The sequence below is a fragment of the Pseudomonas sp. Pc102 genome, assembly GCF_018408275.1.
Classification (GTDB): Bacteria; Pseudomonadota; Gammaproteobacteria; order Pseudomonadales; family Pseudomonadaceae; genus Metapseudomonas; species Metapseudomonas tohonis.
In genome coordinates, this window is the sequence record NZ_AP021905.1 from 6,436,426 (window position 1) to 6,493,713 (window position 57,288).

Sequence of the window (57,288 nt, forward strand, 5' to 3'; positions counted from 1 at the left end):
GCTACCTCTCGGGCGAGACGCCCCAGGTGCACGACGGCAAGACGGCCACCGGCTGGGAGCTGTTCGGCATGCGCGCCATCCGCCAGGGGCACCTGAAGGCGGTGTACATCCCCGCGCCGGTGGGGCCGGAAACCTGGCAGCTGTACGACCTGGAGAAGGACCCGGGGGAAATCCACGACCTGGCCCAGGAGCGGCCGGAAGCGCTGGCCGGGCTGATCGCGGCCTGGCAGCGCTATGTGGACGAGACGGGGGTGATCCTCAGCGAGTCGCCGTTCCAGCCGTAGGGCGAGCGCGAAGAATGGGGGCGCAGGGTGGACCGTGGTGGCGATGAACCTGTAGGGGCGAATTCATTCGCCCAAGGACCGCATAGCGGTCCCATGGATTCCGAAGGGCGGGCCTGCGGCCCGCTTGGCGGCTGAAGCCGCCCCTACGGCACGAACCCCGGATCGCCCGGGTGGCTAGACCTGGACGATGCGGTTCTTGCCGCTGCGCTTGGCGGTGTACATGGCTTCGTCGGCGCGGGCGTAGAGCTGTTCCAGGGTGTCGCCGGGGCGCAGGGTGGTCAGGCCCTGGCTGAGGGTGACGCTGAAGATCTGGCCGGCGGCGCTGAACGACAGGCGCTGCACTTCGCGCTCCAGGCGCTCGGCCACCTGCAGGGCCTGGGCCGGGTCGCAGCCGGGGAACACGGCGGCGAATTCCTCGCCACCGATGCGCCCGAAATGGTCGACCCGCCGCAGGGCGCCGGCACCGCACTGGGCGATGCGCTGCAGCACCAGGTCACCGACCTGGTGGCCGTAGGTGTCGTTGATCTTCTTGAAGTCATCGATGTCCAGCAGCAGGAAGGCCAGGGGCCGTTCATAGCGCTCGGCGACGTCGAACTCGCGCTGGGCGCATTCGAAGAAGTGCCGACGGTTGCTGGTGCCGGTCAGCACGTCCGTGGTGGCCAGGCGCTGCAGCTCGGCCTCCAGGGTCTTCTTCTCGGTGATGTCCTCGGCGATGCCCACCACCAGGGTGCTCTGTCCGGCCTGGCCCTGGCGGCTGACGAAGCACTTGTCGCTGAGCCAGCGCACCTGGCCGTCGCCACGGATGATGCGGTACTCGCGCACCTCCACCGCGCCCTTGGTGAGCACCTCGGCGAGGCTGCGCGCGGCGTACTCGACGTCATCGGGGTAGATGCAGTTGCGCCACTCGTTGAAGTCCACCATCAGCAGCTCGGCCGGGCGGCCGAACATGCGCTCGTAGTGGGGGCTGACGTAGATGATCTTTTGCTCGTCCCAGTCGAAGGCCCAGAGCACGGCGTTGACGCTGCCCAGCAGGCTGTTGAACAGCAGTTCGCGTTCGCGCAGGCGTTCCACCTCGCCGCGGCTGTGCAGCAGTGCCAGGGTGAGCTTTTCCAGCTCGCTGGGTGTTTCCTCGAAGTTTTCCATCCGGCCCATAGCCTGCCTTCGCGTATTCGGGTCACGTTACGCCCACGACGAAGCGGTGGGCATGAGTGGCCGGCGTCAGGCATGACTCTGGTGACGAATGGCTGCAAAACGGTTGAACAGGCGGTGCAGGACGAACACCGCAAGCAGGGTGATGAATACCGCAACGCAAACCGAACTGAGCCGATAGGCCAGGCTGAACATCATGTCGTGACTCGGCGTCAGGTATTGACCGAAAACGATGGCCAAAGTTGTCAGCGCACCGAAGCCGATTCCCTGCGCACCCTCCAATACGTGCACTCGGGCACAGAAAAAGGCGGCTATCCAGTACAGCGAGGCGACGAGCGGTAGCACGTCGTAGTGATCGTAGAGCAGCAGTTGCAGCACCAGGGCGATCAGGCAGCCGAGCATGGTGCCGAGGGCGCGGATGCGTCCGGCGAAGCGGATGCCGTTCCAGTGCATGGGGAACAGCACCAGGATCGAGGCGATCTGCGCGGACAGCGAATCCTTCAGGTCGAAGGTCTGGAACAGGATGAACGACAAGGTGGCGATCGAGGCGCCGAGCAGGGCCTCGTGGCGCTGGCTGGCCAGGTCCTTGGGAGCGGCGGCGCGGGGCTCGCGGGGTTCGGCGTCGGGGAAGAGGAAGAACATCAGCCAGGCGACCAGCACCGTCAGCGCGGCGGCCACCAGGTTGCTGGCCACCAGGTCGTAGAGATGGGTCTCGGGGTAGCTGGCGAAGTGCAGCTGCATGGAGAGGAACACGCAGCCCAGGGCGCCGAACATGAACAGCGGGCCGCGCGCCATGAGGCTGAAGCGCCAGAGGAAGGCGCCGAACACCAGCGGCACGATGAGCAGCGGGCGGTCGCCGAACAGGCCGTAGATCACCAGCGTCTCCAGGCTCACCAGCACCGCCTGGGCGAGGAACTGGCGGATCACATGGGCGTTGATGGTGGGCACCAGGCCCAGCAGCAGCATGGGGTAGACGCAGAAGAACGAGCCGTTGTCCCAGTCCATCAGCTTGCACACGAACAATCCGAGGGTGCCGCCGCAGGCCAGTCGCAGGCACTGGCGCAGGCCGTTCTCGCTGAGGGCCGGGCGCTCCATCAGTAGATGTAGTGCAGCAGGCTGATGAGGCGGATCTGCACCCGGCCGAAGAACGCGGCCAGGGGCGACTCGTGGGGGTAGAGCTGCACCGTGGCCTTGGCGCCGCTGGGCAGGGGCGCTTCCGGAGGCGCATCGAGCAGCACGTGCAGGCGCTGGCGCTGGGCGTCGCGCACCCAGCGGTCGGAGGTGGCGGGGGCGGCGAGGTCGCCGTTGGCGTCCAGCTGGCCTTCCTTGACGCCCGCATCGATGGCGCTGACCCGCGCGGCGAAGATGCGCCCGGGCAGGGCGTCGAACACCACGCTGGCGCCATCGCCCAGGCCCACGTAGCGCAGGGCCTTCTCGCGGAAATCGGCGCTGACGTCGGCCTCATCGGCGACCAGGGCGGCCACCGGGCTGCCGGCGGCGACGAAGGCGCCGGGGGACAGCTGCAGGTTGCTGAGGGTGCCGGCGCGCTCGGCGCGGACTTCGCTGTACTGCAGTTGCAGGCGCGCCTGGTCGAGGGCGTTGCGGGCCTGGCGCAGGCGCAGGTTGCCGTCGCCCGCCGCGCCGCGCTCGGCGGCCAACTGGTGGATGCGTGCGGTGGCGGCGGCCACCTTGGCGCGGGCGGCGGCGCGCTGCGACTGGGTCTGCTCGAACAACTGGCGGGAAACGTGCTGGCTGGCCACCAGCTTGCCGAGGCGCTCGGTCTCGCGCGCGAGCTCCTGCGCCGAGGCCTCGGCGGCGAGCTTGTCGGCGCGGGCGGCGGCGAGGCTGGCGTCGAGCTCGGCGTTGTCCTGAGCGGCCTGCTCCAGCGCCAGCTCGGCGGCGTTGACGGCGAGGCGGAAGGGTTCGGGGTCGAGGCGGAACAGCAACTGCCCGGCCTCGACGTGGGCGTTGTTGGTCACGGCGATGTCCAGCACCTGGCCGCTGACCCGGGGCGCCAGGCGCAGAACCGGGCGGGTCAGCTGGGCCTGGGGGGTGATGGGCATCCACAGGTCGGCCGCGAGGAAGTAGGCGAAGAGCAGCACGAAGGCCACGATGGCGCTCCGCACCCGGCGGGCGAACCTTTGGTCGGGGGTCATGGATACCTCGGCAATGCAGGGCGGATCGGCAGGGCCACGAGCCCGCAGGCGGGGCGATGGGCGGTGATCCGGGAAAACGGCAAACAGCTCAGGGCTGGCAGTATATTTACCGGCGTTTCCTGGATAATCAGCGCCCTTCGAGAATCAGCCTTGCGCGAGGAGTAACAATGGACACCCTGAACAGCATGCGCGTGTTCACCCGCGTCATCGAGACCGGCAGCTTCACCGCGGCGGCGCAGGCGCTGGATCTTTCCACCGCGCAGGTTTCCAGGCTGGTCTCGGAGCTGGAGCAGCAGCTGCAGGCGCGGCTGCTGCACCGCACCACCCGGCGCCTGGCGCTGACCGAGGTGGGTGAGCGCTACCTGCAACGCTGCCGCTCGATCCTCAACGAGGTGGACCAGGCCGCCGCCGAGGCGCGCGGCGCGCACCTCAAGCCCAGCGGCCGGCTGAGGGTGCACACCATGACCGGCCTCGGCCTGCAGCACATCACCGCGCTGGTGGCGCGCTACACCGCGCTGTACCCCGAGGTGGTGATCGACCTGACGCTGTCGCAGCGCAACCCCGACCCGCTGGAGGATGGCCAGGACGTGGTGCTGACCTTCGCCCGCGAGCTGCCGGACTCGCAGATGGTGGCGCAATCCCTGGGGCAGATGTACAGCGTGGTCTGCGCGGCGCCCGCCTACCTGGAGCAGCATGGCGTGCCCACGGGGCCGGCGGACCTGCGCCATCACCGCTACCTGCGCCTGCTGGACCCGCTCTACCAGGACAACTGGGTGCTGCAGGACGAGGACGGCGAGTACGACGTGCTGCCGGCGGAGGCCTTCCAGGTCAACGTCGCCGAATCCCTGGCCCGCGCCGCCCAGGCGGGCATGGGTTTCTGCCTGCTGCCCTCCTTCGTCGCCTGCCAGCCGCTGCGCGAGGGCACGCTGCGGCGCCTGCTGCCGGAGCACCGCCTGCGCGAGCGCAACATCTACGCGGTGTACCCGTCACGGCGTTTCCTCGACGCCAAGACCCGGACCTGGGTCGATTTCCTCAAGGCCGAGCTGCCGCCCCTCTTCGCCCAGGACGATGCCGTGCTGGACGATCCCCGCCACTGGGCTGTGCGCACGCAATTGTTGCGTTAGAAGCAATTGTGATTCACCTGGGCCGCGGTTTTTCACCACCGGCCCGGCCCCTAAGATGGCCTCGGTTTCCAGATGCATCCCGCCGAGGATCACGCTATGCAACGCAATCTCTTTGTTACTGCCGCCTTCACCGCTTTCGCCCTGTCCTTCACCCAGTTCTCCTTCGCCGAAGAGTCGTCCGCCTTTGTTGCGCGAAATGCGCAGTATGAGCAGCGCGCCCAGGACGCCGCCCAGCAGCAGGCCGTCGCCAAGCAGGGCGCCGAGCGCAAGGCCGACGCCGACCAGGACAGCTGATCGACCCGCACCTCCTCCTTACCTCCTGACGTCGATGCGATTGCTCCTTTCGACGTCTTGTTCCAGCCGCCCTCCCCCGGGCGGTTTTTTTTGGCCGAGATTCAGGTGCAGGCGTATATGGGGCGGTGCAGGCGGGAGGGTCAGGGCAGGAGCGAATTCATTGGCGAAGGAGTGTCCAGCCACTCGGAGCAGGGAGACGGCGGTGTGCCTTTCGCGGCTGAAGCCGCTCCTGCAGAGGGCACGGCGCGGAGCACGGCCCAACCCCGCAGCGGTGGACCGGTGAGGCGGGGTCCACCCTGCATCGCCTGACAGCTCGTACCCGCACGGACTTCCCCGCTGGGTAGGGTGGATAGCGCTCTTCTATCCACCAAGCGGACTCGCCCCACACACCGACGCCTCGCCCCTCTCCCGTAGGAACGAACTCAATCGCGAAGGGGCGCCAGCGGGCCTCGCTGCGCTGGGCCTCGCGGGCTCGGCGCCAACCTACGGGGCCCAAATGAAAAAGGCCGGCGATGGCCGGCCTTCTTCGGGGTTGCTGCGATCAGGCCGCGACGGCCGGGCGCAGCGAGTAGGTCTTGAGCTGCTCGGCGAAGTCGCGCAGGGACTGGATGCCGCTGGCCTCGGCCTCGTGCACCCACTGCTTCATGGCTTCGAGCATGTCGTGGCCGTTGGCGCTGGTCTTTACCCAGATGTGCTGCAGGGCGAGACGACGCTCGTAGATCACCTTCAGTGCCTGGCTCTGCTCCAGCATGGCGGCGATGCGCGCATGGTGGCGCTCGTCCAGCAGGCTGGTCTCGCGGGACAGCAGGCGCTTGGCGCGACGGAACAGGTGACGCACCGACTCGTCGGCCTTGGCCAGTTCCTGTTTCACCAGGGGCGCGATAACCAGCTTGCGGTACTGCGCCATGATCTGGAAACGGTTGTTGAGGATGGCCATGGCGGTGTCCATGTCCAGGCTGCCCTTGCCTTCCACGCGATGGGCGATGGGCGCGACGCGCTGCACCTTGGCCAGGCGCAGGAAACTGAACAGCTTGATCCAGGCCCAGCCCAGGTCGAACTCCCACTTTTTCACCGACAGCTTGGCCGAGTTCGGGTAGGTGTGATGGTTGTTGTGCAGCTCCTCGCCGCCGATGAGGATGCCCCAGGGCACCAGGTTGGTGGCGGCGTCGCGGCATTCGAAGTTGCGGTAGCCGACGGCATGGCCGAGGCCATTGATGACGCCAGCGGCCCAGACCGGTATCCACATCATCTGCACGGCCCAGATGGTGATGCCGCCGACGCCGAACAGGGCCAGGTCGATGGCCGCCATCAGGGTCACGCCACCGATGGGGTAGCGCGAATAGACGTTGCGCTCGAGCCAGTCATCCGGGCAGTTCTTGCCGTAGATGCGCAAGGTCTCCTCGTTCTCGGCCTCTTCGCGGTACAGTTCCGCACCGCGGCGCAGCACGGTGCCCAGGCCCTTGATCACCGGGCTGTGCGGGTCGTCGACGGTTTCGCACTTGGCGTGGTGCTTGCGGTGGATCGCGGTCCATTCGCGGGTGTTCATCGCAGTGGTCAGCCACAGCCAGAAACGGAAGAAATGCTTCAGCGCCGGGTGCAGTTCGAGAGCGCGATGGGCGGAATAGCGATGCAGGTAGACCGTGACGCCGACGATGGTGATGTGCGTCATCACCAGGGTGACCGCCACCAGTTGCCACAGCGACAGGTCGAGAAAACCGTAGTACCACATGGAGTGCGTAGCCTCGGGGGAAGGAAGGGCGAGGTTGTCGGACAAACACAGGCATTATCCCCATGAATTGTGAGAAAACCATCCCGTTCTTTAGATAAGAAAGAGATGAATCTCCATTCATCTATAATGCGAAACCGATCACATCCGGCACGGCACCAATCACCTATGAAACCCAAGCTCAGCGCCATGAAACTGGTGCTGCCCTATTTCCTCCTCGCCAGCGCCTGGATCCTCTTCAGCGACCACCTGCTTCAGGTGCTGAGCCTGGATGGCAGCCGCCTGAATGCGCTGCAGTCCGCCAAGGGCATGCTCTTCGTGGTGGTCACCAGCGGCCTGCTGTACCTGCTGGTGTGCCTGCACATGCGCCGCCTGCGCGCCTACCTGCAGGCACGCCGCGAGCAGGAGAGCAGCCTGCGCCAGGCCGCCGCCGTGTTCGATGCCACCCAGGAAGGGGTCCTGGTCACCGACGCCGAGCAGCACATCGTCCACGTCAACCGCGCCTTCGCCCGCATCACCGGCTTCGAGGAGCGCGAGGTGCTGGGACAGACGCCGGTGCTGTTCAAGTCAGGTCGCCACGACGAGGCGTTCTACCAGTCGATGTGGAACGCACTGAAGAACCGCCACGCCTGGAGCGGCGAGGTGTGGAACCGACGGCGCAACGGCGAGGTATACCCGCTGTGGCAGAACATCCGCGCCATCCACGACGAGGAAGGCGAGCTGACCCACTACGTGGCGGTGTTCTCCGACGTCAGCGCCATCAAGCGCTCGCAGAACGAGCTGGACTACCTGGCCCACCACGATCCGCTGACCAACCTGCCCAACCGCCTGCTGTTCACCGAGCGCGTCGAGCACGCCCTGGAGCGCGCGCGCCGGGATGGCCGCGAAGGCATCGTCATCCTCCTCGACCTCGACCACTTCAAGCACATCAACGAAAGCCTCGGCCACAACCACGGCGATCTGCTGCTCAAGGCGGTGGGCGAGCGCCTGGCCACGCTGATGGCCGGCGGCATGACCCTTGCGCGCCTGGGCGGCGACGAGTTCGGCCTGCTCTGCGAGGATTTCAGCCCGGAGCAGGCCACCGACCTCGCCGGGCGCATCCAGCAATGCCTGGCCGCGCCCTTCCACCTGTCGACGCAGAACCTCTTCATCAGCGCCAGCCTGGGCATCAGCACCTTCCCCGGCGCCGCCGAGAACGTCGAGCAGGTGCTGCGCAACACCGACTCGGCGCTGTTCAAGGCCAAGAGCGTGGGCCGCGAGACCTTCGCCTTCTACAGCCAGGAACTGACCGAGCAGGCACGCCAGCGCGTCGAGCTGGTCACCGCGCTGCGCCAGGGCCTGGAGCAGGACGAGCTGCGCCTGGTGTTCCAGCCCATCCACGACCTGAACGACGGCCACCTGATCGGCGTCGAAACCCTGGTTCGCTGGCAGCACCCACAGCGCGGCCTGGTGCCGCCGGCGGAATTCCTGCCGGTGGCCGAGGAAAGCGGCCTGATCGGTGCCATCGACGCCTGGGTGCTGGAACGTGCCTGCCGGCAGATGCGCGACTGGACCGAGCGCGGCCTGCAGCTGTCGTTCATTGCGGTGAACGTCTCCTGCCGCCTGTTCAGCCGTGGCGAACTGGACACCCGCGTCGCCCGCGTACTCGCCGACACCGGCCTGGAGCCGGGTCGCCTGGAACTGGAGATCACCGAGAGCGCGGTGATGGAGGACCCGGACACCGCCCTGGAACTGCTCGACCGCCTGTGCAAGCTCGGTGTGCGCCTGTCCATTGACGACTTCGGCACCGGCTACTCGTCCCTGCAGCGCCTCAAGCGCCTGCCGGTGCACAAACTGAAGATCGACCAGAGTTTCGTGAAGAACCTGCCCGACGATCGCGACGACATCGCCATCGCCAAGGCCGTCACCGCCCTGGGTCACAGCCTGGGGCTGCAGGTGTTGGCCGAGGGCATCGAGGACCAGCGCCAGGCCGACTTCCTCCGTACCCTCGGCTGCGACCATGGCCAGGGCTACCTGTTCAGCCGCCCACAATCGGCGCAGCAGCTGGAGCAGATGTGGCAGCTCATCCCTCCCACCGGCACCAGCCCGCAACAGATCAGCCTCCTCTGACCCTCTCCCGGTGGGCCCGCGCCCACCCGGCATCAAGGCTGCCAAGCGCCCGGGCCCGCCGTTGCGCTTGCGCTTGATCCAATAAAACCAACGGTTATATAAAAATTCTTAAACAGTATTTTTAAGAATATTCGTGCCCTGATTAAGATGCGCCCACGCCACGCGAAAACCCTGACCACCGACGCGGGCACCCCATCCAAGGAGCACGAACATGAGCGCAACACTCCGCAGCCTCGAAGGCCAGGACGAAGCCAGCATCCTGCGTGAAATCCAGAGCGCCCTGCACGGCCTGCGTTTCGGTGCCGTAGAGATCACCGTCCACAACGGTCAGGTGGTGCAGATCGAGCGCAAGGAAAAATTCCGCCTGCAACCACCCGCCGGCAAGAACAGCTGACCCGAACACCCGACCGGGTCGCCGGAGGGGTCAACCCGAGACGCGAACCGAGTCGACTGCGACGGGCGCCGTGAACGCCCGTCGTGCCTGAAAGACAAACCAGCCAACACCATAAGAACCCGGAATTCAGGAGCTCCATCCATGTCGATTCGCCGCTTCGCCCTGGCCACCCTGGCCAGCGCCCTGCTCACCACCCTGGTCGCCGGCCCCGTCGCCGCCGCCACCGAGCTGCTCAACGTCTCCTACGACCCGACCCGCGAGCTGTATCAGGAGTACAACGCCGCCTTCATCAAGCACTGGAAGGCCCAGGGCGGCGACGACCTCAAGGTCCAGCAGTCCCACGGTGGCTCCGGCAAGCAGGCGCGTGCCGTGATCGACGGCCTCAAGGCCGACGTGGTGACCCTGGCGCTGGCCGGCGACATCGACGAGCTGCAGAAGCTCGGCAAGCTGATCCCCGAGAACTGGCAGGCGCGCCTGCCGGACAACAGCACCCCCTACACCTCGACCATCGTGTTCCTGGTACGCAAGGGCAACCCCAAGGGCATCAAGGACTGGGGCGACCTGACCAAGGAAGGCGTGGAAGTCATCACCCCGAACCCGAAGACCTCCGGCGGCGCCCGCTGGAACTTCCTGGCCGCCTGGGCCTGGGCCAAGAAGCAGTACGGCAGCGATGCCAAGGCACAGGAATACGTGCAGGCGCTGTACAAGCACGTTCCGGTTCTCGACACTGGCGCCCGCGGTTCGACCATCACCTTCGTCAACAACAACATTGGCGACGTGCTGCTGGCCTGGGAAAATGAGGCCTTCCTGGCACTCAAGGAACAGGGTGGCGAGAACTTCGAGATCGTCGCGCCGAGCCTGTCGATCCTCGCCGAGCCGCCGGTTTCCGTGGTCGACAAGAACGTCGACAAGAAAGGCACCCGCAAGGTCGCCGAAGCCTACCTGCAGTACCTGTACAGCGAGGAAGGCCAGCGCATCGCCGCGAAGAACTTCTACCGTCCCCGTGACGCGAAGGTCGCCGCCGAGTTCGCCAAGCAGTTCCCGAAACTGGACCTGGTGACCGTCGACAAGGACTTCAACGGCTGGAAGGAAGCGCAACCGAAGTTCTTCAACGACGGCGGCATCTTCGACCAGATCTACCAGGCGCAATAAGCCGAAGCTGCAAGCTGCAAGCTGCAAGCTGCAAGCTGCAAGCTGCAAGAAAATGGGTGGGGCGCAGGCCCTGCCCTGACAAGGGGAAGCGCGAGCTTCCCTTTGCCGTGCCCGGGCCGGTGATATTCCGGTGGCGGGCTTGAGCGTTCCAACGCAGAAAAAGGACAGATGATGTCTCGACGTATCTCCCCGGTCATACCCGGCTTCGGGCTGACTCTGGGGTACACCCTGGTGTATCTCAGCCTGTTGGTGCTGATTCCCCTGGGCGCCATGTTCCTCAGGACCTTCGACCTAACCTGGGTGCAGTTCTGGAACATCATCAGCGCACCCCGCGTACTCGCCGCACTCAAGCTCAGCTTCGGCACCGCGCTCGCCGCCGCCGTGCTCAATGGCCTGATCGGCACCCTGCTGGCGTGGGTGCTGGTGCGCTACGACTTCCCCGGCCGCAAGATCATCGACGCGATGATCGACCTGCCCTTCGCCCTGCCCACCGCCGTGGCCGGCATCGCGCTCACCGCGCTGTACGCGCCGGCCGGCCTGGTCGGCCAGTTCGCCACGGACCTGGGCTTCAAGATCGCCTACACCCCGTTGGGCATCACCCTGGCGCTGACCTTCGTCACCCTGCCCTTCGTGGTGCGCACGGTGCAGCCGGTGCTGGCCGACATCCCCCGCGAGGTGGAAGAGGCCGCCGCCTGCCTGGGCGCCAGGCCGCTGCAGGTGTTCCGCCACATCCTCCTGCCGGCGCTGCTGCCCGCCTGGCTCACCGGCTTCGCCCTGGCCTTCGCCCGGGGCGTGGGCGAGTACGGCTCGGTGATCTTCATCGCCGGCAACATGCCGATGAAGACCGAGATCCTGCCGCTCCTGATCATGGTCAAGCTCGACCAGTACGACTACACCGGCGCCACCGCCATCGGCGTGCTGATGCTGGTGGTCTCCTTCATCCTGCTGCTGCTGATCAACCTGCTGCAGCGCCGCATCGAAACCCCCTGAGGAGGCCGTCGTCATGAGTAGTGCAACCCTGACTGCCGCCGCCTCCGCCAACGCTGCCCGCCGGGGCAACGCCTGGGGTCGCCGTGCGCTGATCGTCGCCGCCTGGCTGGTGTTCGGCCTGTTCCTGCTGCTGCCGCTGTACATCGTGCTGAGCGAAGCACTGAAGCAGGGCTTCGGAACCTTCTTCACCGCCATCTTCGAGCCCGACGCGCTCTCCGCGCTGAAGCTGACGGTGATCGCCGTCGCCATCTCGGTGCCGCTGAACCTGGTGTTCGGCGTGGCCGCCGCCTGGTGCGTGAGCAAGTTCGAGTTCCGCGGCAAGAGCATCCTGGTCACCCTGATCGACCTGCCCTTCTCCGTCTCCCCGGTGATCGCCGGCCTGATCTACGTGCTGCTGTTCGGCGCCCAGGGCTACTTCGGCGGGTGGCTGAGCGAGCATGACATCCAGATCGTCTTCGCCATCCCCGGCATCGTCCTGGCCACCATCTTCGTCACCGTGCCCTTCGTCGCCCGCGAGCTGATCCCGCTGATGCAGGAACAGGGCACCCAGGAGGAAGAGGCCGCGCGCCTGCTCGGCGCCAACGGCTGGCAGATGTTCTGGCACGTGACCCTGCCCAACATCAAATGGGGCCTGATCTACGGCGTGGTGCTGTGCACCGCGCGCGCCATGGGCGAGTTCGGCGCGGTGTCGGTGGTCTCCGGCCACATCCGCGGCGTCACCAATACCCTGCCGCTGCATGTCGAGATCCTCTACAACGAGTACAACCACGTCGCCGCCTTCAGCGTCGCCAGCCTGCTGCTGATCCTCGCGCTGGTCATCCTGCTGCTCAAGCAGTGGAGCGAGGCCCGCCTGTCCCGTCTTAAATCCAGCGCTGATGAGGAGTGAGTCATGAGCATCGAAATCCGTAACGTCAGCAAGAACTTCAACGCCTTCAAGGCGCTCAACGACATCAACCTGGATATCCACAGCGGCGAGCTGGTGGCCCTGCTCGGCCCGTCCGGCTGCGGCAAGACCACCCTGCTGCGCATCATCGCCGGCCTGGAGACCCCGGACGCCGGCAACATCGTGTTCCACGGCGAGGACGTCTCGCAGCACGACGTGCGCGATCGCAACGTCGGCTTCGTGTTCCAGCACTACGCCCTGTTCCGCCACATGAGCGTGTTCGACAACGTCGCCTTCGGCCTGCGCATGAAGCCCAAGGGCGAACGCCCGAGCGAGCCGGAGATCGCCGAGAAGGTCCACGAGCTGCTCAACATGGTGCAGCTGGACTGGCTCTCCGACCGCTACCCGGAGCAGCTCTCCGGCGGCCAGCGCCAGCGCATCGCCCTGGCCCGCGCCCTGGCGGTAAAGCCCAAGATCCTGCTGCTGGACGAACCCTTCGGCGCCCTCGACGCCAAGGTGCGCAAGGAGCTGCGCCGCTGGCTGGCGCGCCTGCACGAGGAGATCAACCTGACCTCCGTGTTCGTCACCCACGACCAGGAGGAAGCCATGGAAGTGGCCGACCGCATCGTGGTCATGAACAAGGGCGTGATCGAGCAGATCGGCTCCCCGGGCGAGGTCTACGAGAAGCCGGCGAGCCCCTTCGTCTACCACTTCCTCGGCGACTCCAACCGCCTGCAGTTGGGCGATGACCGCCACGTGCTGTTCCGTCCCCACGAAGTCTCGCTGTCCAAGGAGGCCGAGGACGAGCACCAGGCCGCAGAAGTCCGCGACATCCGCCCCCTCGGCGCCATCACCCGGGTGACCCTGAAGGTGGACGGCCAGGACGAGCTGATCGAAGCCGAAGTGGTCAAGGACCACGACAGCCTGGTCGGCCTCGCCCGTGGCGAAACCCTCTACTTCAAGCCCAAGGCCTGGCAGCCCGTCGCCCACGGCTGATCGCCGCGCTGCAACGAACAAGCCCCTCCTGCGAGGGGCTTTTTCATGGGTGCAAAACGCAGGTTGGGCCGAAGCATGAGGCCCAACGCAACGGACCCGACCCCGGCACCGTTGGGCCTCGCAAGCTCGGCGCCAACCTACGACCCCGCCCTCTGGTGGGAGCGAATTCATTCGCGAAAAAGGCAGGATGCCCAAGTTATCCACAGGCCGCTTCGACGGAGCGCTTGAGCCCGAGGAACTGCAGCTCGGCGAACAGCACCACCGCCAGCGCCTGGGCGATCACGAAGGCCTGGCCCAGCAGGGTCGGCTGCACCCAGCCGCCGGCCAGCAGCAGGACGCTGTCCACCACCCAGACGGCATTGACCGCGATCACCGCCCACACCGCGCGACGGTCGAGGGTGTCGCGACGGGCGAGCCACAGCAGCACGGCGCACCAGGGTAGCATCGACAGGCCGGCGCCGGTGAGCAGCGTGGCAGGCAGGGCCAGCAGGGCGGACAGCGGGCCGGCGCCCAGGGTCATCAGCAGGCCGGCGGCGCCGCTGACCAGGGCATCGAGTTGCAGGGCGCGGCGCAGCAGGGGGGAGGGTTGCACGGTGGTCATGGCGTATCTCCTGGACAAGACGGCCCGGCGGTTGCCGGTGCCTGGTCGCCAGGATTCGCCGAACGGAGAATCGCGTCGATTACCTGCCAGGTAATGGCCGGGCCTCACCGGCTCGACTATCGTCGCTGCCATGAACGCACCCACCCACCCCGTCGGCGCCCTGTTGCGCCAGTGGCGCCAGCGCCGCCGCCTCAGCCAGCTCGACCTCGCCTGCGACGCGGAGATCTCCACGCGCCACCTGAGCTTCGTCGAGACCGGGCGCGCCCGGCCCAGCCGCGAGATGCTCCTGCACCTGGCCGAGCAGCTGGACATCCCCCTGCGCGAACGCAACCGCCTGCTGGCCGCTGCCGGCTACGCACCGCTGTTCCCCCAGCGCACCCTGGACGACCCGGCCCTGGCCGGAGCGCGCCAGGCCATCGAACAGCTGCTCAAGGCCCACGAACCGAACCCGGCGCTGGCCATCGACCGCCATTGGAACCTGCTGGCGGCCAACGACGCGGTGCTGGCGCTGATCGCCGGCGTCGCCCCTGCCCTGCTCGGCCCGCCACTCAACGTGCTGCGCCTGACCCTGCATCCGCAGGGCCTGGCGCCGCGCATCGCCAACCTCGGCCAGTGGCGCGCCCACCTGCTGGAGCGCCTTCGGCACGACATCGAAGTGAGCGGTGATGAGGAGTTGCAGACCCTGTACGACGAACTCACCGCCTACCCGGCCCCGGCCGCGCCCGATGCCCTGGTCGCCGATGGCGTACTGGTGCCGCTGCAGCTGGACACGCCGCTGGGGGTGATCAGCTTCATCAGCACCATCACGGTGTTCGGCACCCCGGTGGACGTGACCCTTTCGGAGCTGGCCCTGGAGACCCTGTTCCCCGCCGACCCGGAGAGCGCCGAACGGCTGAAGCAGATCCTCCGGATGGGATGATTTATCGCCCGACCGTCATAAATCACTCTTTCGGGTAATACCCTCCAGGGCCCGGCGCAGTAGGCTGGGCGCGCACCGATTGGTGCCCACACAACCCACCGCTTTGTCTGCTCACAACAACAACAAAAGGAGCACGCCGGGATGCTTTCAGACGCTCTATCACGCGCTTTCATCGGACTGCTGCTGGGCCTCGCCGGGGCCGGGATGGCCCTCGCCGCCGAACTCGCGCCCATCGACCAGGTACAGGTCCACGCCTGCCGCGCCACCAGCAGCCTGCTGCTGTTCCGCGGCGAAGGTTTCCAGGAAACCCACAAGACCCGCTTCGATGCCGACATCAAGGCACTGGATGCCGCGTTCCAGAGCGTTCCGCAGCCCAGCGACGGGCTCCGGCAGAAGTACCGCGCGCTTGTTACCCAACTGCAGCAAGGTGTTTCCTACGGCCACAACGAAGAGGACGTGCCCTGGCGCTTCCCCCAGGAACTGGCCAAGTCCCTGCGCGACTTCCTCATCGCCGCCCGTGCCACCCCCGGCAACACCGCCGACGGCGAACTGCCGGCCAAGGTGGAATACCTCGCCGTGCAGTACCTCAGCCGCGCCTACATCGGCACCTTCGAGATCGCCCGGGAAAGCAACGACACCTACATCGGCCAGGACGAACGCACCCTGCTGCCGGCCATCGACGCCCAGCTGCAACCGATGGACAAGAGCGATCCGGCGGTGGGCAAGCTGAAGACCCGCTGGAGCTTCCTCAAGACCGCCCTCAGCGACATGAACAGCCAGAGCAACACCCTGGTCAGCGCCTCCGGCCGGCCCTACGCGCCGATGATGGTCGACCGCCATGCCCGCTCGATGAGCGCGCAGTTGCTGGCCGCGGGCGGCTGAGGCAACGGGGCAGCGCGGGTTATCCACAGGCGGCGGAGCCCGGCCCAACACCGTAGCGGTGGACCGGTGAAGCGCGGTCCACCCTACATCGCCTGGCACCTATTGCCCGCACGGACTCCCCCGCTGGGTAGGGTGGATAACGCTCTTTTATCCACCAGGCGGACTTGCCCCGAACACCAATGCCTCGCCCCTCGCTGTGGGAGCGAATTCATTCGCGATGGAGCTTCCAGCCACTCGGAGCCGAGAGCCGGCGGCGAGCCTTTCGCGGCTGAAGCCGCTCCCACAAGTGCCCGGCCCAGCACCGTAGCGGTGGACCGGTGAAGCGCGGTCCACCCTACATCGCCTGGCACCTCTTGCCCGCACGGACTCCCCCGCTGGGTAGGGTGGATAACGCTCTTTTATCCACCAGGCGGACTCGCCCCGAACACCAATGCCTCGCCCCTCGCTGTGGGAGCGAATTCATTCGCGATGGAGCTTCCAGCCACTCGGAGCCGAGAGCCGGCGGTGAGTTTTTCGCGGCTGAAGCCGCTCCCACAGGGGGAGGCGGTCCAACCGCGCATCGCCTCAAGCGGTGGCTTTCTTCTCGCGGATGCAGGTCGGGCCGGCGCGGTGTTCGATGGCTTGCTCGACCTCCTTGCGCATGCCGAGCATGAAGCCCAGCTCGGCGACCACGAACAGCGGGCCAACCACCAGGCCCATCAGGTCGTCGACGAACGCCGGCTTGCGGCCTTCGTAGTAGTGGCCGACGAACTGGATCACCCAGCCCACCACGAACAGGCCGAGGCCGGCGCTCAGCCACAGGGCGGTGGACTGCACGGCCAGCGCGGCGCCGGCCCAGAGGCTGAGCCAGAGGAGTGCGGTCATCACCAGGCCGAAGCGCAGGTCGAGGCGGAAGTAGAAGACGGCGGAGGCCAGCGCCACCAGGGCCGCCGGAGATATCCACAGGCCGGCGGCGACCAGGCCGGGGCGCGACAGCAGCACGGCCACGGCGACGACGATCAGCGGGATGCCGATGAAGTGGCTGAAGATGTTGCGCCGGTCGCGGTGGTATTCGGCGTACTGGGAGAGATGATCGACGAGGGTTTTCATTGTTATGTCCTCAGGTTGCAGGCAGTTGCGTCGATAATGGCGCCTGTCCTGACCTATCCTCTGTCAGCTAGCCGACAAAGCCCATCGCCCGATGCCCGAACTTTCCGACTGCCGCACCTCCCTGCTCACCGGCCACTGGTTCGCCGGCCTGCCCGCACGCCTGCAGGACGCACTGGTGAGCCAGGCACGCCCCCTGAACCTGGCAGCGGGCGAATGCCTGTTCCGCCGGGGCGATCCGCCCTGCGGGCTGTATGCGGTGATCGTGGGCGCGGTGCGCGTGGGGGTCAGCGCGGAGAACGGCAAGGAGGCGCTGCTGGCCCTGGTGGAGCCGCCGCACTGGTTCGGCGAGATCTGCCTGTTCGACGGCCAGCCACGCACCCATGACGCCTTCGCCGAAGGCCCGACGCAGTTGCTCAACGTGCCCCAGGCGGCGCTGCAGAAGATGCTGGAGACGGAGCCGGCCTGGTGGCGCGAGTTCGCCCTGCTGATGAGCCAGAAGCTGCGCCTGGCCTTCATCGCGCTGGAGGAGATGAGCCTGCTGCCGGCGCCGCAACGCCTGGCGCGGCGGTTGCTGATGATCGCCGAGGGCTACGGCGAGACGAGTGGCCGGCGCCGGGTCATCCACCTGGCCCAGGAGCAGCTGGCGCTGATGCTGGCGGTGTCGCGGCAGACCACCAACCAGATCCTCAAGGAACTGGAAGCCCAGGGCGTGGTGCACCTGAACTACGGCGAGATCGAGATCCTCGACCTCGCCGGCCTGCGCCAGGCGGCGAGGTTGTGAGGGGTCAGGCCGGCCCGCGCAGGGCCACGGCGAGCTGACGGCCCAGCGCCACCGCTTCTTCCAGCCGGCCTTCCAGGCGCGCCATCTCCTGGCGCCAGGCCTGCTGTTTCTCGTGCTGCAGCGCCCAGTGATCCGGCAGCGGCGCCAGCGCCTCGCGTAACTGCGCACCCTGCCCGTCCAGGCCGGCCATCCGATCGCCCAGGGGCTCCAGTGCGGCGACGCCCCCGGCCAGCCCGGCATCCTGCCCGGCCAGGTGGGCGACGGCGGCGGCGGTCTGCTGCTGGATGTCCTCGGCCATGCGCCCGACTTCCTCGGTGGCAACGGCGGTGCGCGCGGCGAGGTTGCGCACCTCGTCCGCCACCACGGCGAAACCACGCCCGGCGTCACCGGCACGAGCAGCCTCGATGGCGGCGTTGAGCGCCAGCAGGTTGGTCTGGCTGGCGATGGACTGGATGCTCTGGGCGACCTTCTGGATCTCGCCGCTGCGCTCGGCCAGGGCCTGGACGCGCTCGCGGCCGGTGCCGCTCTCGGCGAGCAAGGCGGCGAAGGCCTGGCGGGCCTGGTCCAGCTCGGCGCGGCCCTCGGTGCCGGCCTGCTGCAGCTGCTTGGCCAGTTGTTCGAGGCGGTCGAGATCGGGCGGCACCACCCCGGCGTCATGCCGCTGGAGCCAGATCGCGCCGTCCTCCAGGCGCTGGCGCAACAGGCTGTCGAGCTGGCTGGCGAGGCCCTCCAGGCGCAGCCGTTCGGCGGCGTGGCGGTCGGCCTGCACCGCCAGTTCGGCCAGGCGCGGGGCCTGGTCTTCCAGCGGCTCGTCACGCGGTTCCTCCGGTACTTTCCAGGGCCCCAGCCAGGGCCACAGCGCCAGCACCAGGTAGGCCGGGATGCTCCAGGCGGGCGGCACCTGCCAGCGCGTGTAGACCAGCATCAGCAGGGCCAGGCCCAGGGTGTGGAACGCGACGGCATAGGGATGGCGGGCGTAGGCGGGACGCATGGGCTTCTCGGATGGTTCTTGTTAGTGGAGAGGATTCTGGCCGTTCGGCTGGCGACTGGCCAGTTCTGGCACGCGTGCGAAAAGCCTCTGGAGCACGGATGCCTTGCGTGAAGGCTCAACGCCCCAGGCTTTCGCGGTACTGGCTCGGCGCCTGGCCCGTCCAGCGCTTGAAGGCGCGACTGAAGCTGCTGGTGTCGGCGAACCCGAGCAGGTAGGCGATCTCGCTGATGGAGCAGCGCGGGTCGCGCATGTGCACCAGGGCCAGGGCCTGGCGGGTGTCGCCGAGCAGTTGCTCGTAGCTGCTGCCCTCTTCCGCCAGGTGGCGTTGCAGGCTGCGCAGGCTCAGGTGCAGGGACTGGGCGATACGCTCGGCCGAGGGTTCGCCATTGGGCAACTGGGCCTCCAGGCAGGCACGCACCTTGCGCGCCCAGGTGGGCACCTGCAGCTGTTCCAGGGTGCGCTTGAGCACCGTCTCGTTGTGCTCGGCCAGCTCGGCGTTGGCGTCTTCCAGGGGCCGTTCGAAGTCCTCGCAGGCGAATTCGATCAAATCTTCCGGGGCGCCGAAATGCAGCGGGCAGCGGAACACCTGGTGCCAGGGTGCGGGGTCGGCCGGTTGCGGGCGGCGCAGGTGCACGGCCAGCGGCGCGTAGTCGCGGCCCAGGCGGTTGCGGCAGGTGCGCACGTAGATGGCGGCGAAGGCGTCGACCGCCTCGGGCGCTGGCGAGGGGCCTTCCTCGGGTACCTGCAGGCGGAACTCGTAGCGCTCGCCGCGCCGGCTCAGCTGCAGGGCGAGCGCGTCACTGACCACCTGGTGGTAGCGCTCGATGCGCTCGAAGACCTCGCGCAGGCTGGCGCTGGCGATCAGCGCGTAGCCCAGGGCGTGGAAGGTGGTGGGGCTGACGTAGCCGGAAATCTTCAGGCCCAGTGCCGGGTCGCCGCTGGCCTGGACCGCCAGTTGCCACAGGCGCGTGGTGGCGGAGAGCGGGTAGCGGGCGTTGGGGTCGTCCATCAGCGCCGGGTCGAGGCCGGCCTGGCGGCACAGGCCGTCGCTGTCGAGGCCGAGGGCGTCCAGCTGCTTGCGCAGGGCTCGGGTCCAGCTGGCGAGGGTGGAGGGCTCGTCGCTCATGCAGGTTGGCGTATCCGGTCAACAGGTTGGCGTTCAGGGTCAGGCGTGGCGCGCACCGCCTCGGCAGAGTGGGCACACGACGAGCAAGAGGATGTAAGCATGTCCCCGACTACCGCAAGCCCCGCAAAGCTGAATGATCAACAGCGATCAGCCCATATTCGTGAAGTGGTGATGGCCCACGGCGCAGAGCTGCGCCAGCGCTACCCGATCCTCAACCGCCAGGACCTGATCGGCGCCGGCATCCTCGCCTTCGCCCTCGCCGGCATGGTCGGCTCGGCGGTGCTCTACCTGAACGGCGCGATCGCCTGGTGGGCCTGCCTGCTGGTCAACGCCTTCCTCGCCTCGCTGACCCACGAGCTGGAGCACGACCTCATCCACAGCATGTACTTCCGCAAGCAGAAGGTGGCGCACAACCTGATGATGGCGCTGGTGTGGCTGGCACGGCCGAGCACCATCAACCCGTGGGTCCGCCGCCACCTGCACCTGAACCACCACAAGGTCTCCGGCACCGAGGCCGACATGGAGGAGCGCGCCATCACCAACGGCGAGCCCTGGGGCATCGCCCGGCTGCTGATGGTGGGCGACAACGTGATGTCCTCGCTGATCCGCATGCTGCGGGCCAGGAGCTGGGAGCACAAGAAGTTCATCCTGGTGCGCACGCTGAAGGTCTATGCACCGCTGGCGCTGATGAACTGGAGCGCCTGGTATCTCTTCCTCGGCTTCCACGCCATCAACGGCGTGAGTGCGCTGCTGGGCGCGCCGGTGGCCTGGTCGGGCACCACCCTGGCGGTGATGCAGGGTGTGGATATCGCGGTGGTGGTGCTGGTGGGTCCCAACGTGCTGCGCACCTTCTGCCTGCACTTCGTCAGCTCCAACATGCACTACTACGGCGACGTGGAGCCGGGCAACGTGATCCAGCAGACCCAGGTGCTCAACCCCTGGTGGCTGTGGCCGTTGCAGGCGTTCTGCTTCAACTTCGGCAGCACCCATGCGATCCACCACTTCGTGGTCAAGGAGCCCTTCTACATCCGCCAGATGACCGCCCCGGTGGCACACAAGGTGATGCGCGAGATGGGCGTGCGCTTCAACGACATCGGCACCTTCGCCCGCGCCAACCGCTGGCGGGCGCAGCCGCAACCGGTGGCCGAGCGCGCACAGACCGCCTGACGCCTGCCCCGTAACCCCAAACCTAAGATGGGCCGCCTCGCGGCCCTTCTGCGCCTACTATCGCCGCCATTCCGCCAACGACAGCGCCCCGGCCACCCACGGCCCGGCAGGCATCGCGCCGCGGAAAATCCGCTCAACCGTGAAGAAGAACGAAGAGGTACCGGCATGAAAACCTGGATCTGTGTGGTCTGTGGCCTGATCTACGACGAAGCCAAGGGCTGGCCCGACGAGGGCATCGCCGCCGGCACCCCCTGGGCGGACGTGCCCGAGGACTGGATCTGCCCCGACTGCGGCGTGGGCAAGATGGATTTCGAGATGCAGGAAATCTGAGGGCACGGCCGGGAAGTCCGCCCGCAGGGACTTCCCAGATACCGGATATCCCGCACACACCGCGTGGGGCGCCTGCCCCGCGTATCAGAGTGGCTGTGGATCCCCCTGGCCGCGCCGCTCCAGCGCCTGCATCAGCAATTGGCGGCCAGCGCCGAGAACCTCTTCCTGCAAGGGCTCGCTGGCGAGCATGCGCGCGATCACCAGGGCGCCGACGCACTGGGAGATCACCGCCCAGGCCAGTTCGCCGTCTTCGAGGATTTCCGCCCAGGCCTGCTGCAGTTGCAGCATCCAGTGCTCGGCGGTCTCGCGCACCGGCAGGCCGGCACGGGCGATCTCGGCGCCCAGGGCGGGAATCGCGCATCCGCCTTCGGCATTGCGCACATGGGCCATGCTCAGGTAGTGCTCCAGGCAGCGCTGCAGCCGCGCCTGGTCGAAGCCTTCACCCTGGGCGACCTGGCCGATCAGGCTGCGTGACAGCTCGCGCTCGACGATGGCGGTGAACAGGTCGTCCTTCGACGGGAAGTGGCTGTAGAAGGCGCCGCCGGTAAGGCCGATGGCTTTCATCAGGGCATCCACGCCGGTGCTGGAGAAGCCGCCGGCCTTGGCGATGGCGCCGCTGCTTTCCAACAGTTTCTGCCGGGTTTCTTCCTTGTGGGTGGGGGAATAACGCATGTCGACCTCCGCAAGACACACTGCTTGACGCGGGTTGGACTGTAGCATAACGTCCGTTCAGCTAACGACCGTTTAGTTAAAGGTGACTGCCATGAATACCGAATCGAACAACAACAAGGTGGTGCTCGTGATAGGCGCCGGCGATGCCACCGGCGGTGCCATCGCCCGGCGTTTCGCCCGCGAGGGCTACATCGCCTGCGTGACCCGGCGCAGCGCGGACAAGCTGCAGCCGCTGGTGGACAGCATCCGCGCCGAGGGCGGCCAGGCCCACGGTTTCGCCTCCGACGCGCGCAAGGAAGAGGAGGTGGCCGAGCTGGTGGAACGGATCGAGCGCGAGATCGGCCCGATCGAGGCCTTCGTCTTCAACATCGGCGCCAACGTGCCCTGCAGCATCCTCGACGAGACCGCGCGCAAGTACTTCAAGATCTGGGAGATGGCCTGCTTCTCCGGCTTCCTCACCGGCCAGGCCGTGGCCCGGCGCATGGTCACCCGTGGGCGCGGCACCATTCTCTTCACCGGTGCCACGGCGGGCCTGCGCGGCGCCGCCAACTTCGCCGCCTTCGCCGGCGCCAAGCACGGTATCCGCGCCCTGGCGCAGAGCATGGCGCGCGAGCTGGGGCCACGGAACATCCACGTCGCCCACGTGGTGGTGGACGGCGCCATCGACACCGATTTCATCCGCGACACCTTCCCGGACATCTACGCCCGCAAGGAGCAGGACGGCATCCTCGACCCCGAGCACATCGCCGAGAACTACTGGTTCCTGCATAGCCAACCCCGGGACGCCTGGACGTTCGAGCTCGACCTCCGTCCCTGGATGGAACGCTGGTGATTACCGACGGCCGGCTGCGCGACGCTCAGGCGTTGTTGGCGTGGCGCCGTGAAATGCTCATTGGCAGACGCCAACTCCGCTTTCCCGACGCCCCGCCGCCTAGCCTGAGTGCCGCTCGCTCGGCCTCGACTCCGTAGAGTTATTCGAAGGACAAAAAATGAGCAAGAACGTCGAATTCTTCTTCGATCTGGGCAGCCCGGCCAGCTACCTGGCCTGGACCCAGTTACCTGCCCTGTGTGCCCGCAAGGGCGCGACCCTGGTGTACCGCCCGATGTTGCTGGGCGGGGTGTTCCAGGCCACGGGCAATGCTTCGCCCAATGCGGTGCCGATGAAGGGCCGCTACTCGATGATCGACCTGGACCGCTACGCCAGGCGCTATGGCGTGCCGCTGGTGTTCAACCCGCACTTTCCCATCAACACGCTGACGCTGATGCGCGGCGCCATCGGCATCCAGCTGCACCAGCCGGAGCGCTTCGAGGCCTACCTGGAGGCGATGTTCAGGGCGATGTGGCAGGAGCGGCGCAACCTGGGCGACCCGGCGATCCTTGGCGCGACCCTGGTCGAGGCCGGTTTCGATCCGCAGGCACTGCTGGCGCTGGTGGGTGACCAGGCGGTGAAGGACGCCCTGAAGGCGGCCACCGAGGAGGCGGTGAAGCGCGGGGTGTTCGGGGCGCCGACCTGCTTCGTCGGCACCGACATGTTCTTCGGCCAGGACCGCCTGGACTTCATCGAGGAAGCCTTGGGCTGAGCCCTCAGGCTGCCTGCAGCAGCCGGGCGGGCAGGCGCCGCAGCAGGTCGGGGTCGAGGCGCAGCAGGCGCGCGGCGCGTTCTTCCAGCAGCGCGCCGACATCCTGCCCCACGGGCAGGCGCAGCAGCCCGGCGCAGAGGTTCATCGCCAGCGCCTCGCGGGAGAAGACCCCGGCCCCCAGGCCGTAGAAGGCGGCCACCAGTTCGCGCAGGCCGAAGGGCAGGCGCCAGCGGATGCGCAGCGCGGAGCCGAAGCTGGCGGCGCGCTTGCGCAGGGTTTCCAGCAGCTCTTCATCACCGAGTTCGCCCCCGGCGTCCTGCCAGTCCTGCAGGCTGCGCAGCAGGGCCAGTTCGCCCATGTTGTGCAGCAGGCCGGCGGTGTAGCAGAGCTCCGCATCCAGATCGAGCTCGCTGGCCATCCAGTAGCCCAGCTCTGCACTGCGCTGGGAGGACTTCCAGGCGATCTCGGCCAGCTCGGCGAGGCGCGGGTCATGCAGGCGGGCGTTGCGTTCCAGGGCCATGCCGAGCACCAGGTTGAGCACGCGGGTGACACCCAGGCGGTGCAGCGCCTGGCCGAGGGTCTGGCAGGGCACGCCCAGGTGATGGGCGGCGCTGTTGGCGGCGGCGATGAGCTTGGCGGTGATCTGCGGGTCGCGGGAGAAGACGTCGTCGAGGTCACGCAGGTCGACATCGCTGGCCTGCAGGCACTGGCTGACGGCGTCGCGCACATCGCTGAGCAGCGGCGCGCCCTGCCCTTCCTCGCGCACGCTGTCGAGGTACTCCCTGAGGGTGCCGACCAGCAGCGGGGCCACCGCACTGCGGCCCTGGTCGGCACCGGGCAGCAGGGTACCCAGGCGCTGGCGCAGGCCTTCGGCATTGAAGGGCTTGCCCAGGTAGGCGCTGGGCGCCAGGGGCAGCGCGGCGCGCACGCTGCTGGCGTCGACCTTCTCGCTGATGAGGATGAAAGGCAGCACCGGGGTACGCGGGTGGCGCCGGAGCTGGCGCAACAGCTCGAGGCCGCCGCCACCCTGCAGCTCGCCATCGGCGATCACCAGGTCGGGCAGGCGTCGCTTGCAGCGGGCCAGGGCCGCCTGGGTGTCGGTGACACGCACCAGGCTGGCATCGCCACGCACATCCAGCACCAGTTGCGCGAGCAGGTCCGCCGTCCAGGGGTCGGCCTCGGCAATCAGGATTTCCGGGACCTTGGCATGGGCGGGCATGTGAACCTCGAAGGGCAGCGCGATCCAGGGGCGTGGCCTGGAATCCGGGAATGCGATGGAGTTGGCAAAAAAAGCGAGCGCGCAGTCTAAACCGCGCTCCACGGGCTGGATAGTGGCCTTTTGGGGATATTGACCACCTGGATAGGAACGGCTTGATCCAGGGCAAAAAAAGACCCGCCGGAGCGGGTCTCAAGTACGCCTGGCTGGTGAGCCTCAGGCGAGTTCGTCGAAGCACTCGGCGACAATGGCCAGGCCCTTGTCGAGCTGCGCATCGGGAATGGTGACCGGCATCAGGAAGCGGATGACGTTGTAGTAGGTGCCGCAGGACAGCAGGATCAGGCCCTTGTCGCGCGCCTTGGCGACGATCTTGCCGACCAGCTCGGCAGCCGGCTTGCTCTCGTCGCCGCCTTCGAACAGTTCGATCGCGACCATGGAGCCGAGGCCGCGGACATCGCCGATGACCTTGTGCTTGGCCTGGATCTCACGCAGGCCGGCCTTGAGGCGCTCGCCCACGGCCTGGCTGCGCTCCAGCAGTTTCTCTTCGTCGAACACCTTGAGCACGGCCAGGGCCGCGGCGCAGGCGATAGGGCTGCCGGCGTAGGTGCCGCCCAGGCCGCCGGGAGCGATGGCATCCATGATCTCGGCCTTGCCGCAGACGCCGGAGATGGGGAAGCCGCCGCCGACGGATTTGGCGAAGGTGGTCAGGTCCGGGATCACGCCCAGTTGCTCGGTGGCGAAGAAGGTGCCGGTACGGCCGGCGCCGGTCTGCACTTCGTCGGCGATCAGCAGGATGCCGTGCTGGTCGCACAGGGCGCGCAGGCGCTGCATGAAGGGCTTGGAGTTGACGTAGAAGCCGCCTTCACCCTGCACCGGCTCGATGATGATCGCGGCGATGTCCTGGGGCTGGGCGTCGTTCTTGAAGATGCGCTCGATGCTGGCGATGGAGTCGTCTTCGCTCACGCCGTGCAGTTCGCAGGGCGCCAGGGCGCGGAACACGCCACCGGGCATCAGGCCCATGCCGGCGGAGTACGGGACCACCTTGCCGGTCAGCGACAGGGTCATCATGGTGCGGCCGTGGTAGGCGCCGGTGAAGGCGATCACGCCGGCGCGGCCGGTGGCGGCACGGGCGATCTTCACGGCGTTCTCGACGGCTTCGGAGCCGGAGGTCACCAGCAGGGTCTTCTTGGCGAAGTCACCCGGTACGCGCTTGGCGATCTCTTCGCAGAGCTCGATGTAGGGCTCGTAGGCCAGCACCTGGAAGCAGGTGTGGGACAGCTTGGTCAGCTGCTCCTGGACGGCGGCGACCACTTTCGGGTGCAGGTGGCCGGTGTTCAGCACGGCGATGCCGCCGGCGAAGTCGATGTATTCGCGACCTTCCACGTCCCAGACGGTGGCGTTCTCGGCGCGCTCGGCGACGACCGGGTGGATCTGGCCCACGCCACGGGGGACGGCGGCGGCACGGCGTTGCAGCAGGGATTCGTTGGTCTTGCTCATGGGTTCCTCACGGCCGCTCATCGGGCGGCGCAGCTTCAAGGATGAATGCCCCCGGCAGGTTGCAGCGCAGCATTCGATGATCGACTGCGCGGGCCTGCCGGAGGCTCGATGTGGTTCATGGGTACCGCTGGGGCGCCGCGCGCTCTTTCGCGCCTTGCCCCGTCTAGGGGAGCCTGCCGGGCCCGACACTGTTCTACTGCGTGAAAGCCGGCTTTGGCCATCTTTTCCGATTTCCCTCGTCAAATAGCTCGCTATTCTCCTCAGAAACTCGAAAAACCTGTCTCAAACCGGTCTTCCCCTCGCTACGAACGGTCGAGCCGGACAAGCTCCCAATCAGATACCGCCGAGGCAGAGGTACTTGATCTCCAGGTAATCCTCGATGCCGTACTTGGAGCCCTCACGACCCAGGCCCGAGGCCTTGATGCCGCCGAAGGGCGCCACTTCGTTGGAGATCAGGCCGGTGTTGATGCCCACCATGCCGTACTCCAGCGCCTCGGCCACGCGGAACACGCGGCCCAGGTCACGGGCGTAGAAGTAGGACGCCAGGCCGAACTCGGTGTCGTTGGACATGGCGATGACTTCGGCCTCGTCCTTGAAGCGGAACAGCGGGGCCAGCGGGCCGAAGGTCTCTTCCTTGGCCACGGCGGCGGTTTTCGGTACGTCGACCAGGATGGTCGGCTCGAAGAAGGTGCCGCCCAGGGCGTGGGGCTTGCCGCCGGAGACGACCTTGGCGCCTTTGCTGACCGCGTCCTGGATGTGCTCCTGGACCTTGGCCACGGCCTTCTCGTCGATCAGCGGGCCGGTGGTGATGCCCTCTTCCAGGCCGTTGCCGATCTTCAGCTTGGCCACGGCCACCTTCAGCTTCTCGACGAAGGCGTCGTACACGCCGTCCTGCACGTACAGGCGGTTGGCGCAGACGCAGGTCTGGCCGTTGTTGCGGTACTTGGAGATCAGCGCGCCGTCGACGGCGGCGTCGAGGTCGGCGTCATCGAAGACGATGAAGGGCGCGTTGCCGCCCAGCTCCAGGGACACCTTCTTGATGTCCTGGGCGCATTCGGCCATCAGCTGGCGGCCGATCTCGGTAGAGCCGGTGAAGGACAGCTTGCGCACGATGGGGTTGCTGGTCAGCTCGCCACCCACTTCGCCGGCGCTGCCGGTGACCACGCTGAACACGCCTTTGGGGATGCCGGCGCGCTCGGCCAGCTCGGCCAGGGCCAGGGCGGAGTAAGGGGTCTGCGAGGCGGGCTTGAGCACCATGGTGCAGCCGGCAGCCAGGGCCGGGCCGGCCTTGCGGGTGATCATCGCGGCGGGGAAGTTCCACGGGGTGATGGCCGCGGTGACGCCGATGGGCTGCTTGATGACGATCAGGCGCTTGTCCGGCTGGTGGCCGGGAATCACGTCGCCGTAGATGCGCTTGGCTTCTTCGGCGAACCATTCGATGAAGGAGGCGGCGTAGGCGATCTCACCCTTGGCTTCGGCCAGCGGCTTGCCCTGCTCGAGGGTCATCAGGCGACCGAGGTCGTCCTGGTTCTCGATCATCAGCTCATACCAGCGGCGCAGCTTGTTGGCGCGCTCCTTGGCGGTCAGCGCACGCCAGGCCGGCAGGGCCTTGTCGGCCGCTTCGATGGCACGACGGGTCTCGGCGGTGCCCATCTTCGGCACGGTGCCGAGGATCTCGCCCGTGGCCGGGTTGTTGACCTTGATGGTCTGGCCGCTGTCGGCGTCCAGCCAGGCGCCGTCGATATAGGCTTTCTGGCGGAACAGGGTGGCATCTTTCAATTGCATCGCTGTCTCCTTCACACCGGTTACAAGGAGCCGGGGGCACGTTGTTTTTGTTCGGCCAACACGGGATTGGCCAGGAGGGGGATCCGATTGGAACGGCCTGACTTGGCGTTTGCAAGGGGCGTTTGAAATCTCAAACGAATCCTAGGGCCAGAGGGGGTAAAGGGCAATAGCCTGTTCGATAAAACAGACGAAAAAGGGAAAATTTTGCAGGTTTTACTGTGCAGAATCGAGCACGAGCGTCATTTTCGTTCGAAATCACGAACATTCGTGCCAACGTGGACGCTGGCAGCCCTTGCAGGTATCATTGCGCGCCTCTTCAAGCATCCGTAGCTCAGCTGGATAGAGTACTGCCCTCCGAAGGCAGGGGTCGTGGGTTCGAATCCCGCCGGATGCGCCAGATCGATGTCCCGACCGTCCCATGACGGTCGCGGCTCCCGGAAAGCCCGCCTCGCGCGGGCTTTTTCGTTTCCGCCGTTCGGCGCGCGCATCGCGGCGGCTCACGCCCGGCCCGGTTCGGCGCGGGTCTGCTCGCGCAGCAGCTCCAGGTAGCGCCGGGCCGCCAGCCCGAGCGGGCGGTTCTTCAGCCAGACGACATCGACCCACAGCCGCATCTGGTTGGCCATGTCGGCGAACGCGACGTGCTCCAGCGCACCGGATGCGATCAGCGGCTGCACCAGCGGCTGGGGCAGGTAGGCCCAGCCGATCCCCGCCTGCACCAGGCCCAGCGTGGCCAGGTAGCTGTCGGTCAGCCAGACTCTGTGGGACAGCACGATCTGCGGGTCCGACGCCTTGGGGTCGCCAAGCGCGACGACAATCTGCCGGAGCTCGGCCAGGCGGGATTCGCTCAGCGCCGCCTGGCTGTAACCAGGCGCGGCGACGGCCGCCAGCAACTGGCTTCCCGCCTCGACGAAGGCCTCGCGCTCATCGATCCCCGGGCGTTCGAACACCAGCGCCAGCTGCACGCTGCCTTCATGCAGCATGCGCGTGGCATCGGCCTGGGCAGCGGAGCGGACTTCGATCTCCAGCGTCGGGAACTCACGCGCCAGCGTCGACAGCGGCTGGCTCCAGGCGCCGCTCTGCAGCTCCGGCGCCATGGCCAGCACCAGGCGCGGCTCGAGCCCGGCATGCAGCTGCAGGGCGTGCGCGTCCAGCAGGTTGAGCTGGCCCGCCACCTGCCGCGCCTGGGGCTCCAGCGCCCTGGCCGCAGCGGTCGGCAGCGCCCGGCGGGAGGAGCGGTCGAACAGCTCCAGGTCCAGCTCCGCCTCCAGTTGGGAAATCGCCATGTTGACCGCCGACGGCACGCGCCCCAGGGCCCTGGCGGCCGCCGAGAACGAGCCGGCATCCAGCACGGCGAGGAAGACTTTCAGGGATTCGCTGCTAAAGGCCATGGGGTTGTCAGTTCTGCTGATAACGGTTGTCTTTTTCTATCAGCTAAACACCTTTAGCTTCCAGCTCAACACAGCCATGCGGGAGAGCAACCATGTCCGAACCAGCATTGATGGGCCAGGTGGCCCTGGTCAGCGGGGCCGGCAGCGAATCGGGGATCGGCATGGCCATCGCACGCCGCCTGGGGCGTGCCGGCGCGAAGCTGATCGTCACCGCGAGCAGCGCGCGCATCGCCGACCGGGTGGCCGAGCTGCGTGCGGAGGGGTTCGACGCGCAGGGGCAGGCTGCGGACCTCACCGACGAAGCCGCCGTGCACGAGCTCCTGGCCTGGGCGCAAGGGTTGTGGGGGCGCATCGACATCCTGGTGAACAACGCCGGCATGGCGATGCAGGGCAGCCCGGAACCCTTCGCCGAGGTGGCGGGCATGAGCCTGGAGATGTGGAACCTGTCGCTCGCGCGCAACCTCACCACCGCCTTCCTGCTGACCCGGGGCGTGCTGCCGGGCATGCGCGCCCGTCGCTACGGCCGCATCGTCAACATCAGCTCCACCACCGGGACCCGGGGCAGCAACCCGGGCGAGGCCGCCTACAGCGCGGCAAAGGCCGGGATGCTGGGGATGAACATGGGGCTGGCGCTGGAAGTCGCGCGGGAGGGCATCACCGTCAACTCGGTGGCCCCGGGATGGATCGCCACCGCCTCGAGTACGCCCGAAGAGCAGCATGCGGCGCAGTTCGTCCCCATCGGCCGGGCCGGCCGCCCCGAGGAGATCGCCGCGGCCGTGGCCTTCCTCGCCTCGCCCGAGGCCAGCTACATCACCGGCGAAGTGCTGGTGGTCGACGGCGGCAACTGCCTCGTGGAAAACAAGGCGCCCTGAGCACAGCCCTTAGCCATGCGAGAGAACAGCCCATGAATCCCGTAGTCCTGATCACCGGCGCCGCCGGCGGCGTCGGCCGCGCGCTGGTGGAACGCTTCATCCAGGGCGGCTGGCGTGTGTTCGCCACCGACCAGAACGCCCCCTCGCTCCAGGCCCTGGCCAGCGAACGGCCCCTGGCCGGCCACCTGGCCGTGGACATCCGCCAGCCCGGCGCCTGCCGCGAGGTGGTCGGGGCCGCCATCACGGCGACGGGACGGCTGGATGCACTGGTGAACGCGGCGGGCGTGTGGCGTGAGGGCCCGGTCGAGTCCTGCTCGGAGGAGGATTTCGACCTCGTCCTGGACGTCAACCTGAAAGGCACCTTCTTCATGTGCGCGGCCGCCATCCCGGCGCTGCGCCAGAGCCGGGGCTGCATCGTCAACATCTCCAGCGACGCCGGCCGCCAGGGCAACCGCAACGCGGCCGCCTACTGCGCGAGCAAGGGCGGCGTCACGCTGCTGACCAAGACGCTGGCGCTGGACCTCGCGCCCGACGGCGTGCGCTGCAATGCGGTCTCCCCGGGCGACATCGAGACGCCGATGCTGAAGTTCCAGGCGGAGCGCTACGGCAACGGCGATCCACAGGGCTACTACCGCGAACTGCTGGCCAAGTACCCGCAAGGCGCCGACGCGCGCTTCATACAACCGGCCGAAGTGGCCGAGCTGGCCTACTTCCTCTGCCAGCCGGCCGCCGCCTCGATCACCGGGGCCGACATGGCCATCGACCGCGGGGTGTCGGCGGGGAACTGACCAGCCGGCGCCACGAGCGTGCCCCGGTTACGCAGCGCCCGGAGCACCCCGTAACCGCGTCACAGCCGTTGTGTGCGCAACATCGAGTGGGGTGGCAGGAAGATCGTCAGCGGCTATGAATGCTCAGCTACGCGGCAATGGCAGTACGACGGCCTGACAACCCACCGCGCCCTCTCGAAGGTAGAGAATGGAACATGGCAAGCATGCCCAAACCATCATTGCTGATGCAGAGCGGGCTGAAGAGGCAGTTGTAAACCAGATGCTTACAACTGCCTTCGATGGCAAGAGCTACCCGACGGGAGCCACCATCAGCCGCCCTGCCCCGCCACCATCAGCGTGAGCCGCGCATCCACCTTGCCGGTGGCCACCTTGTCGAGGCTGGCCTCGGTGAGGGTGACGCCGCGCTTGTCCAGCTCGGCCAGCCACTTCAGCATCGATTCGAACGAGGCCTGGGTCAGGGTGACCAGCAGGCCGCCGTTGCCTTCGTTGTCGAAGCGCTCCAGGGTCAGCCCCTGCTTCTGCGCGGTGCTGGTGACCAGGCCCTGGAGCTGGTCGGGGGCGAGCTCCACCCGGGCGCTGGCGGCCTGGCGGCGGGCCTGCCCGGCGTTGGCCTGGATGTAGGTGAACAGCGCCTGCTGCTGTTGCTGGTAGGCGCGGGCCCGCTCGACCCGGGCGGCCACCGGCGACCAGACCGCCAGGTAGAACAGCACCAGGGCGAGGAAGCCCCCCAGCAGCGCCAGCGCCATCCGGTCGCGCGGGGGCATGTGCTGCCAGCGTTGCCACAGCGGTGATCGTTCCAGCCCGGCGCGCAGGCGCGTGCCGACCTCCGTCAGTGCGTTCATGCCCCACCTCCCAGTACCACGCGGGCGGTCACGCCCCCTTCCTCACGGCTGGCCGACCCCAGTTGCACGCTCAGGCCGGCCTTCACCAGGCGCTTGCGCAGCTTCTCCAGGTCGGAGAAATCCTTGGCGCGGACCTGCAGCGCCAGGTCGCCACGGGTCTGGCTGTAGTCGACGTTGGTGACCGTCAGGGCCGACTGGGCCTCGGCGATGGCGCTGGAGGCCTGGTCCAGCAGGCTGATGAAGCCGCCCTGCACGCGGGTGCCCTGGCTGAGGTGCTCGGCGAACTGGGCCTTGAGGTTGACGATGCGCTTGTCCTCGGGGAACAGCTGGCGATAGAGCGCATGGCTGGATTCGACGTAGGCATCGCCGCTGCGCTCCAGCAACCAGGCCTGCACCAGGTTGAAGGCGAGCAACAGCACCACGGCGACACCGGCCAGGGCCGCGAACGGGCGCCACACCGTCCAGGCGCGGTTATCGCTGCGCGGCGCGAACTCGCCCTGGGCCAGGTCGATGGCACCCGCGCGGCCGGCCGCGAGCAGGCGGTAGGGCTCGTCTTCTCGCCGCGGCAGGGTATCCGCCGCGCACAGGGCGCCGAGGGCCGGCCAGTGCGCGAAGGGGAAGGCCAGGCGCGTCTCGCAGGCTCCCCCCAGCAGGGCACGCTCGCCGATCACCAGCAGCTGTTCGCCATCACGGGGCAGCAGGTCCGCGTCCAGGTGGATGGCGGCGACCTTCACGCCGAAGTCCTCCAGTTCCTCCAGCCAGGCGGCCAGCTGGGCACGGCGCAGCACCAGCACCGGGTAGCGGCCGTCGGCCAGTTGCGCGCCCAGGGCCAGGTGGAACAGCTCCACGTCCTCGGCGAGCATCTCTTCCACCGCGTAGGGCAGCGCCTGGTGCATCAGCCGCGCCTTCTGGGTCGGCAGGCCCACCACGAAGGCGCTGGCCGCCTCCATGGGCAGCACCAGCGCCACCGGCCGCCCCTGCAGCAGCGCCGCGCATTCAGCCAGCGGCAGGCTGCGGCCTTCTCCGCTCGCCTCCTGCCAGTGCACCTGGCACGCGGGGCCGAGGACCGCCCCGCCAGCGGGCGGGATGAACAGGCAATCCATGATCATTCTTCCTGTGGTTCGAGGGGCGCCTGGGCCAGGTAGCCCGGCTGCCCGAGATCACGCTTGAGCACGCGGACCACGCCCTTCGGGTCGCGCTGCAGGGTGCTGAGCAACACCACCTTGCGCTCGCCCAGGCGCACCTCGCTGCGCACCTGGAAATAGGCGCTGCCCACGGCCAGGCCCGCCGCGCGCACGCCGGTGCCGGCCATGGCCGGCTGGTCGAGGAAGCTGCGGATGTCGGTGTAGCCTTCGCGCCCACGGCCGCTGAGCAGCGACTGGGCGGCGGCCGGGTCGAGGTTGTCGGCGAGGCAGGAGAGCACCAGGGGGCTGGCGGTGTTGACGTTGAGCGGCACCCTGGCCGGCAATGCCGAGACCCAGGGGGCGAGCAGGCGGTAGTCCTCCTCGGTCATGTCCAGCAGCAGGCGCAGCTCGGAGACGTCCTGCAGCTCGCGACCGGCGGTGCGGTAGGGGGGCTGGGCGAGCAGGTACTGGTTGTCCTCGGCGCCGTATTCGCCGCTGGGCTCCTGGTCCTTGTCCAGCCAGTCCACCAGGCGGTCGGCGTAGGGCTTCTCGATCTTCAGGCGCAGCAGCAGGCGGTTGAAGCGCTCGACGGAGAGCTTGTCCACCTTGTCGCCCTGCACCAGGCTGTTGAGGTTGAAGCGCCCGGCCAGGTCTTCGATGTGCACGCCGATCTCGCCCTGGTCGATGGGGAACACCGGCAGTGGCCGGGCCCAGTCCTCCAGGGGGTGGTCGATTGGCGCGCGCGGGTCGCTGCCGGGTTTCTTCAGGTCGCGCAGCAGCACCGACTGGCCCAGGGCCTCGCCGCCCAAGGCGTAGTGCCAGGCCTGCTGGATGGCGACGCGGTTGGCGGCGCCACGGATCGACAGCTGCTGGCGGAGGATGAGCCCCGCGCAGATGACGGTGACGATGGAGACCACCAGCAGCACGGTGACCAGGGCGACGCCCCGCTGGCGGGTCATGCGCCCTTCTCCTGGCCGGCGTCGGGCTTGGGTTCGGGGGGCGGTTTCCTGTCGTCGTCGGGAGGGGTGCCACCGTCGCCGGGTTGCTCTTCAATGCCCATCTCCGGCAACCGGTAGAGCCGCGTCAGCCCGCCGTAGTGACGGTGCTCCAGCTTGAGTTCGACCGCCACCGGCAGGCGCCCGCGGGCCTTGGCCGGGTCCGAATCGCCCAGGCTCGGCGGCCACTGCTCCTGCCACTGGCCCTTGTCGTCGAGGTAGCGCAGTTCCACGGAGCTGACGCCTTCGAGCACCTTCTGCACCCGCGGCGGGCTGTCCACGGCCTGGTCGAGCACCGACCAATAGACGCGCTCCAGGGTCGAGCCAGCCAGACGCCAGCGCACCCGCTGCAACTGGGACCGGGTGCTGCCCAGGGGATTGCGCCAGCCGGCACGGCTGAATTCCAGGGCGGCGGTGCCGTCGGTGGCGCCCAGCTCGCCGACCAGGGCACCGCGCTCGTCGCCGTAGGCATCGCGCACCACGCGCGGCAGCGCCTGGCCCAGGTCACGGTCGATGGAGGCGAACGCGCGACCCAGTTCGCGCAGGGATTTCTCGTGCTCGCGGGTCACCTCGTCGGCCTTCATCACCGTGGCCAGCATGCGGTAGGTGCCGAGGCCGAGCAGGGCGAAGATGGCGATGGCGATCATCACCTCCAGCAGGGTGAAGCCGCGTTGCCGGCTCATCCACGCACCGCCAGGAAGCCGGTGAGGCTGAACACGGAGCGTTCCTTGACCGGCGCACCGCCGCCGCGCTCGGGCTTGGGTGCCACCCAGACGGTGACGCGGCGCAGACCCTTGTCGCTGGTGGCCTCGATCTCGCTGTGGGTCTCCCACTGGCGGCCGCCATATTCCAGCACCTTGTCCTCGCGCCCCTCGCCCGGGGTGGGCAGCTTGATCTGCAATTCGGTGATGCGGTTGTCGGCGATCCAGCCGGCCAAGGTCTTGTCTTCCAGCTGCCCGGCGACGATCAGGCTGCGGCTGGCGGCGGTCAGCACCGAGGCGGCGACCGTGGCGAAGATGGCCAGGGCGATCAGCACTTCCAGCAGGGTGAAGCCACGGGCGCGGCGCATGCTCATCGCTCCTTGGCCTGCTCGGCGCTGGGCAGCTGGTAGCCGTCGCTGGCCAGGGCATAGGCGTTGCCGTCGGCGCGGCGCTCTTCCAGGCGCAGGCTGAAGGGCGTGAGTTCGCCGCTGGAGAGGATCAGCACCTGGGGCACGGGCTTTTCCTTGCGCGTGTCCTGCTCGGGCACGTCCTTGGCCAGGCCGGGGCGGCTCTCTTCCCTGGCCTTGGGCTCCGGCAGCTTGAGGGCCTCCCCTTCCAGCTCCAGGCTCAGGCGCATCCAGGCGGCGGGGCGCCGCTCCGGGCGGGTGGCGTCGTCGGCCCAGGTGCCGGAGGCGTTGTCGTAGGCCAGCACGCGGTAGCTTTCGGCGGTCACCAGCAAGCCGTACTCGCGGCCGTCCAGCACCGCTTCGTCGGCGAGGATGGCGATCGTCGCCGCCAGGCGCTCGGCCTCGTCACGCAGCTCGCGGCCACTGCTGGCATTGCCGTTGGCGAGCACGGCCACGCTGACCAGGCAGCCGATGATCACCAGGACCACCAGCAGCTCGATCAGGGTGAAGCCGCGCGCGCCCCCCATCAGTTGTCCCAGTTACCGATGTCGGCATCGGCGTCGGTGCCGCCTTCCTTGCCGTCGGCGCCGAAGGAGTAGAGGTCGTAGGCGCCCTTGGTGCCGGGTGCCAGGTACTGGTACGGGTTGCCCCAGGGGTCGACCGGCAGGCGCTTGAGGTAGCCGTCCTTGTTCCAGTTCTTCGGCTGCGGGTTGCCGCTGGGCTTCTTCACCAATGCCTCCAGGCCCTGCTGGGTGCTGGGGTAGGCGAAGTTGTCGAGCTTGTACATGTCCAGCGAGGCACCGATGGCCTTGATGTCGCCCTTGGCGACGGTGACCTTGGCCTGGTCCGGGCGGTTCATCACCTGCGGCACCACCAGGGCGGCGAGGATGCCGAGGATGACCACCACCACCATGATTTCGATGAGGGTGAAGCCTGCTTGCGTACGACCTGATTTCACGCGGTTACCCCACGAGCTGGTTGAGGGAAAGGATGGGCAGGAGGATGGCGAGGACGATGACCAGCACCACCGCACCCATGAACACCAGCATGAAGGGCTCGAACAGCCCCACCAGCATGGCGATGCGGGCGGCCAGGTCGTTCTCCTGGTTGCGCGCGGTGCGGGCCATCATCTGGTCCAGCTCGCCGGACTTCTCGCCGCTGGCGATCATGTGCAGCATCATCGCGGGGAACTCGCCGGTCTGCTCCAGGGCGCGGGTCAGGCTGCTGCCTTCACGGACCTTCTGCGCGGCCACGACCACCTTGGCGCGGATGGCGCGGTTGGCCACCACCTGGGCGGCGATGCCCAGCGCCTCCACCAGCGGCACGCCGCTGCGGGCGAGGATCGCCAGGGTGGAGGCGAAGCGCGCGGTGTCGGTGGCGCGCACCAGGCGCCCCACCAGCGGAATGCGCAGCAGGATGACGTGGAAGCGCAGGCGCGCAGCGTCCCTGCGCAGCGATGCCTTGAGGCCGCTGATGGCCGCCACGGCCACCAGCAGGATCAGCCAGCCCCAGTGCTTGACCACGTCGCTGGCGGCGATCAGGCCACGGGTCAGGGCCGGCAGCTCCTGCCCGGTGTTGACGAAGACCTTGACCACGTCGGGCACCACGTAGCCCAGCAGGAAGCCGACGATGCCGAGGGAGGCGCACATCAGGATCACCGGGTAGAGCAACGCGAGCTGGACTTTCTGCCGCGACTGCTGGCGTTGCTCGGTGTAGTCGGCGAGCTGTTCCAGCACCGGCCCGAGGTGGCCGGCGTGCTCACCGGCCGCGACCTTGGCGCGGTACAGCTCGGGGAAGGCACTGGGGAATTCCTTGAGGGCGCCGGCCAGGCTGTGGCCTTCGAGCACCTTGGAGCGCACCGCCAGCATCATGGCCTTGACCCGGCCGCTCTCGCTCTGCGCGGCGACGGCGCCGAGCGCCTCCTCGATGGGCATGGCGGCCTGCACCAGGGTCGCCATCTGCCGGGTGAGCAGGGCCAGCTCCATGGCCGAGAGCCCGCGCTGGAAGCTCCAGCGGCTGCCCACCGATTCCTGGCGGGTGCGGGTGGGTTTCACATCCAGCGGGGCGAGCTGGCGGTCGCGCAACAGCTGGCGCACCTGGCGGGCGCTGTCGCCCTCCATCACGCCCTTCTTCTGCTGGCCCCGGCTGTCCAGGGCGATGTATTCGAAGGCGGCCATTTATTCTTCCCGGGTCACGCGCAGCACTTCTTCCACCGTGGTCGAGCCTTCGAGGATCTTGCGCCGGCCGTCATCGCGGATGCTGGGGCCGCTGGTACGGGCATGGCGGGTCATCTCCTGTTCGGAGGCGCCGTTGTGCACCAGGGTGCGCATGTGGTCGTCGAACACCACCAGTTCGTAGATGCCGGTGCGACTGCGGTAGCCGGACTGGTTGCATTCGCTGCAGCCGCGCGCGCGGTGGAGCGTCGGCGGCTGCGCCGGGTCGAGCCCCAGCACCTCGCATTCGGCGGCGTCCGCCTGGTAGGGCTCCTTGCAGTGGGAACAGAGCACGCGCACCAGGCGCTGGGCGAGCACGCCGAGCAGGGAGGAGGACAGCAGGAAGGGCTCGACCCCCATGTCCACCAGGCGGGTGATGGCGCCGATGGCGCTGTTGGTGTGCAGGGTGGAAAGCACCAGGTGGCCGGTGAGCGAGGCCTGCACGGCGATCTCGGCGGTCTCGCGGTCGCGGATCTCGCCGACCATCACCACGTCCGGGTCCTGGCGAAGGATGGCACGCAGGCCACGGGCGAAGGTCATGTCGACCTTGGCGTTGACCTGGGTCTGGCCGATGCCTTCCAGGTTGTATTCGATGGGGTCTTCCACCGTGAGGATGTTGCGGGTGCCGTTGTTCAACGTCACCAGGCTGGCGTAGAGGGTGGTGGTCTTGCCCGAACCGGTGGGCCCGGTGACCAGCAGGATGCCGTGGGGCTTGCGCACCGTCTCTTCCATCTGCGCACGGTCGCGCGGGCTCATGCCCAGGTGCTGCAGGGTCAGGCGCCCGGCCTGCTTGTCGAGCAGGCGCAATACCACGCGCTCGCCGTTGGCCGAAGGCAGCGTGGAGACGCGGATGTCCACTTCGCGCCCGGCCACGCGCAGGGAGATGCGGCCGTCCTGCGGGACGCGCTTCTCGGCGATATCCAGCTTGGCCATGACCTTGATCCGCGACACCAGCAGCGCCGCCAGCTCGCGCCGGGGCTGCACCATCTCGCGGAGGATGCCGTCGATGCGAAAGCGCACCACGAGGCGCTTCTCGAAGGTCTCGACGTGGATGTCGGAGGCGTTCTCCTTGATGGCCTCGCCAAGGATGGCGTTGATCAGGCGGATGATCGGCGCATCGTCCTCCTGCTCCATCAGGTCCTCGGTCTCCGGCACCCGTTCGGCCAGGCTGGCAAGGTCCAGCTCGTCCCCCAGCCCTTCCACCATCTGCATGGCCGCCGAGGAATCATGCTGGTAGGCCGCGCTCAACGCGGCATCGAAGGCCGCCGCATCCAGCGCCTGGAACGCCAGGGGCCGCCCGACGAAACGCAACGCTTCCCCCACCGCCGCCAGGGCCGTGCCCGGCCGGTACACCAGCCGCGCCCCATCCGCCCCGACCTGGACCAGCACCCCGTGGCGCTTGGCATAGGCGAACGGCAACCGACGCAGGCTGACGGCCTCGGCAGGGGAGTCGACGGGATCGAGAGGGCTGGCGCTGGGCATCGCAGAATCCATTGCGTTGGAGGCCGACGGACAGCAGGCGGAGTCCCGGCCTGCCAAAGCCTAGAGCGCCACCGCCCCCCGGGCGGGGAGCGATGGCACGGTGCAATTAAATCACAGATGAAGTGCCCGGGAATGGGCGGGAAAGCGAGGAATGTGGGGTGGTTCCGATGGGCCGCGACGAGTGGCGCTGCCCTATGTGAAGCGATTGGCCCCGTTGTTACGATGAGCCGTCCCGATCAACGGGCAAGACAAGGCAAAACTAGGTAAGGGTGATGATGAATACATCGAGTTCCGACAGAAAGATGCGCCACCGGATTCTCTCCTTGCACTCTGTAAAAGAGCCACGACCTTGAAACCACTGAAGTTGATCCTGTCACTGTGCATACCGGGCGCCCTCTACCTATATAGAGGCCGGCTGTACCTCGCGATGCTGGCCCCGGCAATAGGCTTATTGACGCTCGTACTGCTGACGGCAACGAGAGCGATTACAACGACAACGGGAATAATTGTCTGTTTGTCCGCGATGGCCCTGGCTCACGTCATCTCTTGGGTTCATGGCGCCAGCCTGCCGAAGCATAAAGGCCTGTCTCTGCCCACTTGGCTCCTGGGCTGGGCGGCACTCGGTATCTTGAATGCTCTTGTGCCTCTTGCCTTCCACCCCTATCGGGCCCAGGCCCTGGGGATGGAGCTTTATTACATTCCGTCCAACTCCATGGCACCCACGATGCTTCCGGGCGATGTCGTCATCGCCGACAAGTGGCATGACCCTGCACGACTGAACGAAGGGGATATCGTAATTTTCGACCACCCGGAGATGCATGGGATCAACGTCATCAAGCGCATAGCCGAAATAACGCCCGACAATGTCTACGTACTGGGTGATAACAAGGAAAACAGCCTGGACAGCAGAACCCTGGGGTCTATTCCCCTGTCAGCCATCCAGGCGAAGGCCACAGCTGTCATAAGCGGGACAGATTACATGCCCCGCTCACTTACTCGCTGAAGTTAACGCTGACGTTGAATGCGTCACCGGTGACGGGGCTGTTCCGGTAGAAATACTGCTGCGCCATTTTATTGCAGCCCTCAGTCAGCGCACGCTTCTGCTCCTGACTCAACGCCCCACCGTCCACCACGACGTCGACATGCCCATCAAACAACAGCGTCTCCGGGTTACGCTCGGAGAAGTAGCCGAAGGCCTCATCCACCGCAGCGAGGGCCTGACGAACCAGCGCATCGTAGTGAACAGTGCGGGCAAATGTGATGACACAGGTAAACGACTCACCAGTGCTGCGCTTTTCAAATTCGAACAGCCGCTCTTCACACTCGATATCAACTGCATCGCCACTCAGGGCTTCTGTCAGGTACAGGACATACGCCAGGCCGTTCATCCGCTCCGCGTTGAACAGGCAGCATGCCAAGCCATCGCCAAACGCCTCCAACAACGCAAATCGAAACCCTTCAGCGGGGGAAAGGAGACGGGCGCGAACGTGCGACAACGCGGTGTCGTAGAGATAAAGAACAGGTTCTTCTTCGAACGATACGTATACGCCTTCCTGCGCTGGCAGATAGGACCGAACCTTCTTGCCCGGGAAGACTCGAGTCAGGCCATCAGGGCCCAGCAAGAACAATTCGTCACACCACAGAACTGTCCATGCGCCGTTGATCTCTATGGGGGTAGAAAAGCCGTCGCTGTCCGAGTCGATAACATAGCTATCGACCACTGCCCTCTTGCCCAGGTCATACACGTCGCACCGGGCCTGGCCGTCTGCCAGCTGAACCGACATCAGCATGCAATTGCCGACGCACTGGGTGTGGGTCAGTTCATCGGCCTGGTAGAGCCGTTGCTCGCGCCCATCCGCCCCGACCGCAAAGAACTCCTTAGGGCTCCAGCGATGGAATATGAACACCCCACCCACGTGCCCCACGAAACTCAGGTAGCGCTCTTTGATTTCAAATATAAGGTGCCCATCTACGCGCGTTAGCCTGTGCAGCAGCGCCGGATAATCGCTTTCGTCTTCCGTGTGAATCACATCCCCATAGGCGACAGACTTCACCGGCTCATCGGCTTGAACAGTGGCAGGTGCCTTGGCGTTTACATCAGCCGCATCCAACCGATAGATACCATCAGACCGAACGGCAAATACCTGCCCATCTTCGTCGGTGAAACTCCCTTCCTGTGCGTCGCTGCTGTAGACGATGGGGCTGCCTTCCTTGGCCACGTTCCAAAGAAAACCAGAGGCCCGCACGAACAGCTTATCGGCACAAATCTGAAAATTACCTTCGGACCCCGAGCAGATGACTGCTTTACCGTGAACGCTCATTACTCACCCTGCCACATCAGATAGCTTGCCACCGGATTTGATGACTTTTTCCAGAACAGGAAGGAATTCCTGACGCATGAACGCCTTTATGGCCGCCTCATTGGATCCCTGGCCCTTCTGGATGATTTCAAGAAGCTTTTTATATTGTCTGTTCGCACCCGCCTTGTTAAGCACGGCCAGTACACGGTCAGGGTTTCTATTGGCGGAAGCCATCATGGCGTCAATGATCTTGCTGGCCTCTCCCGAGCGGGCGCCGAATATCCACTGCACATCAATCTTGCTCAGTTCCCCGCCATAGGCTCTTACCATATCGTGGAAAAGCTGGCCGGGCTTCTTGTCCGCTGCCTCGGTCGCACCCCGCATGGAGGTCCACAGATAGCCCGCGCCTTCGGGCATCATCCAGTTCTTCACCTCGATGTACATGTGCTTGCCGTCTTTGATCATGACCAGGTCGTGCACATGCGTGGTGGCAACGTCATCGAGGAATTTCGACTCCGTCCTGACCAGGGTCCACCCCTCGTCCATCATCTTCGTCATCTGGATCAGCGCTTCAGTTGCACCTTGCGCCGAGCGCAGTCCCTGGTTCTTGTCACCCGCCCGCCCCATGTCCCGGATGATCTCTTGAACGCTGGCCAATGCGGCATCATCTTTGAATTTATCGGCGTGCTTCGTGGCGATCTTGTCAAACAGACCGAAGAACGCCTTCATCGAATCAATCCCGCCAGGCCAACCACACGCACTTGGCGTGCAATGGAAGCGCCGAACCGATTCGATGATGTCCTGAGAGGGGATGGCTTTCTCGCCCTTCGACCCAATGTGCTGCATGTATATAAGGGCCGAGAGGAACTTGTCGTCCGCAACGATCTTGATCAGGTCTTCGTTGGTCAACTCATCGATCTTGCTGCCAAACTTGCTCAGCCCGTCCGTGAACAGCTCGCCGATATAGCTTGTATTGCCCTTGAAGAGGGGTGACTTGTTCGCTTTGGTCTGAGCCGCCTGCATATCGAAGATAAGCTTCTTGATGCCCTTCCCTGCCGCATCGGAGTTCCCCAGCAGCTTGAGCAAACCATCCTTGTCGATGGCATAGGCCCGCACCAGGTAGTGCCCGCCTGAGCCCTCCTCGGCGATCAACTCGGCGCCGGCCTGCTTTAGTGCGAAGTGGGCATAATTCATCATGCCCACGAGCTGTTCAGGTTTTATATTACTGAGTGCCTGGTACAGCTCCTTGACGTCGTCCTTGAACAAGATAACCGCCGCCGTCACCTGCAACAGTGGCATGGCAACCTTTATCGCCGGGATCAACTTGTCGACGTTCATCAGGTCGCCGTCCATCCTCTTGTAGAGGAATTCGGCCATGGCCCTCATGTAAGGCCCACGCATTATCTTGGCACCGGTCTTCGCACCCGCCAGCCCCAGGTTTATCGGGATACCCACACCCAGCAGGCTGGCCGCATCTGCAGCAATGCCAAGGCCAGAGAATACGTAGGTCGCGTAATCGAATTTCTCCATGTCGTTATCCCAGTAGAAATACTTACTGTGGATAGCGAAGTCCCTGAGATCGCCGATCAGGAAGAACGAAGTAATGATGTCGCAGACCGCACTTCCAACATCTTTTACATCACCCGTGATAGCCCCCTTCAAACACTGGGGCCCCAGGATCATCTGCAGCTCGACCATTTTCGTCTGCATGTAAACGCCGGTTAAAAGCCCCAGTTCCGCTACCGCAAGGCTTTTCTTGAAGACACCCGACTCTGTCCTGACGCTGATCAGCGCCTTCTTCATTCTTGGCAGTAATTTGCAGTCCGCCACGAAGTGTGCGTAAGCCGCACCGGCACCGATGATCTGGTCGAACTCATTCATCTTGGTCGGGTCAACAGGCTTGCAATCCTCTTCGGCGGCATAAGCCACTTCGAAGAACGTCGACCCTTCTTTGTCTTTCCAGTATTCAAGCCTGCGCTGCTTGGCCACAGCGAACAGATTGGCGGAGGACGCCCCTACGTTTATAACCGCCGTACCGCTGTTCCCTACGACGACGCTGCTCTCCAGACTACCGCCGTCGAAGCTGGCGACCTTCTCCGCGTCCCAGTCATACAGAGACAGATCGGATACCTGGCCCTGCATCCCATTGCCCAATACGAACCGGGTCGAGTCACCCGATGTGATCAGGGGGATCAGCTCGTCGCTTTTATAGACCGCGTCGTCAACCTGCAGTACCAGTTGCCCATTGATGAAGTGCGCACCCACTTTGTGCCAAGTGTTCAGGTCGACTGCAGCAGACGCCAGATCCAGTGTCTGATTGCCCTCTGTACGCGACAGCACCAGCCTCGAGGCACTATCCAGCTTCAACTTGAGCCCCAGGGCCGTCCACTCGGCAATGGTGCCGGGCTTCTGCGGGCGAATATTGACCACGACGCCAGGGTTTCGAATGGCTTTCAGGCGGCTGTAGTCGAGTGTTATCCGCCCACTGGCGCGCAAGTCATACGCGAATATGTTCTGTTCGAACTGACTCAAGACGCGCTCGGCATTTGATACCTGTGCGGGAACGCCGATGATGCTGTCTTGGATCTGTCCTTCCGTTGTTAACGACTGCATCGAGTAGTTAAGTTCTGCCAACAACGGGGGAGCAAGATAATCCATCAAGGAGGCGGTCAGTACTTCGCCTGGCCTGCCCGAAACGGCAACCCCTGTCTGCGACGTGTATTCATAGGTGCGCCCCTCGAAATTGAAGGAGCCCTTGCCAGGGACGCCCGCCACGACCACGCGGTCAAGCAGTTTGACGGGCGAAGTGTCGACGACCTCGAAGTCCTTCCGCTCAATCCTGTCGGCGAAGGAGGCAAATACACGCCCCTCCCCGATGAAGTCGCCAACGAAGGCGCTGACGGTTACGGAGTTGCTGCTATCCAGCGTCTTTATGCGGCCCTGGACGGCCGCCCGTACGGTCCCGAGCTCAATGGCGAAGCCCTGGAGACTTCCATAACTACTCGATGCCGTTACCTTCAGGGGAACCGTGCTGCCTATCTCGATTTTCGAGGGGAAGTCGATCGTGAGCTTAACGTCGTGCACGTTGACAGCGATGACCTTCTTTATATCGCCGACCGTGATTTCCAGGTTCTGTACGCCCGGCGTAAAACCACCCCGTACCCGGATCGTGGCGAGCCCGGAAGTCGTGAACCGATCGGCATCTATTGTCAGATCGGAAGAACTGACATTGACGGCAGTACCGTCGCCAACCGGGTTATTGAATTGGTCCCTTACATCGATATCGACCTTGAATTCGCCAAAGCCGGTTACCGCGGTCTTGCCGGTCTCCTTGGCCTCCAGTTTCGCGGGCACACCCGGAATGATCTTGTAGGCCGCCGAGAAGAACTTGTTCTTTGCATTGTTCAGGTCACTGGCCAGGACCTGCACCACGGTGTCCGACTTGGTTGGCAGCTTTGCCAGGGTGTTGAACACACCACTAGGCGAATTCTGAACCGGAGGATCGAACGTGACTGATTCACTGCTGATCGCACTCCAGCGCATACCGACCGGTGCCTCGGGGGTCACCGGGTAGACGGCACTGTAGGGAACCGCGCCCGCATCATCGGCAGACAGGTCAACCAACGGAATCCCTGGGGAGGTTTCGGGGTACATGTACACCTTGTTGAAGGCGTACTCCCAGAGCACGTTGCCCATGTCGTTGTTGGTATAGAGCCGAAGCGTGAGGAAGTCGCTTTCCTCCAGGCTGGCCAGCTGCGCAATGTCCTGGAAGCGGATCGTCTTATCCGCGCCCACGGTGGCTTTTACTTCCCCAGCCCCAAGGGCCAGCACCATCTCTCGTTCGCCTTTGAAGTCCCATGACTCCAGAGCCCCTATTTGCGACGCCATCAGGTCGTAGACAAACGCCAGGTACTTGTCGCCCGCGCCGATGGTCGGGTACTTGTTGGGCAGGACGTTATAAGAGTCGCCATCCAGGTACTCGCGCCGGATCTCCTTGACGTTCAGCTCATAGAGGCTGAACTGCATCTCCGGCCGGTAGCTCCACCCGTATATGGGCTCCGGCTGCTTCAACTTCAGGTCCGGTTTCTCGCTGGACGCCTTCCTGTACGACTGGCGCGCCAGTTCGGTGCCCTCTTCGTCATGCAGGGGCACCCGGACCGGAACATAGTGAGTGGGCCGGTACTTGAGGATCCCCGAGGCCTGGCCATTGGATGAGAAGTCGGGATTGCGGTTTTCAGGCTGCCCGGTTACCTGCAGATAGAGGTGCTGTTTCGCCAGGACCTTTTCCGGTAACTGGATGACCTGGACCTGCTGCCCAGGCTTGATCTTGAATTGGGACAGGTTGTTGGCCCCGACAGGCGCCAATTGGTTCGCCGCGACGATCTTCGCCAAGCGCCCGGTAAAGCCGTAGTCGGCCAACTCCTCAGGCAACGCACTGCCATCGATATCGCGCCAGTCGGTGTAGATGGCGATGCTGATATCGCTGCCCAGGCCCGCCCCTTCGTTGCCGATGACGTGCTTCTTCACCTCGCCCTTAGTCATGCCCTTTTCGATCTTGTTCTTGCGCTCGGCCCAGACTTTCAGGTTCGGCGGAGACAGCTCGATACGTTGACTGGCGAAGTTGAGAAAATTGCCGCTGGCCGTGGCGGATTGCAGCTGTAGCTTGACGCTGCCCATGTACCCGGTCGGGCGGTTGATGGCGATGATGCGCACCGTCTCGCCGGCCTTGAGGTGGTTGGCCGCGCGCTTCTGGAATTCCTCCTTGAAGCCGCCGGCGCTCTGCCATTTGCTGAAGGCCGCCTCGCCGGTGCGGCCGACGATGGCGTAGTTGTTCTCCTTCGAACCGCGCAGCTGGATGGTGTAGCGGAAGCTGCCGGCCTTCTCGTCGACGCCGGAGTAGTTCTTGTACAGCTCGTCCTCGTGCAGTCCGCGACGCTCGGCCACGAGTTGGCCGTTGGATTCGCGGAATACGTAGATGTCCGTGTCTTTCAGGTCGTCCTTGCTGATGCTTTCCAGCAGGCCGCGGTTCTGCATATCAGGAGCGGTGTCGATCAGTCGGGTGAAGTCGGGCGGTGTCTTTTCGGTGTCCGCCGGGGCACTGCCATAGCGGCTGGACAGGTAGATACCCTGCAGTTCCGCTGACTCCAGGGAGGTTCTGGTAAAGACTTCCTTCTGCTTGCCCTCGATCTCCTTGGTCACCTTCTTTCCAGGCACCACCCAGTCCGGCTTCTCGTCGCCGTCGAAGTCGTATTTCTCCTGCAGGTAGTGATCACGCTTGCCGGTCTTATCGCTGTAGGCGGTCTTGTCGCCAAGCTTCACGCCGCCACCGAACTGCGCCGAACCGTCCAGCACCATCAGGTCGATGGGGAAGTCCATGGCCTGCTTCATGGGCGTCGCGGCGGTGAGGACGACCATCGCGGCGTCCAGGCTCCACAGGCCCATGCCGTTGCAGGTGTCGTAGTCCGGCCGGGTCAGGTAGTAGGGCATGTTGGAGCTGCCCCGGGGGTTGAAGCGCTTGTAGTAGAGCTCCAGGTAGGCCGGGGTGGTGTATTCGAAGAAGAACCCGGGGCAAGGCGGCAGGAAGTAGTTCATCTTGTACTTGCCGTCGTCGTCCGTCAGGGCATAGCCGCCGGTGACGTGGCTGCCCAGGGTGACGCCCACGCCCGGTAGCGGGCCGTAGATCTTGGCGTCGCGGTCGCGGGTGTTCTTGTCGTCGACCTTGCCGTCCTTGCCGAAGAAGCCCGCGCGAAAGCCGATGCTGTTGGTGCCCTGGTGGAGGATCTGCCCTTCCTTGGACAGCAGCAGCGCCTTGCTGTTGGAGGACGGGGTGACGTTGCTGTCGATGGGCATCTGCAACAGCAGCAGTTCATCGCCCTTGGTGCTGAAGCGTTCCTTCTCGCCGCGCACCAGCACGGTCAGGCTGCTCGGGCTCAGGCTGGGCTTGTCTATGGCCTTGCCATCCACCGTCTTGAAGGACGTGCCCCGGTAGGTGGCGGCGGTCATCACCTCGCCGTTCGGATAGCGCTCGCGGGCATCCTTGAGCCGTTGCAGGTAGGCGCGGTAGACGTCGCCGGACATCACCTGGGCCTGCTCCAGCGGGCCGGTGGCTTCGCCGATCTCGCGGGCCTCCTTGCCGTCGCTGCCGTATTCCACCCAGATGGGTTTGCCGTTGGGGCTGAGCACGATGGCGCGGGTGTAGACGGCCCCGAACTTGTAGTAGGTCTGCGGGACATAGATACCGGGGATCAACCCGAAGCCGAAGAACGCCTGGGCCGTAGCGGTCCAGCCGGCCAGCAGTGCACCCAGGGCCAGGCCCAGCCATGCGCGACTGCGGCGTTTCGATTCGGAAGGCATGACCAACATATCCATCTGTCAGAGATTCCCTTGGCCGCCTCAGCGGCCCTTGTTCAAGCGATAGAGTTCGGCCTGCAGCTGGCGCAGGTTGAGCTCGCCGTCGGCATAGGCCTTGAGCGCGGGCTGCGCTTCGAGGCCCGCCAGGGCGAAGCCGAAGAGATCGAGGTTGTCCTGGGCCAGCACGCCCTGGCTGCGGATGCGGCCGTTGCCGATCACGCCCACGCCCACGGGGACGATGCGCGCGGCCTGGCGATCCAGCCCCACCATCACCACGTAGGAGCCGTCCGGCGGCAGGTAGTCGAGGGTGTTGCCCAGGCGCAGGGCAGCGAGGTCGACGCTGAGCGTGCCTTGCACACTCACCCCGGCGGGCTGCAGCGCGTACATCCAGTAGGGCATGGCCAGCGGCTCGACCGGGTACGGCAGCTCGCTGAACTGCAGCATCTGCGCATGCAGGTCGCCTTCCTGGCGGCCATCGGGGAACACCAGGCGTGCGCCGCCGAGGTCGAGCTTGAACTCGCCCTCCAGCAGGCTCAGCTGGCTGCCGCCCTTCACCGGCACGTAGGGCAGCGTGGTGTTGAGCTGCGCCAGCTGCATCTGGCCGAAGTCGTTGCGCTCGCCACCCTGGACCGTGACGCTGCGGCTGTCGGCACCGTAGCCACGGTTGCCCGAGCCCGGGTTGAGCAGCAGCCGGTACTGGCCACCGGGAATGGCCTGCTCGGCGGTGTCGCCGAAGCCGAAGTTGAAGGCGCCGTCGCGGTTGGTACGTACGCTGCGGTTGAGCTCTTCCAGGCGCACCTCGATGTTGGCCACCGGCTCCTGCAGCTGGTCCAGCACCACGCCGGAGATGAAGGTCGGCAGCGGCCGGGTGCGGTAGCGCAGGCGCTCCAGTTCCTGGCCGTCGTAGCGCACTTCAACCGACACCTCGGCGTCGTAGGCCAGGTCCTTCTCCGGATAGAAGGCGATCACCTGGCTGCCCGGCAGTTCGGAGAGCGCGCCGACCACGGCCTGGTGGTCGCGGTCGACCCGCACCAGCTGGTAGCCCTGGGCCTTGAGCGCATTGGTGCCCAGCCCGTCGAGGTCCACGTAGCTCATGCCGTGGGCGGTCTCGTAGACCTTGATCTCCAGCTTGGCCAGGTCGATGGCCTGGTTGAAGTAGAGGCTGATGAAGCCGTTGGGCTCGACGAAGCGGGCGTTGTTCGCCGGCTCGACACGCTCCAGGGCCACCGGCACCTGCTGCGGGGTGACCAGGGAGATGGACCGCGCGCTCTGCGCAACCACCTGGCCATTGCCGCCCTGGAGCACCGCCAGCAACTGGTACTGGCCGCTCTGCGGCGGAATCTGCAGGGTAGCGCTCTTGAGCGTGGTGTCACCGGTCAGCGGTGCGTCGGCGATGAGGTCGCCGTTGGCCGCCAGCAACATGGCCCGGGGCGCCAGCAGGCCACTGAGGTCCTCGATGCGCGCCGCCACCTGCAGGGAGACCGGCTCGCCCAGGTTGAGCAGTTCGGTGCCTTCGGTGGGGATGACCCAGTTGATCGCCGCCTGGGCGGAAAGCTCCAGGCTGTACTCGCGGCGCAGCTGGTTGCCGGCCTGGTCGCGGGCTACCAGGGTCACGCTCACGGGCTGGCCGATGGGCAGTGCGATGCGGCTTGCGAAGCGGAACTCGCCCGCCTGGCCACCAGGCTCCAGGGTCACGTCGTTGCCGTTGATCTGGAAGCTCGACAGGTTGGCCTCGCGCAGGGTGCCCTTGATGGGATAGGGCTGCTCGCCGACGCGGTTCTTCGCCGGCAGCTCCACCAGGGCCTGGTCGAGGGTGATCTGCGGCGGCTCCTGGTCCAGCTTCCAGCTGAGGGTCTGGCGGGTCTCCTGGCCGCTGCGGTCGCGGGCCAGCAGTTCGACGGAGTAGCTGTTCTGCCCCACCGGTACGTTCAGCGCCTCGCGCAGGTCGTACAGCTGGGCGCCCGGCTCGCGCAACACCAGGTTGCGCCCGGCGACGCTGATGCGCTCCAGGCCCGCCTCGGCGAACACCTGGCCGCCGAGCATGAAGCCATTGCCCGGCAGCAGGCTGCCGTTGGCGGGCGACAGGTTGTCGAAGCGCGGCGGCTTGAAGCTGGCCTGGGGCGGCTGGTAGGTCACCACGATGCTGCGCTGGATGCTGCGCTGGTCCACCCACGCCTGGAGGGTCAGGGTATTGGGGCCCGACTGCAGGGTGATGGGGGCCGACTGGAAGCCGAACAGGGTCACCTGGCCGGTGGCCGACAGGCTGGCGGGCTGGCCATTGACCAGGACTTCCATGCGCTGGGCGGCCTTGTCGCTGCGCAGTTGGCCGCGCACCACCAGGCTGGCGTCCTTCACCGTGGCGCCCGGCAGCGGGTAATCCACCGTCAGGGCGATATCGCTGGCCAGCGGCTGGCGTTCGACAGTCCGTACCAGGCTCGCCTGGTTGCCGGCCTTGTCGAAGGCGGTCAGGGTCAGCCGGTTGGTGCCTTCGAGCACCGGTACGCTGGCGGTCCACTGGCTGCCTTGCAGGGTGACGGCGAAGCGGGTGCCGGGGAAACGATCGGAGGCGAACTCCAGGCGCGCCATGCCCGAGGCGCTGTCACTGGCGCTGCCGCGCAGGGTGACGCTGTCCTCGTTGACGCTGATGACCTCGGGCCCTTCGATGGCCACGACCGGCGGCTGGCGATCCGGGAAACTGCTCGGGTCGTTCGGGTCGGTGCCGGCAGCCACCTCGTCGTCGTTGCTGACGCCATCGCCGTCGCGGTCCGGGTCGGCGTTGTCGCCGATCTTGTCGCCGTCGAGGTCGCTGCTCTCGGTGGGGTCATCCGGGAACGCATCCTGGGCATTAGGCACACCGTCGCCGTCGCGATCATCGTCCAGCGCATCCGGGATGCCATCCTTGTCCAAGTCCGGCGGCGTGCTGGTCTTGTCGTTCGGGTCGAAGCCCAGCTGGGTTTCGTAGTCGTTGGAAATGCCGTCGCCGTCGCGGTCGGTATCCGCGTTGTCGCCGATCTTGTCACCGTCGAGGTCGCTGCTTTCCGTGGGGTCATCCGGGAAGGCGTCCTGGGCATTGGACACGCCGTCACCGTCACGATCATCGTCCAGCACGTCCGGAATGCCGTCCTTGTCCAGGTCCGGCGGCGTGCTGGTCTTGTCGTTCGGGTCGAAGCCCAACTGCGTTTCGTAGTCGTTGGAGATGCCGTCGCCGTCGCGGTCGGTATCGGCGTTATCGCCGATCTTGTCGCCGTCGAGGTCACTGCTCTCGGTGGAATCGTCCGGGAAGGCGTCTTGGGCGTTGGGCACGCCGTCGCCGTCGCGATCGTCGTCCAGCGCATCCGGGATGCCGTCCTTGTCCAGGTCCGGCGGGGTGCTGGTCTTGTCGTTCGGATCGAAGCCGAGCTGGGTTTCGTAGTCGTTGGAGATGCCGTCGCCATCGCGGTCGGTGTCCGCGTTGTCGCCGATCAGGTCGCCATCGAGGTCGCTGCTCTCGGTGGGATCGTCCGGGAACGCGTCCTGGGCATTGGGCACGCCGTCGCCATCACGGTCATCGTCCAGCGCGTCCGGGATGCCGTCCTTATCCAGGTCCGGCGGGGTGCTGGTCTTGTCGTTCGGGTCGAAGCCCAGCTGGATCTCGATATCGTTGGCAATGCCATCGCCGTCGCGATCCGGGTCGGTGTTGTCGCCGATCTTGTCGCCGTCGAGGTCGCTGCTCTCAGTGGGATCATCCGGGAAGGCGTCCTGGGCGTTGGGCACGCCGTCACCATCACGGTCATCGTCCAGGGCATCCGGGATGCCGTCCTTGTCCAGGTCCGGTGGGGTGCTGTTCTTGTCGTTCGGGTCGAAGCCGAGCTGGATCTCGATGTCGTTGGCAATGCCGTCGCCATCGCGGTCGGTGTCGGCGTTATCGCCGATCTTGTCGCCGTCCAGGTCACTGCTCTCGGTGGGATCGTCCGGGAAGGCGTCGTCAGGGTTCAGAACACCATCGCCATCACGGTCGTTGTCCAGGGCGTCGGGAATGCCGTCCTTGTCCATATCCGGCGGGGTGCTGGTCTTGTCATTGGGGTCGAAGCCCAACTGCGTTTCGTAGTCGTTGGAGATGCCGTCGCCATCGCGATCGGTGTCCGCGTTGTCGCCAATCAGATCGCCGTCGAGGTCGCTGCTCTCGCTGGGGTCGTCCGGGAACACGTCCTGAACGTTGGGCACACCATCGCCGTCGCGGTCGTCGTCCAGCGCGTCCGGGATGCCGTCCTTGTCCAGGTCCGGCGGGGTGCTGTTCTTGTCGTTGGGGTCGAAACCGAGCTGGATTTCGATGTCATTGGACACGCCATCGCCGTCGCGGTCGGTGTCGGCGTTGTCGCCGATCTTGTCGCCGTCCAGGTCACTGCTCTCGGTCGGGTCGTCCGGGAAGGCGTCCTGGCCGTTGGGCACGCCATCGCCGTCGCGATCATCGTCCAGGGCATCGGGGATGCCGTCCTTGTCCAGGTCCGGCGGCGTGCTGGTCTTGTCGTTCGGGTCGAAGCCGAGCTGGGTTTCGTAGTCGTTGGAGATGCCGTCGCCATCGCGGTCGGTGTCGGCGTTGTCGCCGATCTTGTCGCCGTCGAGGTCGCTGCTCTCGGTGGGATCGTCCGGGAACGCGTCCTGGGCATTGGGCACACCGTCGCCGTCGCGGTCGTCGTCCAGCGCATCCGGAATGCCGTCCTTGTCCAGGTCCGGCGGCGTGCTGGTCTTGTCATTGGGGTCGAAGCCGAGCTGGGTTTCGTAGTCGTTGGAGATGCCGTCGCCATCGCGGTCGGTATCGGCGTTGTCGCCGATCTTGTCGCCGTCGAGGTCGCTGCTTTCAGCCGGGTCATCCGGGAAGGCGTCTTGGGCGTTGGGCACACCGTCGCCGTCACGGTCGTCGTCCAGCGCATCCGGGATGCCGTCCTTGTCCAGGTCCGGCGGCGTGCTGGTCTTGTCGTTGGGGTCGAAGCCCAGCTGGATTTCGATGTCGTTGGCGATGCCGTCGCCGTCACGGTCGGTATCGGCGTTGTCACCGATCTTGTCGCCGTCCAGGTCACTGCTCTCGGTCGGGTCGTCCGGGAAGGCGTCCTTGTCGTTCTCTACGCCGTCGCCATCGCGGTCGTAGTCCAGCGCATCCGGAATGCCGTCGCGGTCCATGTCCGGCGGGGTGCTGTTCTTGTCATTGGGGTCGAAGCCCAGTTGGGTTTCGTAGTCGTTGGAAATGCCGTCGCCATCGCGATCCAGGTCGGCGTTGTCGCCGATCTTGTCGCCATCGAGGTCGCTGCTCTCCTTGGGATCGTCCGGGAAGGCGTCCTGGGCATTGGGCACGCCGTCACCGTCGCGGTCGTCGTCCAGGGCGTCCGGGATGCCGTCCTTGTCCAGGTCCGGCGGGGTGCTGTTCTTGTCGTTGGGGTCGAAACCGAGCTGGATTTCGATGTCATTGGACACGCCATCGCCGTCGCGGTCGGTGTCGGCGTTGTCGCCGATCTTGTCGCCGTCCAAGTCACTGCTCTCGGTCGGGTCGTCCGGGAAGGCGTCCTGGCCGTTGGGCACGCCATCGCCGTCGCGGTCATCGTCCAGGGCATCGGGGATGCCGTCCTTGTCCATGTCCGGCGGGGTGCTGGTCTTGTCGTCCGGGTTGTAGCCGAGCTGGATCTCGTAGTCGTTGGAGATGCCGTCACCGTCGCGATCCGGGTCGAGGTTATCGCCGATGCCGTCGCCGTCCAGGTCGCACAACAGGCCGAAGTCCAGCTTACCCAGCGCGGCCAGGTCCTGGCGCGCCAGGGCCTGGGTCTCCAGGGACAGGTTGGCGGCCACGGCACCGCCGGTGAGCTGGGACGCGTACTGCTGGGTCAGGTTGCCCCGGGCGTAGACGAAACCGGACACCGTGGTGTTGGAGCCCAGCACCACGTTGCCCTCGGCCAGCACCAGCAGCTGCGAGGGGTCGCGGGCCTGGCCGGAAGCCTCGGCGTTGAAGCGCGCCTGCCAGGGCAGCTCGAGGTTCTGCGCCACGTGCAGCCGCACGGTGCCGGCGCCACGCGGAACGATGCGCGCCTCGCTGGCCAGTGTCAGCTTCTCGATCCAGTAGTCGCCGGCGGACAGTTCCAGGGTGCCGCGGTAGCCCACTTCCACTTCCCGCAGGCGGTAGGCGCCCGGCTTGGTGAAACGCGCGGTGGCCATGCCGGCGACATTCAGCCGGCGCCACTCGGTGCGGCTGCCGTCCATCACCTGCGTGGCGCCGTAGCCCAGGTCCTGGTTGAAGCTGGAGCCGGTCTTGAGGAAGGCCGGCAGTTGCGGAACGGGCGCAGGCGTATAGCTGGGCTGGCAATCCTGGGTGCCGCAACTGCGGCTGAGGGAGGCGAAGCTGCTATCGACCCGGCTGGCCGGCAGGTAGGCGGATACGCCATCGCGCAGCTGGGCGTTGAGGCCGAAGCTGATGCGGCCGCCGGCGGCGTGGCTCTGCAGGCCCTTGGCGAAGGCCGCGGTGCACTGGCTCGGCTGGGGAGTGGGCGGCGCCACCTGGGGCACGCTCTGGGCGTTGCGCGGGTCGCTGCCCGCCAGGCGCTCGGTCTCGTCGTCATGGCCGTCGCCATCGGTGTCCGCGTCGAACAGGTCGAGTACGCCGTCGCCATCCAGGTCGCGGCGCTCGCTGCATTGGGTGTTCCAGCCCAGGGTGGCGACGGCGTCCATGCGCGTTTCGATGCGCGCGGCAGTGTCCACCACGGCGTTGCGGGCGTTGAGGCCGCCACGCAGGCGCGAGGCGAAGGCCCCGCGGTAATCCCCTTCCACATAGGCCAGGGCGCCGACGGTGGCGGACGACTCGAGGCTCAGGTTGCCGCGCACGAAGAGCTGCAACGCTTCGGCGCTGCCTTCGCCATTGAGGCTGGCCTGGTAGGGCAGGTTCAGTGACGAGCCGACCATCACCCGTGCGTTGCCGCCGGCGATGAGCAGCTGGCTGCTGGAGGCCATGTCCAGCTGGCCGATCCAGTAGCGCCCGGGTGCCAGGGTGACCTTGGCGCCATAGCCGATGCTCAGGCGCTGGATGTAGTAGGCCTGGTGGCGGGCGTTGAAGGACAGGGTCGCGCCGCCATCGACGCTGATGGTGCGGTAGCGGTTGAGATCGCCGCCGCCCGCCTCGCCCACGCCCAGGTAACCCAGGCTCAGGTCATGCTCGCCCTTGATCTCGGGCAGTGCCAGGCCGGCGAAGTCGGCGGCCGCCATGCCGCTGGCCTGGCAGTCGCGGCTGCCGCAGCTGGGCGCGCCCCAGGGGTTCTGCACACGGGGGGTGTCGATCAGTTGGCTGGGGTTGTTCTGCAGCGTGCCGCCCCACTGGAAGACGACACCACCGGCGCCATGGGTCTGCAGGCCGCCGGTGAACAGGGCGCGACAGGACTCGGCCGCCTGCGCCAGGCCGCCACTGGTCAAAAGGAGCCATGCCAGCCCCGCCAGCAACCGGCACCGCTTGCCCTGCCCCCCCAGCATCCCCATAGTTCGTCCGTCCACTGTTGTACAGGCTGCCCTGCCGTTTCCCTTTGCCGGCACCTATCGGCCGGCCCTTTGCAATCGGCTCGTCTAGCGCGAGCTGTATTGCACCTTCACCTGGCGCGTCGCCTCTTCGCTCAGGCTCTTCACCGCCTGTTTGAGGGACTGCGGCGCCAGCTTCTCGCGTATCTCGCCACTCACGTCGGAAAGCGGCCTGGCCGGCAGGCGCTCCTCGCCCGTCACCCGCACCAGCAGCAACTGGCCGTCCGCATGGAGCGGCGCGATGCTGCCCACCTCGGTGGACTCCACCAGGCCGCGCAGCGGCTGCTCCAGCAATTCGGGCTTGATGCGGTTGCTGCGGTACTCCAGCGGCTTGCCGGCGGCGCGCCAGGCGGCCACCTGCTTCTGCCAGTCGCGAGACTTGGCCTCGGCGCCGCTGAGCAGTGCGATGAGTTCTGCACGCTGGGGCTCTTCCAGCGCCTGGTCGCTGGCGATGATCTCGAAGCTCTTCTCCACGCCGCCGCCGAACTCTTCGGGGTGGCGCTGGTAGTAGTCGGCCACCTGCTCGCTGGTGACCGGTTCCGGCGTGGCGTGCTGCTCCAGGTAATGGCGCACCAGCAGTTCCTCGCGGTAGGCCTGGGCCTTGAGGTCCAGCTGGGCGCGCTCGCCGGCGTCCAGCTCGCGCTCGGCCAGCAGGGCCATGGCGCGGCTGGCCACCAGGCTGTCGAGGATCTTGCGTTCCACCTCGTCGTTGGCGAACAGCGGTGCCGACTCGCCCAGGGTGCGCTCGACGGTCAGCTCCAGCTGGGCCCGGGTGATGGGGCTTTCGTCCACCGTGACCAGGGTCGCCGACGGCTCGACCGGTACCTGCGCCAGGGCCTCGGCACCGTCGTCGTCACGGCAGCCGGCCAGCAGCAGCGCCGCCAGCAGGCAACCCAGCGTCCACTCAACCCGCAGCACGGTCTTCGCCTTCCTTGGCGGCAGTGCCCTCGGCAGGGGCCGGTGGCGTCTTGCGGTCGATCTTCGCCGCTTCCTTGAGGCGCTCCAGCTCGGCCTGCTTGGCTTCCTGGCGCAGGCGATAACGGATGTCGCCGCTGACCGCTTCGAACGGCTGCTTCACCACCTGCGGCCCCTCGATCACCTTGATCACGTGGAAGCCGAAGGGCGTCACCACCGGCTCGGACACCTCGCCCGGCTTCATGGCGAATACCTTGCCGCTGAAGGCCGGGTCGATGGCGCCTTCCTGCAGCCAGCCCAGGTCGCCGCCCTGCTTGGCGGACAACTGGTCCTCGGAGAAGGTGGCGGCCAGCGCGGTGAAGTCCTCGCCGGCGTTGATCCGCGACTGCACTTCCTGGGCCTTGCTCAGCAACGCCTGGCGCTCGTTCTCGCTCATGCCGGGGTTGGTGCGCAGGAGGATATGGGCGACGTGCACCTTGCGCGCCTGGAACTGGTCGGGGTTGGTGGCGTAGAAGTTGCGCACCGCTTCGTCGGTCACCCGCTCGCGGAGGAACTCCTCGAAGTAGCGGCTGATCAGCATCTGCTTGCGGAACTCGGCCACCTCGGTCTCGACCTGTTCGGCGGGCAGCAGGCCCTGGGCTTCGATCTGGCCGGCCAGGCCTTCGCGCTCCAGGTACTCGTCCAGCTCGCGGCTGACCCATTCGGCGTTCTGCGCCGGAACCCGCTTGAACTTGAGGAAGGCGTCGAACTGCGCCTGGGTGACCGGCTTGCCGTTCACCTCGGCGATGGAATCGCTGGAGGAATCACAGCCCGCCAGGAGCAGGGCCAGGATCGAGGACGCCAAGGCGAGGCGTGGGAACTGCTTCATGGATCACCACCTTAATAAGGTCAAATTCCTTTTATCGCGGGTGCGATATACAGGTCGGCCACAAACAGGGGTGTGACTCGACTCACAAATCAGCTAGGAACGATATCAATTGGCCATTTCGGCTGGTTCTGGAAGCCCCGGAACTTCACCGAGATCGCCTTCACGCCGATCGGCACCTCACCCAGGCGCTTCACCCGCCCGGTCTTCAGGTCGACGAAGCCGAGGCTGCGGCGCAGCGTGCCGTCCACTTCATCCTCGACCAGCACCATGACGCCGTCCGCCTGGGGCATGTCGTCCATGGAAAGCACTTTCGGGGTGCTGCCGAAGCCGTCGCCGAAGCTCAGCTCGACCAGCTCCGCCAAACCGTTGCTCGGGCTCAGGCGGCTCAGCTTGCAGCCATTGAGCAGCAGGGGTTCACCCTGCCAGTGGGCCAGGCCGGTGCCACAACCGAGGTCCGCCGGAAGGTGGACGAGGTCCTGCAACTCCGGCTGGCCCCAGGGGGTGCGGCGGAGCTGGAGCAGTGCGAGCATTTCCTGGTCATCGATGTTCTCGGACATGAGCAGGTGGGTCATGTTGCCCTGGGCATCGTCGAGCAGCTGTCCGCCGCGGCTCGCCCAGGCGCCCT

47 protein-coding genes and 1 tRNA gene (2 of these 48 cut by a window edge) are annotated in these 57,288 nt (G+C 66.4%); 20 read left to right on the forward strand and 28 right to left on the reverse strand.

The window, feature by feature from the left end; all coding sequences use genetic code 11:
- A protein-coding gene (locus PHLH3_RS29340; RefSeq protein WP_213627197.1) for an arylsulfatase crosses the window boundary here: on the forward strand, positions 1-284 show its final stretch. The gene continues 1,324 nt to the left of window position 1, outside the view; 284 of the gene's 1,608 nt are visible here — the last part of the coding sequence; its start codon lies beyond the left edge, outside the window; its stop codon occupies positions 282-284.
- Positions 285-458: 174 nt separating this feature from the next.
- On the opposite strand, the gene PHLH3_RS29345 is transcribed toward PHLH3_RS29340, so the two are convergent.
- From PHLH3_RS29345 to PHLH3_RS29355, 3 genes are all read right to left on the reverse strand, one after another.
- Positions 459-1,427 carry a sensor domain-containing diguanylate cyclase gene (locus PHLH3_RS29345; RefSeq protein WP_213630735.1) on the reverse strand — a complete coding sequence of 323 codons (969 nt, stop codon included), beginning with the start codon at positions 1,425-1,427 and terminating at the stop codon, positions 459-461.
- A gap of 75 nt (positions 1,428-1,502) precedes the next feature.
- Complete coding sequence (locus PHLH3_RS29350) at positions 1,503-2,531, reverse strand: DUF2955 domain-containing protein (protein WP_213630737.1); 1,029 nt, start codon at positions 2,529-2,531, stop codon at positions 1,503-1,505.
- Positions 2,528-3,589: an HlyD family secretion protein gene (locus tag PHLH3_RS29355; protein WP_213627199.1), complete on the reverse strand. Its 1,062-nt coding sequence runs from the start codon at positions 3,587-3,589 to the stop codon at positions 2,528-2,530. Before PHLH3_RS29355 ends, PHLH3_RS29350 begins: the two co-directional genes overlap by 4 nt.
- Before the next feature lie 167 nt (positions 3,590-3,756).
- On the opposite strand from PHLH3_RS29355, the gene PHLH3_RS29360 reads away from it, so the two are divergent.
- On the forward strand, positions 3,757-4,713 hold the full coding sequence (locus PHLH3_RS29360) for a LysR family transcriptional regulator (RefSeq protein ID WP_213627201.1): 957 nt from the start codon (positions 3,757-3,759) through the stop codon (positions 4,711-4,713).
- A 96-nt stretch (positions 4,714-4,809) separates the two neighbouring features.
- Complete coding sequence (locus tag PHLH3_RS29365; protein ID WP_213627203.1) at positions 4,810-5,007, forward strand: hypothetical protein; 198 nt, start codon at positions 4,810-4,812, stop codon at positions 5,005-5,007.
- 541 nt (positions 5,008-5,548) lie between these two features.
- On the opposite strand, the gene desA is transcribed toward PHLH3_RS29365, so the two are convergent.
- Positions 5,549-6,736, reverse strand: coding sequence for a delta-9 fatty acid desaturase DesA (gene desA / locus PHLH3_RS29370; RefSeq protein WP_213627206.1), 1,188 nt, complete (start codon positions 6,734-6,736; stop codon positions 5,549-5,551).
- A gap of 165 nt (positions 6,737-6,901) precedes the next feature.
- On the opposite strand from desA, the gene dibA reads away from it, so the two are divergent.
- From dibA to PHLH3_RS29400, 6 genes are all read left to right on the forward strand, one after another.
- On the forward strand, positions 6,902-8,842 hold the full coding sequence (gene dibA, locus PHLH3_RS29375; RefSeq protein ID WP_213627208.1) for a phosphodiesterase DibA: 1,941 nt from the start codon (positions 6,902-6,904) through the stop codon (positions 8,840-8,842).
- A 211-nt stretch (positions 8,843-9,053) separates the two neighbouring features.
- Entirely contained in the window at positions 9,054-9,236 is a 183-nt protein-coding gene (gene oscA, locus PHLH3_RS29380; RefSeq protein WP_021217924.1) for a sulfur starvation response protein OscA, read from the forward strand.
- Positions 9,237-9,377: 141 nt separating this feature from the next.
- Positions 9,378-10,388: a sulfate ABC transporter substrate-binding protein gene (locus PHLH3_RS29385; protein WP_213627210.1), complete on the forward strand. Its 1,011-nt coding sequence runs from the start codon at positions 9,378-9,380 to the stop codon at positions 10,386-10,388.
- Positions 10,389-10,559: 171 nt separating this feature from the next.
- Positions 10,560-11,378 (forward strand): sulfate ABC transporter permease subunit CysT, encoded by an 819-nt coding sequence (gene cysT, locus PHLH3_RS29390; RefSeq protein WP_173176984.1) that lies wholly within the window; start codon positions 10,560-10,562, stop codon positions 11,376-11,378.
- Between the two features lie 13 nt (positions 11,379-11,391).
- Positions 11,392-12,264 carry a sulfate ABC transporter permease subunit CysW gene (gene cysW, locus PHLH3_RS29395; protein ID WP_213627212.1) on the forward strand — a complete coding sequence of 291 codons (873 nt, stop codon included), beginning with the start codon at positions 11,392-11,394 and terminating at the stop codon, positions 12,262-12,264.
- Between the two features lie 3 nt (positions 12,265-12,267).
- A complete protein-coding gene (locus PHLH3_RS29400; RefSeq protein WP_021217928.1) occupies positions 12,268-13,257 on the forward strand; it encodes a sulfate ABC transporter ATP-binding protein in 990 nt (329 codons plus the stop codon).
- A 196-nt stretch (positions 13,258-13,453) separates the two neighbouring features.
- Here PHLH3_RS29400 and PHLH3_RS29405 read toward each other — a convergent pair whose 3' ends face one another.
- The gene (locus tag PHLH3_RS29405; RefSeq protein ID WP_213627214.1) at positions 13,454-13,858 is read right to left on the reverse strand and encodes a hypothetical protein; all 405 of its coding nucleotides are present in this window, start codon (positions 13,856-13,858) and stop codon (positions 13,454-13,456) included.
- 130 nt (positions 13,859-13,988) lie between these two features.
- Here PHLH3_RS29405 and PHLH3_RS29410 point away from each other — a divergent pair, with 130 nt between their 5' ends.
- Together PHLH3_RS29410 and PHLH3_RS29415 are read left to right on the forward strand one after the other, a co-directional pair.
- Complete coding sequence (locus PHLH3_RS29410) at positions 13,989-14,777, forward strand: helix-turn-helix domain-containing protein (protein ID WP_213627216.1); 789 nt, start codon at positions 13,989-13,991, stop codon at positions 14,775-14,777.
- A gap of 141 nt (positions 14,778-14,918) precedes the next feature.
- Positions 14,919-15,659 carry a hypothetical protein gene (locus PHLH3_RS29415; RefSeq protein ID WP_213627218.1) on the forward strand — a complete coding sequence of 247 codons (741 nt, stop codon included), beginning with the start codon at positions 14,919-14,921 and terminating at the stop codon, positions 15,657-15,659.
- Between the two features lie 564 nt (positions 15,660-16,223).
- Here the strand turns inward: PHLH3_RS29415 and PHLH3_RS29420 are convergent.
- Entirely contained in the window at positions 16,224-16,748 is a 525-nt protein-coding gene (locus PHLH3_RS29420) for an Mpo1-like protein (protein WP_173176997.1), read from the reverse strand.
- A gap of 91 nt (positions 16,749-16,839) precedes the next feature.
- Between PHLH3_RS29420 and PHLH3_RS29425 the strand changes: the two genes are divergently transcribed.
- A complete protein-coding gene (locus tag PHLH3_RS29425; protein ID WP_213627220.1) occupies positions 16,840-17,529 on the forward strand; it encodes a Crp/Fnr family transcriptional regulator in 690 nt (229 codons plus the stop codon).
- A 4-nt stretch (positions 17,530-17,533) separates the two neighbouring features.
- Here the strand turns inward: PHLH3_RS29425 and PHLH3_RS30765 are convergent, their stop codons facing one another.
- Positions 17,534-18,520, reverse strand: a complete 987-nt coding sequence (locus tag PHLH3_RS30765) for a methyl-accepting chemotaxis protein (protein WP_280527446.1) — start codon at positions 18,518-18,520, stop codon at positions 17,534-17,536.
- Positions 18,521-18,635: 115 nt separating this feature from the next.
- Positions 18,636-19,646, reverse strand: coding sequence for an AraC family transcriptional regulator (locus tag PHLH3_RS29435; protein WP_173177001.1), 1,011 nt, complete (start codon positions 19,644-19,646; stop codon positions 18,636-18,638).
- Positions 19,647-19,745: 99 nt separating this feature from the next.
- Between PHLH3_RS29435 and PHLH3_RS29440 the strand changes: the two genes are divergently transcribed.
- Positions 19,746-20,813: a fatty acid desaturase gene (locus tag PHLH3_RS29440; RefSeq protein WP_213627222.1), complete on the forward strand. Its 1,068-nt coding sequence runs from the start codon at positions 19,746-19,748 to the stop codon at positions 20,811-20,813.
- 165 nt (positions 20,814-20,978) lie between these two features.
- The gene (locus PHLH3_RS29445; protein ID WP_021220460.1) at positions 20,979-21,143 is read left to right on the forward strand and encodes a rubredoxin; all 165 of its coding nucleotides are present in this window, start codon (positions 20,979-20,981) and stop codon (positions 21,141-21,143) included.
- An 84-nt stretch (positions 21,144-21,227) separates the two neighbouring features.
- On the opposite strand, the gene PHLH3_RS29450 is transcribed toward PHLH3_RS29445, so the two are convergent.
- On the reverse strand, positions 21,228-21,815 hold the full coding sequence (locus PHLH3_RS29450) for a TetR/AcrR family transcriptional regulator (RefSeq protein ID WP_173177005.1): 588 nt from the start codon (positions 21,813-21,815) through the stop codon (positions 21,228-21,230).
- Positions 21,816-21,906: 91 nt separating this feature from the next.
- Here PHLH3_RS29450 and PHLH3_RS29455 point away from each other — a divergent pair, with 91 nt between their 5' ends.
- Together PHLH3_RS29455 and PHLH3_RS29460 are read left to right on the forward strand one after the other, a co-directional pair.
- A complete protein-coding gene (locus tag PHLH3_RS29455) occupies positions 21,907-22,647 on the forward strand; it encodes an SDR family oxidoreductase (protein ID WP_173177008.1) in 741 nt (246 codons plus the stop codon).
- Between the two features lie 157 nt (positions 22,648-22,804).
- Complete coding sequence (locus PHLH3_RS29460) at positions 22,805-23,395, forward strand: 2-hydroxychromene-2-carboxylate isomerase (RefSeq protein WP_213627224.1); 591 nt, start codon at positions 22,805-22,807, stop codon at positions 23,393-23,395.
- Between the two features lie 4 nt (positions 23,396-23,399).
- Here PHLH3_RS29460 and PHLH3_RS29465 read toward each other — a convergent pair whose 3' ends face one another.
- From PHLH3_RS29465 to gabD, 3 genes are all read right to left on the reverse strand, one after another.
- A complete protein-coding gene (locus tag PHLH3_RS29465) occupies positions 23,400-24,614 on the reverse strand; it encodes an HDOD domain-containing protein (RefSeq protein WP_213627226.1) in 1,215 nt (404 codons plus the stop codon).
- 213 nt (positions 24,615-24,827) lie between these two features.
- Entirely contained in the window at positions 24,828-26,108 is a 1,281-nt protein-coding gene (gene gabT, locus PHLH3_RS29470; protein ID WP_111263944.1) for a 4-aminobutyrate--2-oxoglutarate transaminase, read from the reverse strand.
- Positions 26,109-26,441: 333 nt separating this feature from the next.
- Positions 26,442-27,893 (reverse strand): NADP-dependent succinate-semialdehyde dehydrogenase, encoded by a 1,452-nt coding sequence (gene gabD, locus PHLH3_RS29475; protein WP_111263943.1) that lies wholly within the window; start codon positions 27,891-27,893, stop codon positions 26,442-26,444.
- A 320-nt stretch (positions 27,894-28,213) separates the two neighbouring features.
- Here gabD and PHLH3_RS29480 point away from each other — a divergent pair.
- Positions 28,214-28,290 (forward strand) — tRNA-Arg (locus PHLH3_RS29480).
- A gap of 100 nt (positions 28,291-28,390) precedes the next feature.
- Here PHLH3_RS29480 and PHLH3_RS29485 read toward each other — a convergent pair.
- Entirely contained in the window at positions 28,391-29,281 is an 891-nt protein-coding gene (locus tag PHLH3_RS29485; protein WP_213627228.1) for a LysR family transcriptional regulator, read from the reverse strand.
- Positions 29,282-29,373: 92 nt separating this feature from the next.
- Between PHLH3_RS29485 and PHLH3_RS29490 the strand changes: the two genes are divergently transcribed.
- Both PHLH3_RS29490 and PHLH3_RS29495 read left to right on the forward strand, forming a co-directional pair.
- On the forward strand, positions 29,374-30,153 hold the full coding sequence (locus PHLH3_RS29490) for an SDR family NAD(P)-dependent oxidoreductase (protein ID WP_173179468.1): 780 nt from the start codon (positions 29,374-29,376) through the stop codon (positions 30,151-30,153).
- Positions 30,154-30,185: 32 nt separating this feature from the next.
- On the forward strand, positions 30,186-30,941 hold the full coding sequence (locus PHLH3_RS29495; RefSeq protein WP_213627230.1) for an SDR family oxidoreductase: 756 nt from the start codon (positions 30,186-30,188) through the stop codon (positions 30,939-30,941).
- A gap of 308 nt (positions 30,942-31,249) precedes the next feature.
- Here PHLH3_RS29495 and PHLH3_RS29500 read toward each other — a convergent pair whose 3' ends face one another.
- Genes PHLH3_RS29500 through gspE form a run of 9 tightly spaced genes read right to left on the reverse strand, consistent with a single transcriptional unit; the run spans position 31,250 to position 38,705 of the window.
- Positions 31,250-31,783 carry a type II secretion system protein M gene (locus PHLH3_RS29500; protein WP_213627232.1) on the reverse strand — a complete coding sequence of 178 codons (534 nt, stop codon included), beginning with the start codon at positions 31,781-31,783 and terminating at the stop codon, positions 31,250-31,252.
- Positions 31,780-32,886: a type II secretion system protein GspL gene (gene gspL, locus PHLH3_RS29505; protein ID WP_213627234.1), complete on the reverse strand. Its 1,107-nt coding sequence runs from the start codon at positions 32,884-32,886 to the stop codon at positions 31,780-31,782. The genes PHLH3_RS29500 and gspL overlap by 4 nt, the downstream gene beginning before the upstream one ends.
- A 2-nt stretch (positions 32,887-32,888) precedes the next feature.
- Positions 32,889-33,866, reverse strand: a complete 978-nt coding sequence (gene gspK, locus PHLH3_RS29510) for a type II secretion system minor pseudopilin GspK (protein ID WP_213627236.1) — start codon at positions 33,864-33,866, stop codon at positions 32,889-32,891.
- Entirely contained in the window at positions 33,863-34,585 is a 723-nt protein-coding gene (gspJ, locus tag PHLH3_RS29515) for a type II secretion system minor pseudopilin GspJ (RefSeq protein ID WP_213627238.1), read from the reverse strand. Before gspJ ends, gspK begins: the two co-directional genes overlap by 4 nt.
- Positions 34,582-34,977, reverse strand: a complete 396-nt coding sequence (gspI, locus tag PHLH3_RS29520) for a type II secretion system minor pseudopilin GspI (RefSeq protein WP_111261372.1) — start codon at positions 34,975-34,977, stop codon at positions 34,582-34,584. Before gspI ends, gspJ begins: the two co-directional genes overlap by 4 nt.
- On the reverse strand, positions 34,974-35,540 hold the full coding sequence (gene gspH, locus PHLH3_RS29525; RefSeq protein WP_280527465.1) for a type II secretion system minor pseudopilin GspH: 567 nt from the start codon (positions 35,538-35,540) through the stop codon (positions 34,974-34,976). Before gspH ends, gspI begins: the two co-directional genes overlap by 4 nt.
- A complete protein-coding gene (gene gspG, locus PHLH3_RS29530; protein ID WP_175384289.1) occupies positions 35,537-35,968 on the reverse strand; it encodes a type II secretion system major pseudopilin GspG in 432 nt (143 codons plus the stop codon). The genes gspH and gspG overlap by 4 nt, the downstream gene beginning before the upstream one ends.
- Positions 35,969-35,972: 4 nt before the next feature.
- Positions 35,973-37,187: a GspF family T2SS innner membrane protein variant XcpS gene (gene xcpS, locus PHLH3_RS29535; RefSeq protein WP_213627241.1), complete on the reverse strand. Its 1,215-nt coding sequence runs from the start codon at positions 37,185-37,187 to the stop codon at positions 35,973-35,975.
- Positions 37,188-38,705: a type II secretion system ATPase GspE gene (gene gspE / locus PHLH3_RS29540; RefSeq protein WP_213627243.1), complete on the reverse strand. Its 1,518-nt coding sequence runs from the start codon at positions 38,703-38,705 to the stop codon at positions 37,188-37,190. It lies immediately after the preceding gene.
- A gap of 349 nt (positions 38,706-39,054) precedes the next feature.
- Between gspE and PHLH3_RS29545 the strand changes: the two genes are divergently transcribed.
- Entirely contained in the window at positions 39,055-39,708 is a 654-nt protein-coding gene (locus PHLH3_RS29545) for a S26 family signal peptidase (RefSeq protein WP_213627245.1), read from the forward strand.
- On the opposite strand, the gene PHLH3_RS29550 is transcribed toward PHLH3_RS29545, so the two are convergent.
- The 6 genes from PHLH3_RS29550 to PHLH3_RS29575 form a co-directional block, all read right to left on the reverse strand.
- Entirely contained in the window at positions 39,698-41,026 is a 1,329-nt protein-coding gene (locus PHLH3_RS29550) for a hypothetical protein (RefSeq protein ID WP_213627247.1), read from the reverse strand. The two genes, PHLH3_RS29545 and PHLH3_RS29550, sit on opposite strands and share 11 nt — an antisense overlap.
- Positions 41,027-41,029: 3 nt before the next feature.
- Positions 41,030-47,374 carry a hypothetical protein gene (locus tag PHLH3_RS29555; RefSeq protein ID WP_213627249.1) on the reverse strand — a complete coding sequence of 2,115 codons (6,345 nt, stop codon included), beginning with the start codon at positions 47,372-47,374 and terminating at the stop codon, positions 41,030-41,032.
- A 24-nt stretch (positions 47,375-47,398) separates the two neighbouring features.
- Positions 47,399-54,781, reverse strand: a complete 7,383-nt coding sequence (locus PHLH3_RS29560; protein WP_213627251.1) for a thrombospondin type 3 repeat-containing protein — start codon at positions 54,779-54,781, stop codon at positions 47,399-47,401.
- A 147-nt stretch (positions 54,782-54,928) separates the two neighbouring features.
- A complete protein-coding gene (locus PHLH3_RS29565; RefSeq protein WP_213627253.1) occupies positions 54,929-55,798 on the reverse strand; it encodes a peptidyl-prolyl cis-trans isomerase in 870 nt (289 codons plus the stop codon).
- Positions 55,785-56,663, reverse strand: coding sequence for a peptidylprolyl isomerase (locus PHLH3_RS29570; RefSeq protein ID WP_213627255.1), 879 nt, complete (start codon positions 56,661-56,663; stop codon positions 55,785-55,787). Before PHLH3_RS29570 ends, PHLH3_RS29565 begins: the two co-directional genes overlap by 14 nt.
- Positions 56,664-56,752: 89 nt before the next feature.
- Positions 56,753-57,288: the 3' portion of an Ig-like domain-containing protein gene (locus tag PHLH3_RS29575; protein WP_244863106.1), read on the reverse strand. The gene runs 40,117 nt beyond the window's last position; 536 of the gene's 40,653 nt are visible here — the last part of the coding sequence; its start codon lies off the right edge, out of view; its stop codon occupies positions 56,753-56,755.

Coding starts and splice junctions, on each gene's coding strand:
- PHLH3_RS29420 (WP_173176997.1), bottom strand. CDS start 16,748: ATGAAAACCCTCGTCGATCATCTCTCCCAGTACGCCGAATACCACCGC.
- PHLH3_RS29465 (WP_213627226.1), bottom strand. CDS start 24,614: ATGCCCGCCCATGCCAAGGTCCCGGAAATCCTGATTGCCGAGGCCGAC.
- cysT (WP_173176984.1), top strand. CDS start 10,560: ATGTCTCGACGTATCTCCCCGGTCATACCCGGCTTCGGGCTGACTCTG.
- PHLH3_RS29365 (WP_213627203.1), top strand. CDS start 4,810: ATGCAACGCAATCTCTTTGTTACTGCCGCCTTCACCGCTTTCGCCCTG.
- PHLH3_RS29500 (WP_213627232.1), bottom strand. CDS start 31,783: ATGAACGCACTGACGGAGGTCGGCACGCGCCTGCGCGCCGGGCTGGAA.
- PHLH3_RS30765 (WP_280527446.1), bottom strand. CDS start 18,520: ATGCGTCCCGCCTACGCCCGCCATCCCTATGCCGTCGCGTTCCACACC.
- gspI (WP_111261372.1), bottom strand. CDS start 34,977: ATGAGCATGCGCCGCGCCCGTGGCTTCACCCTGCTGGAAGTGCTGATC.
- PHLH3_RS29460 (WP_213627224.1), top strand. CDS start 22,805: ATGAGCAAGAACGTCGAATTCTTCTTCGATCTGGGCAGCCCGGCCAGC.
- PHLH3_RS29440 (WP_213627222.1), top strand. CDS start 19,746: ATGTCCCCGACTACCGCAAGCCCCGCAAAGCTGAATGATCAACAGCGA.
- PHLH3_RS29485 (WP_213627228.1), bottom strand. CDS start 29,281: ATGGCCTTTAGCAGCGAATCCCTGAAAGTCTTCCTCGCCGTGCTGGAT.
- gabT (WP_111263944.1), bottom strand. CDS start 26,108: ATGAGCAAGACCAACGAATCCCTGCTGCAACGCCGTGCCGCCGCCGTC.
- PHLH3_RS29345 (WP_213630735.1), bottom strand. CDS start 1,427: ATGGAAAACTTCGAGGAAACACCCAGCGAGCTGGAAAAGCTCACCCTG.
- gabD (WP_111263943.1), bottom strand. CDS start 27,893: ATGCAATTGAAAGATGCCACCCTGTTCCGCCAGAAAGCCTATATCGAC.
- PHLH3_RS29385 (WP_213627210.1), top strand. CDS start 9,378: ATGTCGATTCGCCGCTTCGCCCTGGCCACCCTGGCCAGCGCCCTGCTC.
- PHLH3_RS29415 (WP_213627218.1), top strand. CDS start 14,919: ATGCTTTCAGACGCTCTATCACGCGCTTTCATCGGACTGCTGCTGGGC.
- PHLH3_RS29355 (WP_213627199.1), bottom strand. CDS start 3,589: ATGACCCCCGACCAAAGGTTCGCCCGCCGGGTGCGGAGCGCCATCGTG.
- xcpS (WP_213627241.1), bottom strand. CDS start 37,187: ATGGCCGCCTTCGAATACATCGCCCTGGACAGCCGGGGCCAGCAGAAG.
- PHLH3_RS29435 (WP_173177001.1), bottom strand. CDS start 19,646: ATGAGCGACGAGCCCTCCACCCTCGCCAGCTGGACCCGAGCCCTGCGC.
- PHLH3_RS29550 (WP_213627247.1), bottom strand. CDS start 41,026: ATGAGCGTTCACGGTAAAGCAGTCATCTGCTCGGGGTCCGAAGGTAAT.
- PHLH3_RS29555 (WP_213627249.1), bottom strand. CDS start 47,374: ATGGATATGTTGGTCATGCCTTCCGAATCGAAACGCCGCAGTCGCGCA.
- gspL (WP_213627234.1), bottom strand. CDS start 32,886: ATGGATTGCCTGTTCATCCCGCCCGCTGGCGGGGCGGTCCTCGGCCCC.
- PHLH3_RS29410 (WP_213627216.1), top strand. CDS start 13,989: ATGAACGCACCCACCCACCCCGTCGGCGCCCTGTTGCGCCAGTGGCGC.
- desA (WP_213627206.1), bottom strand. CDS start 6,736: ATGTGGTACTACGGTTTTCTCGACCTGTCGCTGTGGCAACTGGTGGCG.
- gspJ (WP_213627238.1), bottom strand. CDS start 34,585: ATGAGCCGGCAACGCGGCTTCACCCTGCTGGAGGTGATGATCGCCATC.
- PHLH3_RS29450 (WP_173177005.1), bottom strand. CDS start 21,815: ATGCGTTATTCCCCCACCCACAAGGAAGAAACCCGGCAGAAACTGTTG.
- PHLH3_RS29570 (WP_213627255.1), bottom strand. CDS start 56,663: ATGAAGCAGTTCCCACGCCTCGCCTTGGCGTCCTCGATCCTGGCCCTG.
- PHLH3_RS29405 (WP_213627214.1), bottom strand. CDS start 13,858: ATGACCACCGTGCAACCCTCCCCCCTGCTGCGCCGCGCCCTGCAACTC.
- PHLH3_RS29490 (WP_173179468.1), top strand. CDS start 29,374: ATGTCCGAACCAGCATTGATGGGCCAGGTGGCCCTGGTCAGCGGGGCC.
- gspK (WP_213627236.1), bottom strand. CDS start 33,866: ATGACCCGCCAGCGGGGCGTCGCCCTGGTCACCGTGCTGCTGGTGGTC.
- oscA (WP_021217924.1), top strand. CDS start 9,054: ATGAGCGCAACACTCCGCAGCCTCGAAGGCCAGGACGAAGCCAGCATC.
- cysW (WP_213627212.1), top strand. CDS start 11,392: ATGAGTAGTGCAACCCTGACTGCCGCCGCCTCCGCCAACGCTGCCCGC.
- PHLH3_RS29495 (WP_213627230.1), top strand. CDS start 30,186: ATGAATCCCGTAGTCCTGATCACCGGCGCCGCCGGCGGCGTCGGCCGC.
- PHLH3_RS29425 (WP_213627220.1), top strand. CDS start 16,840: ATGCCCGAACTTTCCGACTGCCGCACCTCCCTGCTCACCGGCCACTGG.
- PHLH3_RS29445 (WP_021220460.1), top strand. CDS start 20,979: ATGAAAACCTGGATCTGTGTGGTCTGTGGCCTGATCTACGACGAAGCC.
- PHLH3_RS29455 (WP_173177008.1), top strand. CDS start 21,907: ATGAATACCGAATCGAACAACAACAAGGTGGTGCTCGTGATAGGCGCC.
- gspE (WP_213627243.1), bottom strand. CDS start 38,705: ATGCCCAGCGCCAGCCCTCTCGATCCCGTCGACTCCCCTGCCGAGGCC.
- PHLH3_RS29360 (WP_213627201.1), top strand. CDS start 3,757: ATGGACACCCTGAACAGCATGCGCGTGTTCACCCGCGTCATCGAGACC.
- PHLH3_RS29400 (WP_021217928.1), top strand. CDS start 12,268: ATGAGCATCGAAATCCGTAACGTCAGCAAGAACTTCAACGCCTTCAAG.
- dibA (WP_213627208.1), top strand. CDS start 6,902: ATGAAACCCAAGCTCAGCGCCATGAAACTGGTGCTGCCCTATTTCCTC.